Source organism: Mammaliicoccus sp. G-M28 (genome assembly GCF_022386595.1).
Lineage (GTDB): Bacteria > Bacillota > Bacilli > Staphylococcales > Staphylococcaceae > Mammaliicoccus > Mammaliicoccus fleurettii.
Genome location: NZ_JAJNIF010000005.1, coordinates 1 through 57,671, shown reverse-complemented (window position 1 = coordinate 57,671; position 57,671 = coordinate 1). Strand labels below are relative to the sequence as shown.

General features: G+C 31.5%; 58 protein-coding genes and 2 pseudogenes. 18 read left to right on the top strand and 42 right to left on the bottom strand.

Annotation, left to right across the window (positions count from 1 at the left end):
• Positions 1–174: 174 nt before the first annotated feature.
• The 9 genes and pseudogenes from LQ609_RS06655 to LQ609_RS06615 form a co-directional block, all read right to left on the bottom strand.
• On the bottom strand, positions 175–531 hold the full coding sequence (locus LQ609_RS06655; protein WP_078358522.1) for a zinc ribbon domain-containing protein YjdM: 357 nt from the start codon (positions 529–531) through the stop codon (positions 175–177).
• A 90-nt stretch (positions 532–621) separates the two neighbouring features.
• Complete coding sequence (locus tag LQ609_RS06650; RefSeq protein WP_078358523.1) at positions 622–1,209, bottom strand: DNA-binding protein; 588 nt, start codon at positions 1,207–1,209, stop codon at positions 622–624.
• 13 nt (positions 1,210–1,222) lie between these two features.
• Positions 1,223–2,815 carry an ABC transporter permease gene (locus LQ609_RS06645; protein ID WP_239734485.1) on the bottom strand — a complete coding sequence of 531 codons (1,593 nt, stop codon included), beginning with the start codon at positions 2,813–2,815 and terminating at the stop codon, positions 1,223–1,225.
• Between the two features lie 2 nt (positions 2,816–2,817).
• Positions 2,818–3,714: pseudogene (locus LQ609_RS06640) on the bottom strand (ABC transporter ATP-binding protein).
• A 171-nt stretch (positions 3,715–3,885) separates the two neighbouring features.
• On the bottom strand, positions 3,886–5,775 hold the full coding sequence (locus LQ609_RS06635) for a BglG family transcription antiterminator (protein WP_239734484.1): 1,890 nt from the start codon (positions 5,773–5,775) through the stop codon (positions 3,886–3,888).
• A gap of 36 nt (positions 5,776–5,811) precedes the next feature.
• The gene (locus LQ609_RS06630; protein ID WP_239734483.1) at positions 5,812–7,194 is read right to left on the bottom strand and encodes a glycoside hydrolase family 1 protein; all 1,383 of its coding nucleotides are present in this window, start codon (positions 7,192–7,194) and stop codon (positions 5,812–5,814) included.
• Positions 7,191–7,505 carry a PTS sugar transporter subunit IIA gene (locus LQ609_RS06625; RefSeq protein WP_078358355.1) on the bottom strand — a complete coding sequence of 105 codons (315 nt, stop codon included), beginning with the start codon at positions 7,503–7,505 and terminating at the stop codon, positions 7,191–7,193. The genes LQ609_RS06630 and LQ609_RS06625 overlap by 4 nt, the downstream gene beginning before the upstream one ends.
• 21 nt (positions 7,506–7,526) lie before the next feature.
• On the bottom strand, positions 7,527–8,807 hold the full coding sequence (celB, locus tag LQ609_RS06620; RefSeq protein WP_078358354.1) for a PTS cellobiose transporter subunit IIC: 1,281 nt from the start codon (positions 8,805–8,807) through the stop codon (positions 7,527–7,529).
• Positions 8,808–8,816: 9 nt separating this feature from the next.
• Positions 8,817–9,131 carry a PTS sugar transporter subunit IIB gene (locus LQ609_RS06615; RefSeq protein ID WP_078358353.1) on the bottom strand — a complete coding sequence of 105 codons (315 nt, stop codon included), beginning with the start codon at positions 9,129–9,131 and terminating at the stop codon, positions 8,817–8,819.
• A 205-nt stretch (positions 9,132–9,336) separates the two neighbouring features.
• Between LQ609_RS06615 and LQ609_RS06610 the strand changes: the two genes are divergently transcribed.
• The 4 genes from LQ609_RS06610 to LQ609_RS06595 all read left to right on the top strand — a co-directional run bounded on the left by LQ609_RS06610 (position 9,337) and on the right by LQ609_RS06595 (position 14,290).
• Complete coding sequence (locus tag LQ609_RS06610; protein ID WP_239734482.1) at positions 9,337–10,698, top strand: amino acid permease; 1,362 nt, start codon at positions 9,337–9,339, stop codon at positions 10,696–10,698.
• A 725-nt stretch (positions 10,699–11,423) separates the two neighbouring features.
• Positions 11,424–12,593 (top strand): hypothetical protein, encoded by a 1,170-nt coding sequence (locus LQ609_RS06605; protein ID WP_078358351.1) that lies wholly within the window; start codon positions 11,424–11,426, stop codon positions 12,591–12,593.
• A 17-nt stretch (positions 12,594–12,610) separates the two neighbouring features.
• Complete coding sequence (locus LQ609_RS06600) at positions 12,611–13,828, top strand: metal-dependent hydrolase family protein (RefSeq protein WP_078358350.1); 1,218 nt, start codon at positions 12,611–12,613, stop codon at positions 13,826–13,828.
• Between the two features lie 219 nt (positions 13,829–14,047).
• The gene (locus tag LQ609_RS06595) at positions 14,048–14,290 is read left to right on the top strand and encodes a hypothetical protein (protein WP_078358349.1); all 243 of its coding nucleotides are present in this window, start codon (positions 14,048–14,050) and stop codon (positions 14,288–14,290) included.
• Between the two features lie 317 nt (positions 14,291–14,607).
• Here LQ609_RS06595 and LQ609_RS06590 read toward each other — a convergent pair whose 3' ends face one another.
• From LQ609_RS06590 to gabT, 3 genes are read right to left on the bottom strand one after another with little or no spacing between them, the layout of a single operon-like run.
• The gene (locus LQ609_RS06590) at positions 14,608–15,987 is read right to left on the bottom strand and encodes an NAD-dependent succinate-semialdehyde dehydrogenase (RefSeq protein WP_239734481.1); all 1,380 of its coding nucleotides are present in this window, start codon (positions 15,985–15,987) and stop codon (positions 14,608–14,610) included.
• Positions 15,950–17,341, bottom strand: a complete 1,392-nt coding sequence (locus LQ609_RS06585; protein WP_239734480.1) for an APC family permease — start codon at positions 17,339–17,341, stop codon at positions 15,950–15,952. Before LQ609_RS06585 ends, LQ609_RS06590 begins: the two co-directional genes overlap by 38 nt.
• A 31-nt stretch (positions 17,342–17,372) precedes the next feature.
• Entirely contained in the window at positions 17,373–18,659 is a 1,287-nt protein-coding gene (gene gabT, locus LQ609_RS06580; protein WP_078358346.1) for a 4-aminobutyrate--2-oxoglutarate transaminase, read from the bottom strand.
• A 102-nt stretch (positions 18,660–18,761) separates the two neighbouring features.
• Here gabT and gabR point away from each other — a divergent pair, with 102 nt between their 5' ends.
• Complete coding sequence (gabR, locus tag LQ609_RS06575) at positions 18,762–20,138, top strand: MocR-like transcriptional regulator GabR (protein ID WP_239734479.1); 1,377 nt, start codon at positions 18,762–18,764, stop codon at positions 20,136–20,138.
• Between the two features lie 97 nt (positions 20,139–20,235).
• On the opposite strand, the gene LQ609_RS06570 is transcribed toward gabR, so the two are convergent.
• Positions 20,236–21,249: an aldose epimerase family protein gene (locus tag LQ609_RS06570; RefSeq protein ID WP_239734478.1), complete on the bottom strand. Its 1,014-nt coding sequence runs from the start codon at positions 21,247–21,249 to the stop codon at positions 20,236–20,238.
• Between the two features lie 135 nt (positions 21,250–21,384).
• Between LQ609_RS06570 and LQ609_RS06565 the strand changes: the two genes are divergently transcribed.
• Both LQ609_RS06565 and LQ609_RS06560 read left to right on the top strand, forming a co-directional pair.
• The gene (locus LQ609_RS06565; RefSeq protein ID WP_157946491.1) at positions 21,385–21,549 is read left to right on the top strand and encodes a hypothetical protein; all 165 of its coding nucleotides are present in this window, start codon (positions 21,385–21,387) and stop codon (positions 21,547–21,549) included.
• A 73-nt stretch (positions 21,550–21,622) separates the two neighbouring features.
• A complete protein-coding gene (locus LQ609_RS06560) occupies positions 21,623–21,862 on the top strand; it encodes a DUF3923 family protein (RefSeq protein ID WP_107509382.1) in 240 nt (79 codons plus the stop codon).
• A 293-nt stretch (positions 21,863–22,155) separates the two neighbouring features.
• On the opposite strand, the gene LQ609_RS06555 is transcribed toward LQ609_RS06560, so the two are convergent.
• The 5 genes from LQ609_RS06555 to LQ609_RS06535 form a co-directional block, all read right to left on the bottom strand.
• Positions 22,156–23,526 carry a sugar porter family MFS transporter gene (locus LQ609_RS06555; protein ID WP_239734477.1) on the bottom strand — a complete coding sequence of 457 codons (1,371 nt, stop codon included), beginning with the start codon at positions 23,524–23,526 and terminating at the stop codon, positions 22,156–22,158.
• Positions 23,527–23,570: 44 nt separating this feature from the next.
• Complete coding sequence (gene araA / locus LQ609_RS06550) at positions 23,571–24,998, bottom strand: L-arabinose isomerase (protein ID WP_481817186.1); 1,428 nt, start codon at positions 24,996–24,998, stop codon at positions 23,571–23,573.
• Positions 24,994–25,704 carry an L-ribulose-5-phosphate 4-epimerase gene (locus LQ609_RS06545; protein WP_239734475.1) on the bottom strand — a complete coding sequence of 237 codons (711 nt, stop codon included), beginning with the start codon at positions 25,702–25,704 and terminating at the stop codon, positions 24,994–24,996. Before LQ609_RS06545 ends, araA begins: the two co-directional genes overlap by 5 nt.
• A 10-nt stretch (positions 25,705–25,714) precedes the next feature.
• Positions 25,715–27,376, bottom strand: a complete 1,662-nt coding sequence (locus LQ609_RS06540; RefSeq protein WP_239734474.1) for a xylulokinase — start codon at positions 27,374–27,376, stop codon at positions 25,715–25,717.
• Between the two features lie 229 nt (positions 27,377–27,605).
• Complete coding sequence (locus LQ609_RS06535) at positions 27,606–28,817, bottom strand: MFS transporter (protein WP_078358335.1); 1,212 nt, start codon at positions 28,815–28,817, stop codon at positions 27,606–27,608.
• A gap of 264 nt (positions 28,818–29,081) precedes the next feature.
• On the opposite strand from LQ609_RS06535, the gene LQ609_RS06530 reads away from it, so the two are divergent.
• From LQ609_RS06530 to LQ609_RS12760, 3 genes are read left to right on the top strand one after another with little or no spacing between them, the layout of a single operon-like run.
• Positions 29,082–29,363, top strand: a complete 282-nt coding sequence (locus tag LQ609_RS06530) for a transposase (protein ID WP_239734473.1) — start codon at positions 29,082–29,084, stop codon at positions 29,361–29,363.
• Positions 29,364–29,404: 41 nt separating this feature from the next.
• Positions 29,405–29,602, top strand: a complete 198-nt coding sequence (locus LQ609_RS12765) for an IS3 family transposase (protein ID WP_481817184.1) — start codon at positions 29,405–29,407, stop codon at positions 29,600–29,602.
• Positions 29,586–29,711, top strand: coding sequence for an IS3 family transposase (locus LQ609_RS12760; RefSeq protein ID WP_078358332.1), 126 nt, complete (start codon positions 29,586–29,588; stop codon positions 29,709–29,711). The genes LQ609_RS12765 and LQ609_RS12760 overlap by 17 nt, the downstream gene beginning before the upstream one ends.
• Before the next feature lie 323 nt (positions 29,712–30,034).
• On the opposite strand, the gene LQ609_RS06520 is transcribed toward LQ609_RS12760, so the two are convergent.
• Complete coding sequence (locus LQ609_RS06520) at positions 30,035–31,123, bottom strand: GntR family transcriptional regulator (protein ID WP_239734471.1); 1,089 nt, start codon at positions 31,121–31,123, stop codon at positions 30,035–30,037.
• Between the two features lie 108 nt (positions 31,124–31,231).
• The gene (locus LQ609_RS06515; protein WP_239734470.1) at positions 31,232–32,083 is read right to left on the bottom strand and encodes a LysR family transcriptional regulator; all 852 of its coding nucleotides are present in this window, start codon (positions 32,081–32,083) and stop codon (positions 31,232–31,234) included.
• 98 nt (positions 32,084–32,181) lie between these two features.
• Here LQ609_RS06515 and LQ609_RS06510 point away from each other — a divergent pair, with 98 nt between their 5' ends.
• Both LQ609_RS06510 and LQ609_RS06505 read left to right on the top strand, forming a co-directional pair.
• Complete coding sequence (locus LQ609_RS06510; protein ID WP_239734469.1) at positions 32,182–33,156, top strand: YeiH family protein; 975 nt, start codon at positions 32,182–32,184, stop codon at positions 33,154–33,156.
• 60 nt (positions 33,157–33,216) lie between these two features.
• Positions 33,217–34,038, top strand: a complete 822-nt coding sequence (locus LQ609_RS06505) for a trypsin-like serine peptidase (RefSeq protein ID WP_239734468.1) — start codon at positions 33,217–33,219, stop codon at positions 34,036–34,038.
• An 11-nt stretch (positions 34,039–34,049) separates the two neighbouring features.
• Here LQ609_RS06505 and LQ609_RS06500 read toward each other — a convergent pair whose 3' ends face one another.
• From LQ609_RS06500 to LQ609_RS06480, 5 genes are all read right to left on the bottom strand, one after another.
• Entirely contained in the window at positions 34,050–34,547 is a 498-nt protein-coding gene (locus LQ609_RS06500; protein ID WP_107509392.1) for a Rossmann-fold NAD(P)-binding domain-containing protein, read from the bottom strand.
• Between the two features lie 737 nt (positions 34,548–35,284).
• Complete coding sequence (locus LQ609_RS06495) at positions 35,285–35,659, bottom strand: nuclear transport factor 2 family protein (RefSeq protein WP_239734515.1); 375 nt, start codon at positions 35,657–35,659, stop codon at positions 35,285–35,287.
• Positions 35,660–35,727: 68 nt separating this feature from the next.
• Positions 35,728–35,937 carry a hypothetical protein gene (locus LQ609_RS06490; protein WP_078358326.1) on the bottom strand — a complete coding sequence of 70 codons (210 nt, stop codon included), beginning with the start codon at positions 35,935–35,937 and terminating at the stop codon, positions 35,728–35,730.
• A gap of 129 nt (positions 35,938–36,066) precedes the next feature.
• The gene (locus tag LQ609_RS06485) at positions 36,067–36,846 is read right to left on the bottom strand and encodes a GH25 family lysozyme (RefSeq protein WP_239734467.1); all 780 of its coding nucleotides are present in this window, start codon (positions 36,844–36,846) and stop codon (positions 36,067–36,069) included.
• A 30-nt stretch (positions 36,847–36,876) separates the two neighbouring features.
• The gene (locus LQ609_RS06480) at positions 36,877–37,071 is read right to left on the bottom strand and encodes a DUF6440 family protein (RefSeq protein ID WP_078358324.1); all 195 of its coding nucleotides are present in this window, start codon (positions 37,069–37,071) and stop codon (positions 36,877–36,879) included.
• A 71-nt stretch (positions 37,072–37,142) separates the two neighbouring features.
• On the opposite strand from LQ609_RS06480, the gene LQ609_RS06475 reads away from it, so the two are divergent.
• On the top strand, positions 37,143–37,457 hold the full coding sequence (locus LQ609_RS06475) for a thioredoxin family protein (RefSeq protein ID WP_239734466.1): 315 nt from the start codon (positions 37,143–37,145) through the stop codon (positions 37,455–37,457).
• A 2-nt stretch (positions 37,458–37,459) separates the two neighbouring features.
• On the opposite strand, the pseudogene isaB reads toward LQ609_RS06475, so the two are convergent.
• The 4 genes and pseudogenes from isaB to LQ609_RS06455 form a co-directional block, all read right to left on the bottom strand.
• Positions 37,460–37,984: pseudogene (gene isaB / locus LQ609_RS06470) on the bottom strand (immunodominant staphylococcal antigen IsaB family protein); the annotation flags it as partial.
• Between the two features lie 157 nt (positions 37,985–38,141).
• Positions 38,142–38,348 (bottom strand): hypothetical protein, encoded by a 207-nt coding sequence (locus LQ609_RS06465; RefSeq protein ID WP_237687724.1) that lies wholly within the window; start codon positions 38,346–38,348, stop codon positions 38,142–38,144.
• A gap of 17 nt (positions 38,349–38,365) precedes the next feature.
• A complete protein-coding gene (locus LQ609_RS06460) occupies positions 38,366–38,551 on the bottom strand; it encodes a helix-turn-helix transcriptional regulator (protein WP_107509397.1) in 186 nt (61 codons plus the stop codon).
• 13 nt (positions 38,552–38,564) lie between these two features.
• Positions 38,565–38,885 (bottom strand): hypothetical protein, encoded by a 321-nt coding sequence (locus tag LQ609_RS06455; protein WP_078358595.1) that lies wholly within the window; start codon positions 38,883–38,885, stop codon positions 38,565–38,567.
• A gap of 597 nt (positions 38,886–39,482) precedes the next feature.
• On the opposite strand from LQ609_RS06455, the gene LQ609_RS06450 reads away from it, so the two are divergent.
• The 5 genes from LQ609_RS06450 to sarA all read left to right on the top strand — a co-directional run bounded on the left by LQ609_RS06450 (position 39,483) and on the right by sarA (position 45,373).
• A complete protein-coding gene (locus LQ609_RS06450; RefSeq protein WP_239734464.1) occupies positions 39,483–40,991 on the top strand; it encodes a PTS mannitol transporter subunit IIBC in 1,509 nt (502 codons plus the stop codon).
• A gap of 24 nt (positions 40,992–41,015) precedes the next feature.
• On the top strand, positions 41,016–43,061 hold the full coding sequence (locus tag LQ609_RS06445; RefSeq protein ID WP_218702877.1) for a BglG family transcription antiterminator: 2,046 nt from the start codon (positions 41,016–41,018) through the stop codon (positions 43,059–43,061).
• A 6-nt stretch (positions 43,062–43,067) separates the two neighbouring features.
• A complete protein-coding gene (locus tag LQ609_RS06440) occupies positions 43,068–43,502 on the top strand; it encodes a PTS mannitol transporter subunit IIA (protein ID WP_078357838.1) in 435 nt (144 codons plus the stop codon).
• Positions 43,502–44,620 carry a mannitol-1-phosphate 5-dehydrogenase gene (locus LQ609_RS06435; RefSeq protein ID WP_239734463.1) on the top strand — a complete coding sequence of 373 codons (1,119 nt, stop codon included), beginning with the start codon at positions 43,502–43,504 and terminating at the stop codon, positions 44,618–44,620. Before LQ609_RS06440 ends, LQ609_RS06435 begins: the two co-directional genes overlap by 1 nt.
• A 384-nt stretch (positions 44,621–45,004) precedes the next feature.
• On the top strand, positions 45,005–45,373 hold the full coding sequence (gene sarA, locus LQ609_RS06430) for a global transcriptional regulator SarA (protein WP_078357836.1): 369 nt from the start codon (positions 45,005–45,007) through the stop codon (positions 45,371–45,373).
• Positions 45,374–45,432: 59 nt separating this feature from the next.
• Here sarA and LQ609_RS06425 read toward each other — a convergent pair whose 3' ends face one another.
• The 13 genes from LQ609_RS06425 to LQ609_RS06365 all read right to left on the bottom strand — a co-directional run bounded on the left by LQ609_RS06425 (position 45,433) and on the right by LQ609_RS06365 (position 56,810).
• Positions 45,433–46,215: an alpha/beta fold hydrolase gene (locus tag LQ609_RS06425; RefSeq protein WP_078357835.1), complete on the bottom strand. Its 783-nt coding sequence runs from the start codon at positions 46,213–46,215 to the stop codon at positions 45,433–45,435.
• A 132-nt stretch (positions 46,216–46,347) separates the two neighbouring features.
• Positions 46,348–47,064, bottom strand: a complete 717-nt coding sequence (locus LQ609_RS06420; RefSeq protein ID WP_239734462.1) for a hypothetical protein — start codon at positions 47,062–47,064, stop codon at positions 46,348–46,350.
• 91 nt (positions 47,065–47,155) lie between these two features.
• A complete protein-coding gene (locus LQ609_RS06415; RefSeq protein WP_078357833.1) occupies positions 47,156–47,683 on the bottom strand; it encodes an SA0570 family protein in 528 nt (175 codons plus the stop codon).
• Positions 47,684–47,807: 124 nt separating this feature from the next.
• A complete protein-coding gene (locus LQ609_RS06410) occupies positions 47,808–48,587 on the bottom strand; it encodes an alpha/beta fold hydrolase (protein WP_239734461.1) in 780 nt (259 codons plus the stop codon).
• On the bottom strand, positions 48,584–49,330 hold the full coding sequence (locus LQ609_RS06405) for an HAD family hydrolase (protein ID WP_239734460.1): 747 nt from the start codon (positions 49,328–49,330) through the stop codon (positions 48,584–48,586). Before LQ609_RS06405 ends, LQ609_RS06410 begins: the two co-directional genes overlap by 4 nt.
• 94 nt (positions 49,331–49,424) lie before the next feature.
• Positions 49,425–50,402, bottom strand: coding sequence for a FecCD family ABC transporter permease (locus tag LQ609_RS06400; RefSeq protein WP_239734459.1), 978 nt, complete (start codon positions 50,400–50,402; stop codon positions 49,425–49,427).
• The gene (locus LQ609_RS06395; RefSeq protein ID WP_078357829.1) at positions 50,395–51,282 is read right to left on the bottom strand and encodes an ABC transporter substrate-binding protein; all 888 of its coding nucleotides are present in this window, start codon (positions 51,280–51,282) and stop codon (positions 50,395–50,397) included. Before LQ609_RS06395 ends, LQ609_RS06400 begins: the two co-directional genes overlap by 8 nt.
• A 96-nt stretch (positions 51,283–51,378) precedes the next feature.
• Positions 51,379–53,037 (bottom strand): arginine--tRNA ligase, encoded by a 1,659-nt coding sequence (gene argS / locus LQ609_RS06390; RefSeq protein WP_078357828.1) that lies wholly within the window; start codon positions 53,035–53,037, stop codon positions 51,379–51,381.
• Positions 53,034–53,450 (bottom strand): YwiB family protein, encoded by a 417-nt coding sequence (locus LQ609_RS06385; protein WP_078357827.1) that lies wholly within the window; start codon positions 53,448–53,450, stop codon positions 53,034–53,036. Before LQ609_RS06385 ends, argS begins: the two co-directional genes overlap by 4 nt.
• A gap of 205 nt (positions 53,451–53,655) precedes the next feature.
• Positions 53,656–54,168 (bottom strand): YwhD family protein, encoded by a 513-nt coding sequence (locus LQ609_RS06380; RefSeq protein WP_078357826.1) that lies wholly within the window; start codon positions 54,166–54,168, stop codon positions 53,656–53,658.
• Between the two features lie 68 nt (positions 54,169–54,236).
• Positions 54,237–55,535, bottom strand: coding sequence for an HD domain-containing protein (locus LQ609_RS06375; RefSeq protein ID WP_239734458.1), 1,299 nt, complete (start codon positions 55,533–55,535; stop codon positions 54,237–54,239).
• Between the two features lie 23 nt (positions 55,536–55,558).
• Entirely contained in the window at positions 55,559–56,320 is a 762-nt protein-coding gene (locus tag LQ609_RS06370) for a 2-keto-4-pentenoate hydratase (RefSeq protein WP_239734457.1), read from the bottom strand.
• Positions 56,321–56,333: 13 nt separating this feature from the next.
• Positions 56,334–56,810: a GNAT family N-acetyltransferase gene (locus tag LQ609_RS06365; RefSeq protein ID WP_078357823.1), complete on the bottom strand. Its 477-nt coding sequence runs from the start codon at positions 56,808–56,810 to the stop codon at positions 56,334–56,336.
• Between the last annotated feature and the right edge of the window lie 861 nt (positions 56,811–57,671).

Sequence of the window (57,671 nt, the reverse complement as noted above, 5' to 3'; positions counted from 1 at the left end):
GAAATTCTTAAAAAAGTCTATTAATTATTATATTCTTTAAATATTCAACTAGTGATATTAATTTATAAATAAAGAATATTAGAAAGTATAAACTGATTTAACAACATTCTTATACACAAAAAGACTAAGGATGAGACAAATTAATTGTCTATCTTCAGTCTTTATTAAATAAATCTACTTACTTACTTTTTTAACTACAGATGATTTCAGCCCTATTTGACCGAATCCTGGTATTTTACAATCGATATCGTGTCCATCTTCTGGATCCACTAATCTGATACCTTTTACTTTAGTTCCTTGTTTGATTGAATTTGAAGATCCTTTAACTTTTAAGTCTTTGACTACTGTAACAGTATCTCCATCTTTTAATTCGACGCCATTTACATCTTTAATGATTGCTTTGTCAGCGTCTCCTGATTCTTCTCCATTAGCCGTCCATTCATAGTTACACATTGGACAAATGTATGATACACCATCTTCATAAGTGTATTCTGAATCACATTTAGGGCAATTTGGTAATGTAGCTTCCATTTCTCAACCTCCGAGAGTTTATAATAACCTCTATAATTTACCATAATTTCACTCATATAGGTATTTAATCTATAAATATTTTTAATTAAATTAAGGCTTCATAATGATATATGAAGTAATTTTTTTAATCTTAGAATCTTTTTTATGATTTTCAAATTCATATATTTCAGCAAAGTGTATTGTTTCACCTTTTTGATTTATTATCGTCCCATGAGTAGAAGCTTCTTTGCCATGTGTGAGCATTGATGCTATTTCTAAACTTGATACTTTTTGTAAGTGCTCATTTATTTCTTCTATAAATGCTGCTTTACCATTTAATTCAAATTCTCCCGGGACTATCCATATAAAGTCATCAGCTAACCATTCGTTAAGGTAATGTTCATCTCCAACTACAGATGCAATTACAATATCCCGGACAATTCGTCGTTTAGGCGCATTATCACATTTCAAATCACCGAGAACTGTAAATTCCAAGTCGCGTAAATCAGCGTCTAACTTACTAAATGACATGCCTTGTTCATTCAAAGCTTCTTTTAAAATATTTATAGCTTTAGGACCAACACCGTGTAATTTTGATAAATTATGATCGTCTAGTTTAGAAACTTGTTCCAAAGTTGTTACATTAATCTTATCTAAAGCATTCGTCGCCGGTTTACCTATTTTCGGTAAATGTGTCATCTTGGTACCCCCTTTATGAAATGTCTTTACGATTAAATCCAATCAACCCTACAATAATCAAAACGACTGATATAACGATTAATATACTTATACCCGAAAAATCCATTTCTTCTACAGGAATTTCAGGAATATGTTGAAACGGTGTTATATTTTTTAGCCACTGTTTAATATTTAATAACTGCCCTAGATATACAACAAAAAATGTATAAGTTAAATATAAATACACAGCAAAATGCCATTTATTCACCCATCCTAAAAGCAGTACACCTAATGACACAAAGGATATTATCGCTGGCACATGAACGATTCCTGCCTTTATTATTGTCCAAAATTCAAAAGGATCCTTTAAAACGAAAGCTTGTGCTACATACATACCTAATGCTGCTAAAAATATCATTAAAAATGAATTAACCAATGATACTAGCAGATAACTGCTTAATAACTTCATTCTAGAAACTTTTTTGGATAAAATATTTTCAATTCTATGTGTTTGTACTTCGTTTTTAATTTTGTAGAGACTTTGCAAAGCTGGAATAGTTGATACTATTGCCATAATAACCATTAGTGTTGGTAAAAAGGATTCTACATAATCATCACTATTACTCGAAAGCATTTGCTGTAACATTTCATTGCTCTTAATAAAATCATCTAATTCTCCAAAAATCGACCCATAAGATGCTCCAAATATAAACATACCTATTGCCCAGGAAATTATTCCTACTTTGTACAATTTTAATTGCATTCCTAATGGTGATAGCCATATTTTGTGTGCATATTTATTACCAGGCTTAGATGGTAATAATCCAGATTCTATATCTCTTCTAAAATAAAGTGTCATTGCTATTACTAAAAATAATATTGCAGTGATTATCATAACAACAACTGGCCACCAATTATTATCAGAATATGCAAACGTTCTTGTTAACCATCCAAGTGGAGAAATCATAGATATACCATCATTTATGACGTCACCTACCGCGCGTACTAAATAACTTAACAACAATACTGTTACGCTTAATCCAGTAACACTGCTACTTGTTTCTGTTAACTGAGCAAATATAGCTGTAATCATACCGAATAAGATACCTATAGACCCAAGTGAAACACCATATAATATAGAACCTTGCCAAGTTATACTATCTATATTGAGTAAAGGTAATGTTATAGACAATATCACTGCAATAGCTAAGTTAACTATTATCATAATGACTATTGAACTGATTAAAGGCGAAACTCTTCCTATTGGTAAAGCTCTTATCATTTCAATACGGCCATTAGATTCGTCACCTCGTGTATTTTTAGAGACGAGCATTATGCTCATGATCGCAACAAGTATACTTGTAAAGAGCATCATTTCATGCGTGAACAATGCACCAACTGAAACTTGGTCAAATTGACCTGGACCTAACATAGCCTCCATTGCAGGGTTTTTAGACGTTTCAACAATTGGTTGCATATCGGCTTTATTTGGATACATTTCATAAAATGTCGGTGGGATTATAAGTGTTAATGCAACTATCCCTATTATCCAAAAAATCATTTTCCATTTATTCGTTCTTAAGTAAAATAACGTTAGTTTACCGACTCCGTTAAAGAGATTATGCATCCCTATTCACCTCTTTCAATATCAACGCCGTAATGAGTCATAAATAAATCTTCTAAAGTAGGTGGCATGCTCTCAAGTTTCAACAGTTCAAATTGACTTAAATATTTAATGACATTTGATACATGTTCAGAATCTACTTGAAAGTGATACGTATTTTCTTCATTAAAGATATCATGGATACCTGTCTGTTAATCCAAATTCATCAATGCTTCATTAGTTTGGACAACAAAACGCATTCTTGTTAAATGCCTTAAATCATCTAACGTACCCATTTCAACAATTTCTCCCTTTCTAATAATGCCCACTCTATCGCACAGTTTTTCAACTTCACTTAAAATATGACTAGATAATAGCACACTTTTTCCTTCCTTTTTCTTATCTAATACACAATCTTGAAATACTTTTTCCATTAAAGGATCTAGACCAGAAGTTGGTTCGTCTAATATTAGAAGCTTTGCATCTGTTGTAAAAGCTGCAATGAGCGCTACCTTTTGCCGATTCCCTTTAGAATAAGAACCACATTTTTTAGTAGGATCTAAATCAAATTTTTCAATTAATTCATCCCTTTTTTCAACATTATTTGTACCACTTAACTTTAAAAATAAGTCTATAACTTCCCCACCAGTTAAGTTTGGCCATAAATTGACATCACCAGGAACGTAAGCGATATTTTTATGAATGTGAACTGCATCTTTCCAAGCATCTTTTCCAAAAATCTCAATAGAGCCACTCGTTGGTTTAAGCATCCCTAAAATTGCTTTGATAGTTGTAGATTTACCTGATCTATTAGGTCCAATAAAGCCAAAGATTTCCCCTTCTTCAACTATGAAATCAACGCCATTTAACGCTTTGAACTTTCCAAAATACTTCGTAACGTGATCCACCTTTAATAATGTCATTTCCATTCACTATCCTTTATAGGAGATTTTTAGTGTTATATAAATTAACGGTCATATTTACTTCTTATATTCATAATATACCCTTCTCTGAATGATTATTTCAAAGCGAACAAAAAAATGAGCAAACTTATATGACAGAATCTGTCATACAAGTTTACTCTTAATTGTTTATTATTGACTAACCTGAGGCGAAAAGACTTTATAAAATTCTTCCTTAGAGCTTGATCCTATTAAATTTAAAACTTTATTATAATCATTAATAATATCTGTTAAGTTTTGATACATTCTTTCAAGATTTATTGTTGTATTTTTTTTCAAACCAAGACAAAATATAATTTGTACTTCTTTATCATCCCATGCGATTGGCTTATCCATAGTTATCATATAAATGAATGTTTGCTTTGCTAATGGCATTACCGGATGAGGAATAGCTACTAAATTTCCATATGCAGTCGATGCATGATGTTCTCTTTCTTTTACACTATCTATAAATCCACTGTAAATTAAATCTTTTTTCTCCAATTGAACATTTAAATATTTTAATAAATCTTCTTTATTGTCCAATTTTGTTTTTAATTCAATAATTTCAATTAATTCATCTAAATGGTGAGTATCTTTTAAATCAATAAACTTTTGAATTTTATCTAAATCTTGTTGTGACATAATTGGATTTACATATAGTATTGGTAAATCTACATTATCATTTATTGGTACTGTTGAAATAATTAAATCCGCTTGTTCAAGATCCGCATTGTGAATGTTATATAACTCAACAATTTCAGAAATTTGAATTTGATTGCTAAAATTCTGCATTAATTTATATTTTATCAATTGCGAACTCGTTAATCCTGAATTACAAACAAGTATGACATTCAACTTCCCTTTATCTGTCTCTATTCGATTTAAAGCCATTTCAAAGTGAAGTGCTAAGTAACCTATTTCACTTTCTGATATTTGAACTTTTAAATCTTTTTCAATCATTTTACTAGCCACTAATCCTAAATCAAATGCAAAGGGATAGTTTTGCTTAATTTCATTTAACATCGGGTTTCTAATGTTCATTTTATATTTATATCTATTAATCGAAGTACATAAATGCAAATATAAATTTTTCTTCAAATTATTGTCTGAAGTTAAATCCAAATAAAAGATACGTTTTATATGATCTAACATATGTTTAATCATAGTTTCAATCATTTTATTTCTAGGTATGTTTCTCACTTCGTTCATAATACCTGTCGTCACAAAGTGAATATATAAATAATCCATTTCCTTTTTAGGTAAAATTAACTCAAAACGGTACTCTATAAAATGTATCATTTCTTCGAAGAATGATTTTAATTTGTTCGGTAATTGTTGTTCTTCAATTTGAAATTGTTGTTCTATCATGAGTTCATTTCTTATTCTAACAATTGCTATGTTAATATGTGTTACTAAATTATCTAGCTTTACTTCCGGAATTTCTATTTTGTATTTACTCAATAGTTTAATTAGATATGATTTTACACTTTTAATATCATCTTCTGTAAAACCTATATTTACATGTTGATTATTTAATAAAAATTGAGCAATAGCGTATCTTATCTGAAATTCTTTGCCAATTATTTTCATACCATAGTTCGGACGACTTACGATTTCAATTTCATATTGAGATAGTATCTTTCTCATTTCATTCAAATCATTTTTTAAAGTTCCTACACTCACAAACATACTTTCACTTAATGATTCTAACTTAGTGTAATGGTCATCTAACAATAATTTTTTCATAATATAACGAATTCTACTATCTTGATTGTTAAAATTTAAATTTTCATCTTTTAAAAATCTTTCATTTAAGAAATAATTAAATAAGCCTTCATCTATTATATGGAGTTGATAACCTTTTGATTTTTTAATTAGTATAGAGAAACCAAAATCATTACTCGCTTCATTAATAAATTTTATATGTGAGCGTATCGTTTTTGAAGATAATCCTAATAATTTGGCAATTGCATCACTATTCATATATTCATGTTGGTGTTGATATAATATTTTAACAATGTTGAGGTGTCTGGTTTCCATCACGCTCTCTCCTAATATTTTTCTTTTTATTTCATATTAGTCATTTAAACTGTTGCTTGAAGAAACTTCTTTAAACCATTTACCACTTTGCTTGATTGTTCTTTTCATCGTATGAATATCTACAGAAATAAAACCATATCTATTTTTATAAGCGTTCATCCATGACCAGTTATCCATAAATGTCCACATATGATACCCCGTACAATTCGCACCTTCTTTTATAGCTTTATTCAACCATATTAGATGTGATTTTACAAAGTCAATTCGGTAAGTATCATTAATTTGACCATCTTCTATAAATCTCGCTTCATTTTCCACACCCATACCATTTTCAGAAATAAAACTTTCTATATTGTTGTAGTTATCTTTCAAATTGATCATAATGTCATAAATACCTTTAGGGTAAATCTCCCATCCACGATATGGATTCATTTTTCTACCTGGCATTTCATAATTATCAAAGTAATACTCAGGGAAAAATGGTGCGTTAGGATTGGGGACTGTATCTCTCGCTTTAACACGTCTTGGTTGATAATAGTTCACGCCTAGTAAATCAACCGTATATTGTTTAATTGTTTTGAGATTATCTTCCGTATAAGTAGGTACCAGTTCATGATTTTTCAATATATCTACTAATGCTTTTGGATATTCGCCTTTCGTTACAGGATCTAAGAAACTTCTATTGAAGAATAAATCTGCAATTTCAGCTGCTTTAACATCCTCTTCATTTTCACTTCGTGGATATGATGGCGTTAAATTTAATATAATACCAATTTTTCCGTCATAACCAGTTTCTTTGTACGATTGAATTACTTTGGCATTCGCAAGTACAGTGTTAAATGCAACCTGAAATCCTCTCTTTGCATCTACAATATTTGGATAATGGAAATCATATAAATAACCACCTTCTACAGGCACAATTGGTTCATTAAATGTAAACCAATATTTAACACGGTCACCAAATAACTCGAAACATTTTGTAGCATAATCCACATAATAATCAACTACTTCTAATGACTCAAAACCACCTTGTTGTTGCTTTTTATATGGCATATCAAAATGATATAAATTCACAAAAGGTTCTATATGATTTTCTTTTAATTCATTTATAACATGATTATAAAATTGAACAGCTTCTTGATTAACTTCATTCGTATCTTGATCCATTAACCGCGTCCAAGAGATAGATAATCGGAAAGAATTATGACCAGTTTCCTTCATTAATTTTATATCTTCATTAAATTGGTGATAAAAATCTGATGTATGATTCGGCCCTACACCTTCAAAAAAACGATTGGGTTCTTCTTCATACCATTTGTCCCATATAGTTTTATCCTTGATTGAATCAGTACCTTCAGTTTGCGTTGCACTAGCAGCGCTTCCCCACCAGAAATCTTCTGGAAATACATATTTAGTCATGATTTCATCTCCTTATATAAGTCTACCATTTCATTTGCTAAATCTTTGACTGTAATTGCATTCATTAAATGGTCTTGTGAATGAATAAGTAATAAATTCAATTCACTTTCTTTACCTTGTGCTTCATTTTGTAATAATTCAGTTTGATATTTATGTGCTTTATTTATTTCTTGTTCTGCTTCTTTTATTAATGCTTCTGCTTCTTCAAAATTTCTTTCTTTTGCACATTGAATTGCTTCCATAGCACTTGACCGTCCATTACCACCGTATAATATGATTTGAAATGCTTTCTCATTAATTGAGGTCGCCATCGTAAATTCCTCCATCCTATATTACTTTTTCAATTCTTGTTTTAAATAGTTTTTGTCTAATAATTTTAAAAATGGCCACCAAATAACAAATGTGATACACAAGTTAACGAGTTGTAGCGCTGCACCTTGCCATGCATTTCCTGTTGCTAAATAACCACTTATAAATATAGGTGTAGTCCATGGCACAATAACTCCTGAAGGTTTTGGTACAAATCCAATATACATAGCTGAATAGCTTACAATCGTTATAATTACTGGTGATATAATCCAAGGAATAATCACTAATGGATTCATAATAATCGGTAATCCAAATAAAATCGGTTCGTTTACATTGAATATAGATGCTGGTGTTCCCAATTTCGCAATTTCTTTGTTTTGTTTACTTCTACAAAGTAAATAAATACCAATTACAACTGCTATTGTTCCTCCCGTTCCACCCATACCAACTAAAAATGTATCTATAAATTGTTTAGTTATAATATTTGGTAACTCTAATCCCTTTTGAAATGCTTCGAAGTTCTCATTGTTTAATGAATACCAAATCGGATCAAACACTGTATTGACAATAATTTGTCCGTGTAATCCAAAGAACCAAAATATTTGAATGAATAAAACAGCAACAATCGTAGCTGGCAAACCTTTTCCTAATGCTGTTAGTGGTTCTTGTACAACTGTGTAGATTAAATCTTGTAATGTATTAAAAGGTGTTAATGCAATTAATATTCTTATTACTAAAAATATAGTTAAAGTAAATGCTACTGGAAGTAATGCACTAAATGATTTAGATACTTGATCTGGCACACCTTTAGGCATTTTTATCGTAATGTCTTTTTTCGTAAAGAAACTATATAGCTCTGAAGTGATAATTGATACGATAATGCCCAGGAACATTCCTTTTGCACCTAATATTTCTGTAGGTATAACGCCTTCAGTTTTCCCTACTACTTGAGGAGTTAAAATTAGAACTGCACTTAGAGCTGTTACCGCTCCGTATATCCCTTCCAAACCATTTCGTTCAGTTAATTTATATCCTATTCCGATAATGACAAAGAGCCCCATTATTGAAAGCGTTGCTGCTGATGCTGGTCCAACTGCATTTTGCCATGCTGCAAACTGACTTTCAGATAGTAATTTATCTAAAAATGGAAAATTCGCAATTACGACAAAGATAGAACCAAATATAATTAATGGTAATGCAATCATAAAACCATCACGTAAAGATGCTAAATATTTATTGTTATTTAATTTATCTGCTATTGGCAGTAATACGTCTTCTAACTTTTCCATAAAAGTACTTTGCATTTTTATCACCTATTCCCCTAATAATGATAAAGCTTGTTTGAGTACGCCATCCCCATCTATTCTTCCATAACTCACTGAGTCAATTGTTTCAATTGGCATTTCTAACCCTTGTTCTTCAGCAGCTTTGATGAATTTTTTCTTCATAAATCTCATTTGTGGACCAATTAACAGAACATCATATTCATCTAAAGCTTGAAAAGCATTGTCACTGGACATAGCTTTAATATTCACTTGTATGTCTTTGCTTTCTGCTGCTTCTTCCATTTTCGTCACTAATAAACTTGTAGACATTCCCGCTGAACATGCTAATAAAATATTTCTCATCTTAATTTCCCCTTTCGATTATATTTCCATTATATTTTGTATACGTTTACATATCGATATAATCATTTTCCTCTAGTAGTGGAATATCAATATGTATTATTATTGATATGAGAACACAAATAATAGTAGTATAATGATTTTTATATTGATTTTTAAATCATATTTTACACATATGTGTTAATGAGATTAAGGAGTGAGAATAAATATGGAAGATCATGAATTAAAACGGAGTATGTCGAATCGACACATTCAATTAATTGCAATTGGTGGCGCTATTGGTACTGGCCTTTTTCTAGGTGCTGGTAAAAGTATTTCATTAGCTGGTCCATCAATTTTATTAGTTTACATTATTATTGGCTTTTTCTTATTTATTATGATGAGAGCATTAGGAGAACTATTACTTTCAAATAGTGATTATAATTCATTTACTGATATAGCAGAACATTATTTAGGTCATCTATTTGGCTTTTTAACTGGTTGGACGTATTGGTTTTGTTGGGTAGCGACAGGAATCGCCGATATTACAGCTGTAGCTAAATATATTCAATTTTGGAATCCAGACATTCCCTCTTATGTATCAGCAATAGCCACAGTAGTTATTTTATTAGGTTTAAATTTAATGACAGTGAAACTATTTGGTGAAGTAGAGTTTTGGTTTGCCCTCATAAAAATTATTGCGATCGTCTTATTGATTGTTATTGGTTTATGGATGATTTTTAATGGTTTTAAATCAAGTAATGGTACTCAATCAGGATTCCATAATTTATATTCACACGGTGGCGTCTTCCCGAATGGTGCGATGGGCTTCTTACTCGCTTTCCAAATGGCAGTGTTTAGTTTTGTTGGGATAGAACTAGTCGGCGTAACTGCTCGTGAAACAAAAGATCCTGAAAAGAACTTACCTAAAGCAGTCAATTCTATCGGATATAGAATATTAATATTTTATGTATTGAGTTTATTAATTATCATGAGTATTACACCATGGAATAAAATCGATCCAGCAGAAAGTCCATTTGTTAGCTTATTTGTATTAGCTGGAATCCCCGCAGCAGCAGGTATTGTAAACTTTGTTGTGTTAACATCTGCTGCAAGTGCTGCAAACAGTGGATTATTTAGTAACAGTAGAATGGTTTATGGATTAGGACAAACTGGTCACGCACCAAAAGGATTAAGTAAAACGAATAAAAGAGGTGTGCCATATCCAGCACTTATCTTCTCAGGTGTCGTACTGTTCTTTGCAGCGATATTAAATTATTTCATACCTGATGATGTGTTCACACTTGTAACAACACTAGCAACAATATTCTTTATCTTTATCTGGTCTATTATTTTAATTTGTTATATCAAGTACAGAAAAGAAGATGCAGATTTACATAAAAAATCTAAATTTAAAAATCCATTTGGTTTAATTGGTTCTTATGTATCATTAGTGTTCTTCGCATTCGTACTCGTGATGTTGTTCTTTGCAGAAGACACACGTACAGCATTAATGTTTTCACCATTATGGATTATCCTGTTGTTAGCTGCTTATTATATAAATAAAAGTAGACAATCAACAGCACATTAATATTTTAATATGAGTATGAGAATGAGATTTCATCCCGATACTTAAAGCAACTCTCCCAAACCGTTGAACATAAATACGGATTGAGAGAGTTTTATTTTTGTGGAATATTATAGAGGTGACTTTAGATTGCGCTTACTGGCAGAATTACGAATTGTACTCCTTAGATTGCGCTTACTGGCACAATTCCGAATTGTGCTCCTTAGACTGCGCTTACTGGCAGAATTCTGAATTATGCTCTTTAGATACTATTTCTTACGGACATTTCTCGGAATTTTGTCCCTTACAACACCTCTTACGGACATTTCTCGGAATTTTGTCCCTTACAACACCTCTTACGGACATTTCTCAGAATTATGTCCCTTAACAACCCTCTTACGGACATTTCTCAGAATTATGTCCCTTAGCACCCTTCTTACGGACATTTCTCGGAATTTTGTCCCTAACGACACCTCTTGCGGACATTTCTCGGAATTTTGTCCCTTACACTACCTCTTACGGACATTTCTCAGAATCATGTCCCTAACAACACCTCTTACGCTTAATATTTTTATAAAAAGCTCCAATCATAAAATTCCTAATGCAATATTTTCATTCTAAAAATATATGGCTGGAACTTATTTGTGTAATATTTGTCTATATATTCAAAATATTTTGAATATAGTATTAACTATTGCATTTTTATGTGCTAAGGTTTTCTTATTAACTTAAAAAGGGAGTGAACGCTAATGGTTAGTGAACCGCTTATTTCTGCTACTATACTATTTGCATTAATTGTTCTAGGTGAAGTTATTTCTTATGTTACAAAGGCTCGTGTTCCAATGTTATTAACTGCTATGGTCAGTTATTTGCTCTTATCTTGGGCAGGTGTTTTACCTGCAAAAATACTTGATAATGCAATTTTACCTTCACTAGGTGCACTTGTTATTGCGCCAGTTATTATGCATATGGGTACTATGATGCCGCTTCATATACTTAAGTCTCAATGGAAAGCGGTTGTTATTTCAATTTTTGGGATTATTGGTTCTACTACTTTAATTTTAATTTTCGTTACACTCCTGTTTGATTTCCGTACAGCAGCTTCTGGTGTCGGTCCTATTGCGGGTGGTATTGTTGCACTTCTTATTACTGTAGAGAAACTTCAAGATTTAGGATTAGCTAATTTAATTGTTTTACCTGCTATTGTTCAGGCTTTGCAAGGTGTTATTGGCATGCCTCTTAGTTCAATACTTATGAAACGTTATTCAAAATATTATCTTGCAAATAGAGCGCACGATAAGAACGTTGCGAATATCTCTAATAAAAATGAAGATAAAAAAGAAACGATTTTTAGTAAAAGTCCATTACTTCAAAATAATGTTATTAGACTCTTTATTATGTTTTTATTAGCAAGTTTTGCTTTTATTATTGGAGAATTTACTGGCATTCATTACACACTACTTAGTTTATTATTTGGTGTAATTGGATTGAAGATTGGTTTGTTCGAACAAAAAGAAATGGAACGCAACCAATCATTCACAATTATGATGGTTATTATTATTCTCATCGTAATCGGTTCTATGGGCGGTATTAAACCTCACGACTTATGGGAATACTTACCTGCAATATTATCTATTCTTGTTATTGGTACAATCGGCATTTTAATAGGAGGCTTTGTTGGCGCGAAATTAATCGGTTGGAGACCTACTAAAGCTTTACCTGTTGCATTAACTGCACTATATGGTTTCCCAGGTGATTTTATATTATGCGAAGAAGTCAGTCGTTCGGTCACAGACAACGAAGAAGATAGAGAAGATGTATTTAATGAATTACTAAGTCCAATGATTATCGGTGGATTTACAACTGTAACAGTAGCATCTGTTATTTTAACAACTATTTTAATGAATTTTATTAAATAACGTAGGAGGAAGTTAACTTGATTTTAAAAAATATAAATTTAATAGATGGAACTGGTAATGATATTCAAAAAAACATAGATATTAAAATCGAAAATAATGTTATTGCTGAAATAGGCAAGAATTTAAATGGTGATGATGTTATAGAAGGAAATGGACAATATTTACTTCCTGGTATGATTGACAGCCATGTGCACGTAATGTTGGAAATGGAACCGTTAGAAAATCGCTTATCTACGCCTTTTTCATATAATTTTTATAAAGCTATTGATCATTTAAAACGAACAGTCGATGCTGGCGTTACAACTGTTAGAGATGCTTTAGGTGCAGATTTAGGATTAAAAGAAGCTGTAAATGACGGAATTGTACTAGGTCCACGTTTACAAATTAGTATAAACGCATTAACAATCACAGGTGGACATGGAGATAGCTATACAAAGTCCGGAATTCATTTACCACTTTTACAAGATGGTTATCCCGGTATGCCGAGTGGATTATGCGATGGCGTCAACGAAGTCCGAAAAAAAGCGCGTGAAATGCTTAGAGCTGGTGCGGATGTATTAAAAGTTCATGCAACTGGTGGTGTTACCAGTGCAACTGACCATCCAGACTACACACAATTTTCAGTAGAAGAATTAAAAGTAATTGTCGAAGAAGCACAATTTAGAAATAATCGTAAAGTAATGGCACACGCACAAGGTTTACAAGGTGTAAAACAATGTATAGAAGCTGGCATTCATTCAATCGAACACGGTATATATTTAGACGATGAAGCTGTAAAATTGATGAAAGAAAAAGATATGTATTTAGTACCTACACTTCTTGCACCATTGTCCGTTATAGAATTCGCTGCCGAATTAGGAATGAGCGAAAATTCCATAAATAAATCAAAGCAAGTCATGCAAGATCATATCGAAAGCTTTAAGAAAGCTCACCAAGCAGGTGTGAAAATAGCAATGGGTACAGATGCAGGCGTATTCAAACACGGCACTAACTTAAGAGAGTTAGAACTTATGGTTGAACACGGTATGACAGAAATGGAAGCAATCGTTTCATCAACAAAGACTGCAGCAGAATGTTTAGGTTACGATGAAGAACTCGGTACTATCGAAGAAGGTAAAAAAGCAGACTTTATTTTACTAGAACAAAATCCATTAGATGATATTGCAGTATTAAGAGATCCAAACAAGATTAAAGTCGTAGCTATAGACGGTAAAATCGTAAAAGACATTAGGTAAATACGAATCATCGACTATGATAGAGAATAATATTGCACTTATTACAAAGAGAAAAATAGTTAAAGCAGAGACAGTTAAAACTTCAAGAATAATTAACTTTTTGTTTTTCATTGATTACCACCTAAACTCATTATTACATTATTTTTAGACTAATTCTGTGACATCCATCACAGTAATTCCTTTAAAATTTGATAAAATTTTTTTAAAGGAGATGGTAATATGACTAATGGATTAGAAGTTTTAATATGGAAACAAAATAAAGTTGCTAAGAAGTTTATAGACGAGCAAGCTACTTCACCTCAATCTGCCAAAACTTATGAAAACTTAAATATTAAATACAACAGAACATTTACAAACTTATATAAAAAAGGGATTATTAAAAAAAGTGGGAAGAAATACTTTCTTGATAATGAAGAATGGAAGAAATTCAAAAAATCTTATAAGAGAATATTTTTACTTTAAAAATACAATCGAGTATATTTTAAGAATATAAGAATTTAAAACTGGATCAAGCAAGCTAATTATAATGAAATTCGTAGCACTTTGAGTTTCTGATATACACCCTTCAAAGTAGACATTTTAAAAATGAAAACTTTGAAGGGCGTTTTTCTTTAATTAGAAAGTTAGAAGTTAAATATTTGCTGAGATTATATCAACTTATCAAACATTGATATATTTATGAAAAGTAATCACATTAAAAATGACTGACCTCATAAATTATATGAAATCAGCCTAGTAAGATATTGTTTTTTAGTTGTCTTCTTAATTTTATATTCAGATTACATATTACCTATTGATAAATATTTCGTTTCTAAATATGGCTCTATTCCTTCTATACCGCCTTCTCGACCGTAACCACTTTCTTTATAGCCTCCGAATGGTGCATGTGCTGCTGATGGTGCACCATCGTTCCAGCCTATTACACCATAATCAAGCTTTCTATATATATCAAAGCCTGTTCTATAATCATTAGTGAAGAAGTAAGCTGCTAATCCATATTCTGTATCATTTGCTACTTTAATGATGTCTTCTAAATCATCATATGTCATAACTGCTGCGATTGGTCCGAATGTTTCTTCATGCATCACTTTCATTTCAAGATTTGCATGACGTATGACTACTGGCTTTAAGAAGTTTCCGCCTATTTTCAGTTGTTCGATTGGTAATGATAGTTCACCACCGTGTTCAACTGCATCTTCTATTTGATCTAATACTTTTTCTACTGCATTTTGATTAATTAACGGTCCCATATCTATATCTTGTTCTAAACCATTTCCTACATTCAAAGCATTTACTTTTTTAGTTAATAATTCTGTATAAGCTTGTTCAATGTCTTTATGAACAAAAATTCTATTGGCACTAATACAAGTTTGACCTGAATTTCTAAATTTAGTAGCAATTGTTTGGTTAACCGCTAGTTCTAAATCAGCATCTTTATGTACAATTATCGGAGCTAATCCGCCTAATTCCATTGTTACATTTTTAACACTGTCTGAAGATGCTTTTATTAACTGTTTACCTACTGGGGTAGACCCTGTAAATGTGATTTTTTGAATAATTGGGCTTTCTGTAAAAATTCTTCCAGCATCTCGACCACTTAAAACGACATATTGTATCGCATCTTCTGGTATGCCCGCTTCATGTGCCAGTTCAACCATGCGTATCGTCGTTAACGGTGTTTCTAAGGCTGGCTTACAAACTATCGTACAACCCGCTGCTAACGCTGGTGCCATTTTTCTAGCAATCATAGCTGCTGGGAAATTCCAAGGAGTAATAGCACCAACAACACCAACTGGAAATGAGTCTGTAATAATTTTCTTGCCTTTTTGATTAGCAGGTATCGTTTTTCCATAAATACGTTTCGCTTCTTCTTGATACCATTGTATATAACTATTAGCGTAGGCAACTTCACCTAAAGCTTCTTTATAAGGCTTTCCATTTTCTAAAGTTATAAGTTCTGCTAATTCTTCTTTATGTTCATCAATTAATTGATACCATTTTAATAAAAGTGCAGAACGATCATGAGCATCTCTTTCACGCCAAGATTCATATGCTTCTTGTGCATTACTTATTTGTTGCGTTGCTTCTTCTTCAGAAGTGTATTTAATTGTCTTTACGACTTCATTCGTTGCTGGATTGTATACTTTGAGCTCTTTCAAAAGTCTCAACCTCCTTAGATTTCGTTAAATATAGAACAACTGCAATACCATACCAAACACATACGATAATCCATTCATTTGGCCATATAAGTGATGAAGGCATTCCTGGTAAATAAATTACTATAAATGCGATACTTAAAATAACAGCCGTCCAACCTACAAACTTGCCACTTTTAATACGATACGGTCTTTCTAAATTAGGTTCACTTTTTCTTAACTTCAAGAAAGAGAATGCAACTAGTAAATAACCTAATACAACACCAATTCCACCTGCATCAACGATCCATACGAGTGCCGGACGTCCAAGCAGTGGTGCAACAAATGCTAGTAGACCTAGGAATAAAATACCATGTGTCGGTGTTTTATATTTAGGATGAATAAATGCAAACCATTTAGGAATCATATTATTTTTAGCCATAGCATATAGAATACGACTACCACCAATAATAAAAGCATTCCAGCTTGTTATAATACCTGCAACGCCACCTAATACAAGTAATACACCAAATCCACTAGATCCAAATAAATTGACCATAGCATCCGCTGTAGCTAATTCACTTGAGCCTAACTGACTAGGTGTTAACCCTGTCGCTACACCAAATACAATTAATAGGTAAAATATAACTAAAGCAATGATTGAAATAATAAGTATGCTACCAATCTTTTTAGATGGTGCTTTAACTTCTTCAGCTATTTGAGGTATAACATCAAACCCTACAAATAGAAATGGAATCATGATGAGAACTGACATTGTTCCTCCAACACCATGGCTGAATAATGGTTTAAGTTGAGTAAATTCACCATTAAAGCTCGCTCCGAAAAATAATAACAATCCTACGCCTACAATAAATATAGTAAACACTGTTTGCATAATAGCAGCTGGCTTAACGCCAAAGTAATTTAGTGAAGTTAAGATAACACTGCCAATAGATCCTATTAGAACCCATGTTAAGTAAACGTCCCAACCTGCTAAGTTCCACAACAATCCTGTATGTTCAAAAGGTATAACGTAATCTATAACTGTCGGTAATGCAACAGCTTCAAATGTAATGACTGATACATATCCAAATAATACTGACCAACCTGAGAAGAAAGCTACACCTGGACTGAACGCTTTCTTAACAAAGACGAATCCGCCTCCTGTTTCAGGTATTGCAGATGCTAGCTCTGCATACGTCAATCCTATAAATATTACTAATAAACCACCTATTACAAAAGCTATGATACTTCCTAAAAATCCTGCTTCAGAAATCCATTCTCCCGAAAGTACAACCCAGCCCCATCCAAGCATGGCTCCAATCGCGAGAAACAATACATCTGCTATGTTCATTGTTTTATTAAATTGAGAATTCATATTCATACCCCATTTTCATTAGTCCTATTTATTAAAGACTGGATTCTAAAATCGATAAACCTTTGTTTAGTTCTTCGTCTGTAATGACTAAAGGTGCTAAAAATCTAATCACGTTACCGTTTATACCAGCTGATAATAATAATAACCCATTATCGTTAGCTGTTTTCACAATTTCTGATGTTTTTAGCTTATTTGGTGCGTTTGTTTCTGGATCTACAATTTCCATTGCGACCATTGCACCTAATCTACGAATGTCTCCAATAAAATTATGTTCTAATTTAAATGATTGTAATGTTGTTTCTAGAGTTGCGCCAAGTTGCTCAGCTTTAGCATTCAAGTTTTCTTCTTCTATAATTTCTATAACTTTAAGTGCAGCTTCACAAGCTAGAGGATTTCCGGCATATGTACCACCAATCTCACCTGGGTTTGGACTATCTATAATTTCACTTCTACCTACAACACCGCTTAATGGAAAACCTGCTGCAAGAGATTTAGATACCGTCATTAAATCAGGTACAACATCAAAATGCTCTATCGCGAATGTCTTTCCTGTTCGAGCAAATCCAGTTTGTATTTCATCTGCAATAAATACAATTCCATGTTCTTCACAAATATCTTTTAATGCATGAATGAATTTTTTGTCGGGGATAATAAATCCGCCTTCACCTTGTACTGGTTCAATAACGACACAAGCAACTTCTGTAGGATCAACTGTAGCTATAAAGAAGTTCTTTAAATCTTTAATGACTGAGTCGATATACGCTTCATCACTCAAACCTTCTGGCTTATCAGCTAAATAAGGATAAGGTGCTTGATATACTTCTGGTGCGAAAGGTCCAAAACCAAATTTATATGGTCTAACTTTACTAGTCATAGACATTGTTAAATTTGTTCTTCCGTGGAAACCTCTAATGAAAGATACAACTTGTTGTCTTCCTGTATATTTACGAGCTATTTTTACTGCATTTTCTACAGCTTCAGCTCCTGAATTAAGTAATACTGTTTTCTTTTTATGATCTCCTGGTGTAATCTCAGCTAATTTTTCAGCTAACTTAATATAGCTTTCATACATAATGACATTAAACCCAGGTAATATAAATCGTTCTAATTCATTTTTTAGATGTTCAGTAATTTTCGGATGTGAATGACCGACATTTAATGTACCAATTGCGCCTGCAAAGTCTATCCATTCTTGTCCCTCATTATCTGTAACAGTTGCCCCTTTAGCAAAGTCAGCTATATGTGTATTTCCATTACTGACACCTCTTGCTACATATTCGTTACGTAGAGATACTAATTCTTCTTGAGTCTTACCCATCTAAAATCCCTCCTATTGTTTATTTAATACATATTAAAAAATTATTGGTATAATGAAAAGTACCAGTTTCCATTAATTTATAGTACCAGAGGGGTGGAAAGTATGACTCAAACTTACAAATATAGAGAAATTTATCTCAAAATAAAACAAGATATTCTCTCGCAACAATATAATAGTCACGAAAAACTACCTTCAAAAAGACAACTTGCAAATGATCAAAGTGTAAGTATAAATACTGTTAAAAATGCTTATGAACAACTTTTTGCGGAAGGTTACATTTATACGAAGGAAAGACAGGGGTATTTTGTTGAAGCGTTGAACAAACTGATTATACAAGATCATCACGTTTCACAACCATTAAACAATAATCCAAATCAAATTAAATCATCATTTCGCTATTCTTTATCTCATATGACGACAGATATCTCACAATTTCCAATTGATTTGTGGTCTAAACATGTCAAAGAAGCTTTTTCTACCTTCAAAAATGAAATGTCAGAAATACCTATTTACAAAGGACCTTTAGAACTTAGAAAATCTATTGCACAACTCATCTCATATAAAAGAGGTGTATCCTGTTATCCTGAACAAATCATAGTAAGCTCAGGCACAGCTAATTTATTAAGTACGTTATTTAAGACACTATCCGACAATCAAAAAATCGCAATTGAAAATCCCGGATATTCACGTATGAGAAAACTATTTATAGATATGGGGCAAGAAGTCGTAAACATACCACTCGATCATAAAGGATTATCGGTTAATACATTAAAGACAGAAAAACCAGATTTCGTTGTGACAACACCTTCTCACCAATTTCCTACTGGAACAATTATGCCTATATCTAGAAGAATAGAATTATTAAATTGGGTGACTGAACAAAATAAATACATTATAGAAGACGATTACGATAGTGAGTACAAATACGGAACAGACAATATCCCCTCATTATATAGTTTAGATAAAAATGACCGAGTCATATATTTAGGAACATTCTCAAAAACTTTAATGCCAAGCTTAAGAGTAAGTTATATGGTATTACCATATCCACTACTTTATAAATTTGATTTAGCAACAGAGACTTCAATTACCGATTTAAGTTCAATTAATGCCTATGCACTACACCTTTTTATCAAATCAGGAAATTACGAGAAATATATTCGAAAAATGCATCACATATATACAGAAAAAAGAGAGCTATTCTTAAAAATATTATCAAAAGAATTTAAAGAAGATATCACGATTTATGATATGCAAGCAGGTCTTCATTTCTTATTAAATATAAAAACCACACTGAGTTATAAAGAAATAGAACAAAAAGCACATGACAATAGTATAGAACTCTATACATTAAGAAGATTTATGGTTGAAGAACCAGCAAATTCATCAATCAAAACGTTGATCATAGGATTTGCTAAAATAGAACTAGAAGATATTGAGCCTGCAATATTAAAATTAAAAGAAATCATTTATAACTAATTTAGGCTTAAGCAGATTTGAGCCGAATCGCACGATATCTCTGAAGTCTTCGTGCGTTTTAACCCGATTTGAGCTGAATCGCACGATATCTTTCTTCTTACTTATCTTTAGTTTTAATTTGGTAACTTGTTTCACTACTAAATGTTTTGCCATTTCTTAAAATAGAAGGTGCACTATCACCTAACAAATGTATATCATCAGGTATAGATTGTGTTTCTAAAGTAAAACCGCCGTGCTCTTGAATTGTGTGATCATGGTCGTTCCAATCTACATCATTCAAAGTGAAAATAACTACATGGTCTTGATCAGTTTTCATTTCAATTTCCAATTCATCATTTGAAACTGTAAATGACTCATCTCCTAATTTAACAGGATGATCTATTCCGTTAAATTGCTTAATTTGTGACAAGCCACTCTCAAAAACATCTCTAAAAGTAAGTATCTCTTTTTTTATTTCTTCATTAATATTTACTGTATCCAATGACTTCACAATTTGATTTTCTTTTAATGGATAAAATTCAATTTCATTATGAATTCTATGATTTTCAATCGTTTGATTCGTCTTATTCAAATTAAAATACACATGATTCATTGGGTTAAATAAAGTATCTTCCGTACTCGTAGCCTCATAATGAATTGACCACATCATTTGAATTAAATCATATCGGTGCGTTACTCTTATTTGTATATTACCTGGGAAATAGTCATCTTCGGATTTCATATCAGCTGTATAAATAACCGTAACAATCTTATCTTCATTTATAATTTCATAATCAAATACGCGTGAATGCAACCCATTAGATCCACCATGCAAATTATGTTTAGCATCATTTTGTTCTAATTTATAATTTTGACCATTCAATTCAAATGTACCATTTTCAATTCTACCACCGTATCTACCAATAGTAGCCCCAAAGAAATAAGGATTTTCTTCATAATATTGGACTAAGTCATCATTCTCATTTGGACCAAGAACGATAGACCTACCATCAACTTTCCAATCTACAATTCTCATGCCAAAATTAGTGAATTTAATTTCTGAATTTCCGTCATAAATCGTAATTAAATCTATATTATTAGCATCATCCAGAATCTCAATATTAAAAGCCATTTACATTCCTCTATTCTTTAATATTAACGTTATTTAGTTAAATTTTAGCATATCATATAATTGTAATTCTAATTAAGTTATACTTTTTATATACATATTAGTAAAGAAACGTTTTAAAAGGAGGCATATCACATAATGGTAAAATCTTTTTTAACACACTTTATAGGCTTTTTAATTATTTTTTCAGCACTTACATATTTCTTTAATAGAGATTACACCGCGATAGAAATCATTATTGTTTCTATAGTTTATGGTATTATTATGGCGCTTATTAATAATAAAAAGAAAAAGGAAAAATGACGCATATTGCTCATTTAAAATATCAATGATACCATTTTAATTAAATAATTAATTTCCGAAAAGAGGACACTTTATGAAAGTATCATGGATATTATGGTGGATATTAACTGTTATTGAACTTGGATCATTTATTCTTATGGCTATCTTTTTATGGTTTAGAGAAATTGATGCTACCGGTGCTGTTCAAACAACTGAATTAAAATGGTTGTCTATCGGTATGGTCGCCACACTCTTTATCATGCCTTTTTTAACTCAAATAGTTTGGCTAATAATCAATATTATTACTTCAAAGAAAATGAAAACCCAACAATAAACTTTGTTTGAATTACAAAGTAACATTTCGTAATAGGTTAGAGTATTGTTTGAGCCGAATCGCACGATATCTCGAAAGTCTTCGTGCGTTTTAACAGTATTTTAGCCGAATCGCACGATATCTCTGAAGTCTTCGTGCGTTTTGCACGGATTTCAACCGAATCGCACGATATCTCCGGAGTCTTCGTGCGTTTTGAACCAGACCTTCAACCGAAATACAGCACTACTACTCACCTTACCAAATAATTGATAAATAAAACCCGCTTCCTGAAATCCAGGAAACGGGTTGTTTTTTTATGCTTTTGATTCTATCGGTTCATTCATACGTTCGTCTAAATATAGTTCTATTTCTTCTAAAGTCTTTCCTTTTGTTTCATAAAGTATATATTTCGAGAATAGGAAGCCTACTACACATATACCTGCAAACATAAAGAATATATTACTTAAACCAATACTTTGCATTAAAATCGGGAAGAATAGCGCTACTACAATATTACCTAACCAGTTAACCATTGATGCTATTCCTGTTGCCATCCCTCTTGCTTCACTCGGAAATAATTCTCCAACCACAATCCACGTAACTGCAGCCCATGAATATGCATAAAATATGACATATATACAAATAAATATAAACACGAGTGATATAGCCCACGTTTGTCCAGAATTTGTATATGGATAAATAATTCCTACTAGTAATAAGCATAATCCCATTCCAATTGAACCGGACATAAATAATGTTTTTCTATTAAATTTATCTACTACAAATAGTGTCGCTATTGTTGCTAATACAAAAACAATTCCTACACCTACTGTTGATATAACGCCACTAGCTGTTGATCCAAAGACATCCCCTAGTATTTGTGAAGAGTAATAAAATATCGTATTTGCCCCTTGAATTTGTTGTAAAAACGTGACACAACAACCTACAAATACTGAAAACGTAACTGCTTTTGTTAATTTAAAAGTCTTTTGTTCTTTACTGATTTCATCATTAATTTGTAAAATTTCTCTATATTCTCTTTCAGCTTCACGCTCTGGTCTAATTCTTTTTAAATTAGATAATGCTAAATCTTTAAAGCCTTTTTTAATTAAAAATCTAGGTGACTCAGGTAAAATAAATGCGCCTACAAATAAAATAATCGCAGGTATAACAGCACCACCTAGCATCCATCTCCATCCTTCAAAAACATCTATAAATGCATAGTTTACACCATAAGATATAAGCATACCTGCAGTTATCATTAATTGATTTAATCCTGATATTTTTCCCCTAATCGCTGGTGGTGATATTTCTCCCATATACATAGGTACTAAAGCTGATGCAGAACCAACAGAAATACCTAGTACAAATCGTGAAACGATTAATATTCCAGGACTTCCAGAAAAGGCACAAGCTAAAGAACCAATTGCAAAGATAATAGCTGTTATTAAAATCATCATTTTTCTACCAAATCTATCTGCTAAAGATGCCATCGAAACTGCACCTATCATTGCTCCGAGGAATAAAATTGAAGTTATTGTTCCTTCTAACATTGGGCTAACTTCCCATGTTTCTTTTATTCCAGGCAAAGCACCATTTATAATTCCTATATCATAGCCAAATAAAAATCCACCAAATGCACCAAACGCGTATATCAAATTTGTTTTTGGTTTTTGATTTCCCATTATGATTCCCCTTTGTTATTGAGATTGAAAATGATCACATTTGCTTAGTTAATCAACACATATTCTAAATTGAATAAAGTGGCTAAAGTGATGACTTGATCTTTTGTTAAACTTAATGATATGACAGTATGATGTCCCCCACCTTGTTTGATCCATTCTTTAATGCCATTTTTAAAGTCTGGTTTTACTTTCCAAATGACACGAGCAACTGGTAAATTTGGAGCTTCTTCTTCAGGAACAAATGATTCAACCTCATTTATTAACATTCTAAAGTTTGTACCCATATCTGAAATAGAAACAACTACCCCTTCACCTGCTTTACCATCGAACACTAATCTAGCAGGATCGTTCTTGCCTCCAATACCTAAAGGATTAACAACTACTTTAGGCTTTGTTTCTGCTAAAGTTGGATCAACTTCTAACATATGAGAACCTAAAATCGCTTCTTGTCCAGTTCTCATTTCGTAAGTGTAATCTTCCATAAATCCAGTTTGTTTATTGTGTGACATCACTTTTAGCAACCTATCAAGTGCTGCTGTTTTCCAATCACCTTCACCTGCAAACCCATATCCTTGCTCATTTAATCTTTGAACTGCTAAACCAGGTAATTGCTCCATTCCATATAAATCTTCGAAATTAGTAGTAAACGCAGTATAGCCACCCTCATCTAAAAATTGTTTAATACCAATTTCATATTTAATTTGTTCTTTAACTGATGACTCCCATTCATCCACTTCATATTTACCATAATCAAAATCATATATTTCTTTATATTGTTCAAATAAATGTTCTATTTCATTATTAGAAACCTTATTAATAACAGTTGTTAAATCGCCAATTCCAAAGTAATCAACTGTCCATCCTAATTGAATTTGCGCTTCTATTTTGTCACCTTCAGTTACAGCAACATTTCTCATATTATCTCCGAATCTCGCAACTTTTATATTGAAGCTTTCGTTATATGCATATGCTACATTCATCCATCGTCCAATTTGTTCTTGTATTTCTTTTTCTTGCCAGTGACCTACAATTACTTCATTGTTTTTATTTAGTCTCTCATTTATGTAACCATACTCCCTGTCACCGTGAGCCGATTGATGTAAATTCATATAATCCATATCGATTGTTTCCCAAGGAATGTGATTGTTAAATTGAGTAACAAAATGTAATAAAGGTTTTTGCAAAATTTTTGTACCTCTAATCCACATTTTTGCTGGAGAGAATGTGTGCATCCATGTGATCACACCTTGTACTTCATCTTTGTAATTAGCTTCTTTCATAACTGAAGTTATAATATCTTGTGATATAGCTAACTCATCTTTTAATTGAATTTTAAATGGAAAGTTCCCTTCTTTATTTAATGTATCTACAATAGTTTGTGCATTTGATTGTACTTTTTTTAGTGCTTCTTCTCCGTATAGTTCTTGAGAACCAACTAAAAACCAAAAAACTTTTTCTTTACTCATTTTAATTTCCTCCTTGAGTTGCTTGTCCGTAATATGAATTTTTCCCATGTTTTCTTTCATAATGTTTATTTAAAATTCTATTTGGTAAATACTCACTTGATTCATTTAATTGTTTAGTAAATAAATTCATCTTACATACTTCTTCAAGAACAACTGCATTCATTACAGCATGCTTCGGACTATCCGCCCACACAAATGGTGCATGTCCATGCAACAATACGCCAGGTATTTCAAGTGGATTAATATCCTGTTCTTTAAAAGTTTCAACAATTACATTTCCAGTTTCATGTTCATAATTTCTGTTGATTTCTTCCTCAGTTAAGTGTCTAGCACAAGGAACTGGTCCAAAGAAAGTATCAGCATGTGTTGTGCCATAAACTGGTACATCTAATCCTGCTTGTGCCCAAATTGTTGCCCATGTTGAATGTGTGTGTACAATACTTTTTATATCTTTAAATGATTTATATAAAACAGCATGTGTTGGCATATCAGATGATGGATTAAGTGAACCTTCTATTACTTCACCTCCTAAATTACAAACTACCATGTCATCTGCAGTCATAACATCGTAATCTACACCACTTGGTTTGATAACAAATAAATTACTTTCTCTATCAATTGCACTCACATTTCCCCATGTATATTTAATAAGTTCTCTTCTTGGCAATTCTAAATTCGCCTCAAATACTTCTTTTTTTAATTTTTCTAACATGTTTTCACTCCTAAATGACATATTGATTAGCATTTCTTTCGATATCTAATCCTTTTTTATATTTTTGGATGAACTCTTCATATTCTTGTACATCTTTTTCAGTTGGATAGATGATATTACCGTCTTCCTTATCAAAAATATACTGCTTTAAATATTGATTTAACGGTAACGACTGCTCATTGTTAACCATGTAGCTTGCAAGTACTGCCATTCCCCATGCTCCACCTTCATTAGCAGTCTTCAAAACTTCAACTGAACTATTTAAAGATGCTCCTAATATTCTTTGTGCGATATTTTTTGTTTTAAATATTCCGCCATGTACAACAAATGAATCAATCGTTACTTGCTCTTCTTCTTTAAGAATATCCACACCCATTTTCAATGTACTAAACGCTGACATAATATGCGTTTTCATAAAATTAGCTAAATTAAATTGACTATTTGGGTGTCTTAAAAACATCGGAATACCTTCATTGATTTTAGTTATATTTTCTCCAGAAACGTATCCATAAGATAAAAGATTTCCATTTTCTTCATCTGCCTGTTGTGAATGGTTGAATAGTCGTTCAAACAATTCATTTCTATCAACTTCTACGTTCATTAATTCGAAAGCTTCTTCAAATAAATTTACCCAAGCATTTATGTCTGAAGTGCAATTATTTGTATGTACCATAGCAACTAAATCTCCTACTGGTGTTGTTACAATATCTATTTCTGGATAAACTCCATTTAATGATTTATCTAACACGATCATTGCAAATGCACTTGTTCCAGCTGAAATGTTACCTGTTTTCTTTTCTACACTATTAGTCGCTACCATTCCCGTTCCTGCGTCTCCTTCAGGTGGACAAAGTGGCACTCCTGCTTCTAACTGACGAGAAGGGTCTAATAAACTTGCACCTTGTTCTGTTAAACGACCTGCTGATTCTCCAGCTTCTAATACTTCAGGAAGTACAGATTCGATAGACCAATCAAACTGTTCATTTTTAATTAAATTATCAAATTGATTTAATTTTTCTTGATCGTAATTTTTGGAGTTTGGATCTATCGGAAACATGCCTGATGCATCGCCAATACCTAACACTTTTTGCTCTGTAAGATACCAATGAATATATCCTGATAAAGTTGTTATAAATTTAACTTCCTTAACATGTTGTTCTTTATTTAAAATTGATTGATACAAATGCGCAATGCTCCAACGTTCAGGAATATTGAAGTCAAAACACGCTCTCAAATGATTTGCCGCTTCTTCTGTATATGAATTTCTCCATGTTCTAAATGGAACAAGTAAATCGTCATTTTTATCAAAAGCTAAATATCCATGCATCATACCGCTAATTCCTATAGACTTTACTTTCTTTATAGAGATATTAAATTTTGATTGAATATCATCTGTCATAGATTTATAACTTTTTTGTAAACCTATCCATACATCATTAATTGAGTATGTCCAATAACCATTTTCAAATTTATTTTCCCATTCATAATATCCAGAGCCTATCGTTTCAAAGTCCCTGTCTATCACAACTGTCTTAATTCTTGTTGAACCTAATTCAATACCTATAGATATTTCTCCATTCAATATTTCTGAACGAATTCCATCTTTAACCAAAATACCGCCTCCAAATGCAATCGCTTTCAAAAAGAAATATAACACCACTTGACCGTACATGTCAAATTTATTATTAATTTGTCCATATATGTATTTTGATCAAAAAAAGAAGAAGTGCTTAAAATTAAGCATTTCTCAGATGATATCGCACCAGAAGATATTAAATATTTAGATACTATTGAGTCAATTGAAGAGTCAATAATGGTAAGTCTACTTATGAAATAGCTGTTGAAAATTCACCATTTGTTTATCAAGTAAATTATTTTATTAAATTTAAAAAGATATGCCCTTAGACATATCTTTTTAAATGTTGATATACAAACACCAATATTAAACAAGTGATCATAAACACAGTGAATGAAATTAAGTAAAAACCTGTATTGGAATCAAACAGAGCACCCGCAATTAATATACCTAGTGGCATAGTAATTTGAGATAATGTTTGTTGAGTAGCAAAATATTTAGCTTTTATTTCTTCTGGGACTTGTTTTTGAACATATATATTTATAGGAATATTACTGAGCATTACTCCAATACCTATTAAAAACATTCCACACATATAAACAACAAGAATAATAAGGTCCTTAAACATAAATACAAATGGTAAACATATAATCAAAGTGCCTATGGAGATTATCAAATACGCTAATTGCACATTTAAGATTATTCCACCCTTTTTCTTAAAATAAGGATAGATAATTGCAAACAAAAAACCAGCTGTAGGAAAAGTCGCTTCTAAAAATCCAAGTTCTTTAGAACCCATATCGAAATATGTTACAAAACTTGCAGGTATACCTAAAGTTATAAAAGCAAATAGAAAATTAATTATTATTCCAGAAGTCACGACAAGTAATATATCTTTTTTTCTCTTAACAAAATTCCATACAGTTTTATAACTTTGTATGAAGCTTTCACCTTTTGACTTTTCTAAAGCTTCAATTTCCTTATTTTTATACGTCAATAATAGTGCTAAAACCAATGTAATAGTTTCTGTAACTAGCATAATAATTATGAAATTTTGAACTGGCATAATTGCATATATCAATCCACCAAGTATTGGTGACCCAATTTGAACACCATTTTGAATCGCACTTCTATGTGAAACTGTTTTATCAATATATTTTTCACCAACTAATTCCAGTAATCCGCTATTGAACGATAAACTCACCACTATGTCAGTAATATTCAAAATAATAACTAATATATAAATATATACTAAATTATTTAATGATTGGTCAATAATCGAATAGGCTATTATAGTTATAATTGTCAACAATTGAAAAGAAGTGATGAGTAATTTTCTAGGTAACTTATCAATGAAAAAACCAGCTATAGGACTTCCCACAATAAATAATACTGAATATATTACAACTAAGTATGAAAAATATTTTGGACTTCCAGTTATATTTAAGATATGGAACGATAAAGCGAATGTAAGTAATTTACTACCTATAACACTAAAAAAGGTTAAAAGAACAAGATATAGATAATTTTTTTTCATTGTATAACCTCATTTATTAAATATTTAATTCATTTTTGTAATAATGATCTAGTAGTAATTCGGAGACTTTCTTTTAAAATACCATCGAGTAACTGATTATACTCATTAGGTTCAATATACTTTTTGTATCTTAATAATACACTTCCTAAACCACATGCTCCATCATATAAGTATAGTGACTGAATATTTGGATCAGCTACTCTTAACTAGACAACTTTTATAAGGAAGGTTAGTCTTAATTTAAGAAAGTAGGCAATTCTTTTTATGAAAAAAAAGAGAAGGACTTTCAGTCCTGAATTCAAACTTCAAATGGTTCAATTGTTCAAAAATGGAAAATCTCGAAACGATATTATTCATGAGTATACTTTAACACCATCTGCACTCGACAAATGGATTAAAGACTATGATAAGACAGGGTCATTTAAACAGCAAGATAATCTCAGTGAAGATGAAAAAGAGTTGAAAAGATTACGTAAAAAAAATAAGCAGTTAAGGATGGAAACAGATATTTTAAAGCAAGCAGCGCTGATAATGGGACGAAAATAAAAGTTATTAGGCGAAATAGCCATCAATATTCGGTATCAGCCATGTATAAAACCCTTAAAATATGTCGTAGTACTTATTACTATGAAGTAAATGTCGTGAAAAAAGCAGAGAAAGAAGCACAAGAAAATCTACTGGCAGAAAGCATTATCAGTATATTTAATAAGAGTAGAAAATGTTATGGATCTAGGAAGATTAGAGAAGCATTAAAAGCCAAGGGTTTAGATGTTTCAGAACATTAGTGAACTTAATTTACAACTATCTGATTATATTAATTGGTTTAATCATCATAGAATTCATGATTCATTGAACTATCAAACGCCAGTGAATTATAAATTAAGTACCACATAAAAATTGTCCAGTTTACTGTTGACATACCAATTTTCTTGACTAATGTTACGGAACCAGTAGAAGGACGTCCGTTATTTAAACGGTATTTATCTTCTACAAGTTCAGAAACAAAGTTTAAATCTAATAATTTATCAACTCCTAAATAAAATTTCATCAATATTATAAAATATTTTGGTAATATTCGGTATTTTTTTAGCGATGACTCCTGCGGGAAAAGCATGATTCGAAGACTACAGGCTGAGAACATGCCCGCGGAAAGCATGCGCATAAAAAAATGCCGGCAAAGTCTAAGTCTTTGTCGACACTCTGAGAAATGCTTAAAATTAAGCATTTCTTCTTTTTACACTATTTCTTATAATAATTTCTGTATCCATAATTTTTGTTTCACCAATTTGTCCGGTGTTAATGGTCTTTAGCATCCACTTTGCAGCCTCAACGCCTAGCTCTTCTTGAGGGTGAGAGGTTGTTGTCAATGATATATCTTCTAGTTGGCTTAAAATTGAATTATCTTCACCAACTACTGAAATATCATCAGGGACCTGCTTACCTTTTGCTTTTAATTTTTTAATCAATGAATAAGCAATTTCATCGTTGTAACACACAAATGCAGTGGCAAATATTTCTTTATTCAATATTTGCTTAACAACTAAATCTAACACTTTCTCCATCGTTTCAGTAGTATAAGTAAATATATTTTCACCTTTAAAAATAGCATCCAATGTATCAAAAGCTTTTATATATCCTTTCATACGAAACTTGCCTTGCATATCATCTATCTTAGTTATTAAAGCAATATCTTCATGCCCTTCATTCAATAAATAAGAAGTAGCAAGATAACCTGATTTTGTATCATCTATACTGATATATGGAATATCCATTTCTTCATAACCAGCATTAATCATCAATACAGGAATATCCTTACTTTTAATTAATGAATAATAAGATAAATTAGGATTAAACACGTTGCTCTTAGTAGGTTCAACAATTAAACCTTGAATACCTTGGTCAATCATCATTTCTAGGCATCGACGTTCACCTTCATGTGTATTATTCGTACTGGCTAAAATTAAAGAATATCCATTAGTTCCTAGTATTTTTTCAATCCCTCTTATAATACTTGGAAATATGTAATCAGATAAGTATGTAACGATAACGCCAATTTTTTTGCTATCACCACTATTCATGTGATTATTTAAATAACCATCACTTACTATGGAACCTAAGCCTTTTTTCTTTATAATATAACCATCATTTACCAATAAATCTATCGCTTGTCTCACCGTATGTCGGCTAACATGATAAAATTCTTGTAATTTTTTTTCAGAAGGTATTGTTTCACCTCGCTTATATTCTTGATTAATAATATTATCTTTCAATTGATATGCAATTGATTTATATTTCGGCTCTCCCATAAAATTTCTCCATTCGCTCTTATAATTTCTTATAAAAATTATAACATATACAATATTTATATTTGAAAATGAAAATATAGATGACAAGATTTACTGTTACTCAGCACCCTACCTAAACTGATATTCTTTTATCTCATCCATTATTGCATTATATTTATTTGTTTTGTATCTTGATTTGTTAGATACGATAAAGAAGTTTCGATATAAGTTTAGATCGTTTGTTGTGATAAATTTTTTATCAAATGACTTTATAGAGAAGTTAGACAATATTGTATATCCCATGTTTTGTTTGACGAGCTCTAATATTAATTGATTATCGTTGATTACAACTTTTCTTGAGGTTAAGTCTAATTGTTGTAAGAGCATATCTTGGTAATATCTAATGCCGGACCCTGTTTCTCTTACATAACATCTCATATCGTTTAAATTTTCATTGATTTGTTTATTCTTAACTATCAGCAATTTATCTCTTGTTAACACTTCGCTATTTATTTTGTCATCTATTACAGGTTTCTCAATTATGCCTATATCTAGTGAATAATCTTTTAAACGACTTAATATATCTGCTGAGTTGTACACGTATATGTGTATATTTAAGTTAGGATATTTAGTTTGTAAGTAAATGGTTAAATCCAATAACATCGACTGTCCAAATGTATGACTTGTTCCTATTACAAACTTACCTTTCACTTCTTCTTTATGCTGATTAATCTTTGTATACAATTGTTCGTCTAATATGGCTAATTGACAGGCATAGTTATACAGTTCTCTACCTTCTTCTGTTAATACAATTTGCTTTCTAGTGCTTTCGAATATTTTGATTTGATATTTGTCTTCAAGTGTTTTGATATCTCTACTTATGGAAGGTTGTGATTTAAAAAGTTTTTCTGCAGCTTTCGTAAATCCTTCTTCTTCAACGATAACTTTTAATATATTTAATTTATCTTCCAACTCATCCACTCCATATCATTTTTGTTATATTATATATTTAAAAATAGCATTTCACAAATAACGCTCTTCCTTTTAAACTATAGTTAAGGGAATTAGGGGGCGTTATTATGAGTAAGAAATTCATATTGGGTGTCGGGTTTACATTCATTATCGCAATTGTAAGTATATTATTATCTAACTTGCCTATTTTAAATAAGGTTGGTGCTTTGGCTATTGCGATTATAACTGCGATTTTGTATAGACATTTTAAAGGGTACCCAACACAAATAGAATCGGGCGTTGTATTTTCTTCTAAAAAGCTACTTAGATTAGCCATCATACTTTATGGCTTAAAGCTTAACTTATCTACGATTGTTAATGAAGGTGGCACGCTGTTATTACTTGATGTTGGTGTTGTAACATTTGTTATTTTCTTTATTATTTTGCTCAATAAAATCATTAAAGGAGACAAAGATTTAGTCTTATTATTAGGAGTTGGTACAGGAGTTTGCGGTGCGGCAGCTATTGCAGCGATTTCACCAATATTAAAATCTAAAGAAAGTGATGTTGGTATAAGTGTAGGTTTAGTTGCAATTATGGGAACTATTTTCTCGTTAACATATACATTGCTCTATGCATTATTCCCTATGGATCCAGAAGTTTATGGGATTTGGTCGGGGGCTAGTTTACATGAAATTGCACATGTTATTTTAGCTGCTGATGCCGGTGGTACAGAGGCGCTTAGTATCGGGCTATTGACTAAATTAGGAAGAGTATTCTTACTTATTCCTTTAAGTATCATTTTCTTAGTTATCGTAAATAGAAAAAAATCTAATAAAGTTTCTCAAAAAATTGATTTTCCATACTTCTTAATTGGGTTTTTAGTAATGAGTGCCATTAACACATTTGTTCCAATTCCAGAGAGTGTTTCAAATGTAATTAGCACATTTACTACATTAATTTTAATTATGGCAATGGTAGGAATTGGATTAAACGTTTCATTCAATGACATAAAAGCAAAAGCTTTCAAACCAATGATTGCTATGGCTATAACATCTATCGTACTTTCAGTCATCACATTTTTCATAACAAGTATTTTATAAAAATTATAATAGGGTATAACATAGGCAATATTCAATTTTGAGAAAGATTGTGATGAAACTATGTTATGCCTTAAATTATTTTTCGTGCTATTTATATCATTATTCAACTATTTTTTCGTTGATCATGATGAAACAGCAACATATAAAGATACATTCACAGAAGCAACACATGCAGATTACAATGATGCATTTAAACTAGGTTCACAAATACCAAATGATTTATTAACAATTAAACCTTACGATACAGATAGCAATAATCATTTCAAAGGTGTCGGTAAAGTATCATCAGATAAGACTGGTAAATCAGGGAATGGGGCAACTGGTTTTGTCATTGATGATCATACAATTATTACCGCAGCTCACGTAGCTAGTGATGACGATGGTAATAAAGAAACAAAGCAATTTTATTTCTATCCATCTAAATCAGATCAACAAATTCCTATGAAATTTAAAGTTAAAAAGTTTTATACATCGTCTGAAAGAGACGTCGCTATACTCATTACAGAACAACGTTTATCTAAAAAGGTAAGACCATTAACATTAGCATCCGAACAAGAAATTAAAAAAATGCAAACTAAAGAACCACTGTACATGTTAGGATATCCGAGCGAACATCCGTACAATGGTCAACTTATGTATCAATCAAAAGGTTACTTCCTTAAACCAACTCAAAATTACATTGAGTATATCGGACATTTGCATAGAACAATCGGCTTCTCAGGATCACCCGTGTTTAATAAACACAATCACGTTGTCGGCGTACATTCACATGGCATACGACCAGAATTGCACATAAAAAATCAATCAACAAGAGACATTTATACAGGCGGACCACTCCTCACAGGAAAAACAAGAGCTTTCATTGAGGAGCATCGTGAATGATGAAAATAGATTTATCTTGTTACATGGCCCACATGAACACTTTTCTTATTTCTAAAAGATTCTAGCACTCCATTAGAAATTTCTTCATGAGTGAGCCATCGATTATCAATGTCATTGTATCCCAGTTTAATTATATGAACTTTATATTTTTCAAATAATGAATTATCCAAATTCATCGAACTATTACCTTTGCATAAATAAATTGATGTATTTTCATCAGCTTTAATGTTCTCTAATAATTCATAAAAATATTTATAATAACTGCTATGTATCCAAATAATTATATTAATGATGTTAATTTTCTCATCATTAATATAATTCCCAAGTTTTTTAAAGTCATTTGCGTCTGAAAAATCAAATTGTAAAAATTTTGCACTGTCATGATTATTTAGCAAATTTTTATATTTATTTTTATCTCTACTACATAATAAAACTTGATTTTCAACATTTATAATTTCTTGAGTTGCTTGTAACAGCATGCCTGATCCACCTATTATTAAAGTAGCCATTTTACATAATCACCTTATTTTTATAATCAGAGTATCTAAACTAAGTTATTATTTATTCTTGGTACACTTGTTCACACTTCTTTAGACTTGTGTAAATATAGCTGCCCTTACTTACACTTCTTTAGACTTGTGTAAATATGGCTGCCCTTGTTCACACTTCTTCCGACTTGTGTGAATATGGATGCCCTTGCTTACACTTCTTTAGACTTGTGTAAATATGGCTGCCCTTGCTTACACTTCTTCCGACTTGTGTAAATATGGCTGCCCTTGTTCACACTTCTTTAGACTTGTGTAAATATAGCTGCCCTTACTTACACTTCTTTCAACTTGTGTGAATATGGATGCCCTTGCTTACACTTCTTTCAACTTGTGTGAATATGGATGCCCTTGCTTACACTTCTTTAGACTTGTGTAAATATAGCTGCCCTTGCTTACACTTCTTTAGACTTGTGTAAATATAGCTGCCCTTGCTTACACTTCTTCCGACTTGTGTAAATATGGCTGCCCTTGTTCACACTTCTCTCGACTTGTGTGAATATGGATGCCCTTGCTTACACTTCTTCCGACTCGCGTAAATATAGCTACCCTTGCTTACACTTCTTCCGACTTGTGTAAATATAGCCACCCTTGCTTACACTTCTCTCGACTTGTGTGAATATGGATGTCCTATGATAAGAGAGTGGGACAACGAAATCTTGTCATAAAATTAGATTTCTGCCCTACGCTCTTTATTCATTCTATTGATTTGAGAATAATTGATCGTCTTTTGGTTGGTTTTCTAAATACACAATTTTTCCATTTGCATCTAATCTTGCTATATCTTTACCTTCTTGTGTGTAAACGCCTGTCTCATATCTATTACCACAAACTGCCCAATGTGTTTCGAAACTACCGTCTTCGTTTTCTGTCCAACCGTTATGCATATGTTTCAAGTCTTTGTTTGTTGTATACACACTTTTTACAAACTGTTTCCAAGCTTCTTTACCTTTAAATGTCTTATTATTCAATACAAATTCAATTTCATCACTAAATAATGCATTTAACTTCTGAAAACTTTCTTCACTATATCTTGATTCATCAAATAATTTAAAATAATCATCTAATATATTCATTAATTCACCTTCTTTATACTCGATTATATCTTGCATAACCTTGAAGTTAAATCATATTGTCTTATTACTTAAATAACAAAAAAGAAGAAAACAATTAAACAGATAAACAATAATAAGACACTTGAAAAGAATATCCAACCTTTATTTCTATCAGATTGATTCTTCTCCTTTTTGGATAAAAATGAATATATCATACCATCTTTCCCCATTAATATTACGATAGAATATGCCAAGAATATGAATGTAATTATAGCTAAAATAATAAATAATATATACATTTATAACACCTCTCTCTTTATTCGAGTGAACCTTACTTTCTATCTATGATAATGTATATAGTTACTATACACTCAATCAAACTTACTACAAATAGACTTTTTGAGAGGTTTCATATGATTAAGTATATTTTAAGAGATAAACCAGCTTGATTGAACGTTAGGACTTAATACATTAGCATCTACGTTTTGATCAAGTTCTTCTGAATAATAACTGTCTGTATATTGCCATAGTACATGTTCTCTTTCTGGCTGTGTTTCTTGATAAGCTGCTAACCAATATCCGTCATATGATTTTACTGCTGTTGCTGTATTATTGAGCATAAAGTCTTCATATGAATATAATAGGACTTTTTTATCTCCTGAATACTTTCTCATTTCTTCTAACCATGCTTGAGTACTTTCATCAGATGTGCCTGAAGTTACAGTTTCTTCTTCGTAATCATTAATGTAGAAGCTTGCGTTCGGTGCTCTATTATATAATGATTTTGCTTCTGTTCGTGCATCACTCGCATTTTCGTACATGCTATATGAATACACACCATATTTCATATTATTTGCTTCTAATAATTTTGAGTTTGTTGCAAAAGTTGCATCTTTATAATCTGATCCATACTGTGCTCTTAATATAATAAAGTCATAATTTGCTTTTAATTTTTTTACTTGTGCAGAGGTTAGTTTACCTTGCCATTCTGATAAATCAAGTATTGAATCTTCTTTAGGAACGACTGCCGCTTCTTTTGTTTCTTGGCTTTTTCTATGTTGTGTATCTTGTTTATTTTCTATGTATTTCTTATAACCATTTCCCATTGTACCTGCTTCTTTTGATGCTTCAGCAATTTTTGAGGGTGCATTTACAATAAAAATCAATAAGGTTATAGCTACGACGATGCGTACAAATCTACTAAACATTTAAATACTCCTTTGTGTATTACTGAAAAATTATTTCATGTTATCTATTATAGGATTACCGTTCTTGTCTAATAATGGTGTTAAACTGCTACCAGTTCCTACCCAAGCGTGTACATAATTAACGCCTGTTTCACGATCAACTACAACAGTAAATCTACCTAAAGATTTAATATTTTCTTTAGATTTCACATAAAATCTTTCGTCTTCGTTCTTATTACCAAACATATCATTCACTCCTTTTCTCCTGTAATGGTATAATACTTGCCGATATATTGAAATGATAGGAGAAGATTTTTATGAAAATTATAAACACTTTTGACGAATTAAATGAAAAAATTAATGCCCATACGTTCACTTTGATATATGTTTCTAGTGAAAATTGTTCTGTATGTAAAGCTGATCATCCAATTGTGCAAAAAATGGCTGAAAATTATAAAATCCCAGCATATGAAATAGTCGCTAATCAGGTTCCTGAAGCAGTTGGACAATTAAACTTATTCACTTCACCCGTAGTCATGCTTTTTTACAATCAAAAAGAAGTCCACCGACAAGCCCGAATAATAGACTTTGATGAACTTCAATATCGTATTGAACAAATAAATAATTTATAAAGTTATTCTACTAATGTATAAAAGTCAATTCTTGTTACAACACCCTTTTCATCAGATGTGAAGGCAATTTTGTAACCATTTAAATTATAAGAATATTGACCTTCTATACTACGAGGATTTCCAGTTTTAGAATAATCCATACCATAAGATTCTCTAACATCATCTATAGATAAATTAAATTGTTCAGCGTTCGTCGGTTGTGCGTTTGCATCTAAACCATAATTACTATAGACATTTAAATTTTGATCATATAAGTTAATATTTTTTGCTTCGTCTTGATGTTCTTTTGCGTAATTTTCATGTGCAGGTGTTTCATAACCGTTTAAAGTGAAATTACCTGATTCGAATCCTTTTTTGAAAGTATCTGTTATAAAGAATCCTGGGTCGTAACTAACATATCCATTATAATAAGAAGTATAAGGTTGAGACGCTTCGCTTTCCATATTACCATTGCTTGCTGCATCCACTGTATTCCCGTTGCTAGCTGCACCTACTGTAAATACTGTCGCTAATGCTAAACCGCTTGAAACAAAAAATCTTTGAAAATTTGTTCATTCGATCTCTCTCCCTTTTTATAGATTATGTATCTAAAGACGATACAGCTACATCCTACTATATTGAATTTCAATTACAAGGGAGGAATAATAAACATTTATTGTATTTTTATACTTTTGTTTAATAGTATTACGTTTTAGTAATAACCTTAAAATAAGTTTGAATTCCTAAAAATATAATAATGCCAACTAATAATATTAACCAAACAACATTAAACTCGCCTGTCGTAAATTTCGTATATAAATTATAAATAACTAAAGCAAATATAAAATACACTACAGTATACTTAGAAGCGATAAATACATGTTGTCTTTCCATTTCATCTTGCTTCTTCAAAATAATCTTCCTTTCTTTTAAGAGAATAATTCATCTACAGTTACATCAAACACTTCTGCTAATTTGAAAGCTAGTGCCAATGTAGGATCATATTTATCATTTTCAATTGCATTAATCGTCTGTCTCGTCACTTTTACATTTTTACTTAACGTATCCTGTGACATTCCCATTTGCTTTCGATATTCCCGTATTTTATTCTTCACAACTTACCTACTCTCAACTGTATTTCTTCTTTACTATTAAAACATTAATTGCATATATAATGCCTAACAAAACAATAAAAAGTATTTCAGGATTTTGAGTGAAGACATTCTGTGCATTCCCATTTAAGCCAGAAAGTTTAATCGCTATATAGGACATGATAATCAAGAACATATAACCAAATGTGTTAGACAGTATTTCGAGTCTTATTCTCAATTGCCTTTCATCCAGTCTTCGCTCTTTTTTAAATTCTTTAGTATTAATTGCTATATATTTATAGTAAACCGTCCACATGACTAATGTAATAATAATAAAAAGTAACCATTTCAATACCATAAAAATTGCACCTCCAAATGTCAAAAGTTTTTTACATTTATTAGTCTAACATCTGAGATAAACATGTCAAATACTTTTTACATTTAGAGTGTTGATAGATATAAAACATATACTACTGTTTTTATGTTCAGGCTATAGCAGAGTGTGCTTTGGAGAGGTGCGTTATAAGCAGATTTCGGACCGCTATTTTATTTTATCGGTCCGTATTTCGCGTTTCTGGACCGCTATTTTATTTTATCGGTCCGTATTTCATGTTTCTGGACCGATATTTATTTTATCGGTCCGTATTTCGTGTTTCTGGACCGCTAATTTTATTTATCGGTCCGTATTTCGCGTTTCTGGACCGATATTTATTTTTATCGGTCTGAATATCTTCACATCTGAACATTTATTCCAAAACATTATGAACCTCCCTTCCGAAAGTGTATAATTACATTGAAAGCGTTTTGTTTAACATTTGTTCACTTTCATCCACTTAAATCACACATGTCAAAGTGCTTGTGACAAAGTTGCATCTACTATTCATTGTTAATAGGTATACATCTTCGTATGATTAAGTAACAAAATACTTTTTATGTAAGGGAAGGTGTGTTAATTATGGCAGAACAAACAGAAAAGAAAAAAGGCATTGGTCCTAAGGTTCAAGCTTTTGGTTCATTTTTAAGTAGTATGATTATGCCGAACATCGGTGCTTTTATTGCTTGGGGGCTAATTACAGCACTGTTTATTGAAGATGGTTGGTTACCTAATGAAGAACTTTCTACTATGGTAGACCCAATGATCAAATATTTAATTCCATTATTAATTGCATTTAGTGGTGGTCGTTTAGTTCATGGTTTACGTGGTGGCGTCGTTGGTGCTACTGCTACTATGGGGGTTATCGCAGCATTCCCTGATACACCAATGTTAATTGGTGCAATGATTATGGGTCCACTTCTTGGTTGGTTAATGAAAAAAGTGGATGAGTTCTTAGTTCCTAGAACGCCACAAGGTTTTGAGATGTTATTCAACAACTTCTCAGCTGGTATTCTAGCATTCATCATGGCAATCATTGGTTTCAAAGGTTTAGCGCCATTGGTTGAAGGATTAATGAAACTTCTTGGTATGGGTGTTGATTTCTTAGTTTCTCATCATTTATTGCCATTAGTAAGTATTATTATTGAACCAGCAAAAACTGTATTCTTGAACAATGCAATTAACCATGGGGTATTAACTCCGCTTGCATCTGAACAAGTTACTCAAGCTGGTAAATCTATATTATATACATTAGAGTCTAACCCTGGACCAGGTCTAGGTATTTTATTAGCGTATATGGTATTCGGTAAAGGTACAGCAAAAGCAACATCATATGGTGCTGGTATCATCCATTTCCTAGGTGGTATTCATGAAATTTACTTCCCATATGTATTAATGCGTCCTTTATTATTAGTTGCCGTTATTTTAGGTGGTATGACTGGTGTAGCTACATTCAGCATATTCGACTTTGGTACAACAGGTCCTGCATCACCAGGTTCAATTTTAGCCTACTTCGCAATAACGCCTAAAGGTAGTTATTTAGTCATGTTACTAGGTATCTTCCTAGCAACTTTAGTTTCATTCTTAGTAGCATCTATTATATTGAAAGTAACTAAAGATCCTGAAAGTGACCTTGAATCAGCAACTGCTGACATGGAAGCTCGTAAAGGTAAAAAATCTTCTGTAAGTGGTGCTTTAACTGGTGCTGATAAAGAAGACAAAGAAACTTCAGATGATGCTGAAGAAAAAGATGAATCAGATGGATTATTAGATGAGTATGACACTGAAAATGTAGACGCACATGATTTCTCAAATGTTCAAAAAGTTATTTTCGCTTGTGATGCTGGTATGGGTTCAAGTGCAATGGGTGCCGGCATGTTACGAAATAAATTCAAAAAAGCTGAATTAACAAATATTGAAGTAACAAACACTGCTATCAACCAATTACCAGATGATGCAGATGTCGTAATTACTCAAAAAACATTAACAGATAGAGCTATTAAAAAGAATCCAAAAGCGATTCATATTTCAGTAGATAACTTCTTGAATTCACCAAGATATGAAGAGTTAATTAGCGAATTGAAAAAATAATTCTAAACAAAGGAGTGAAGGTCGATGATGATAAGTAACCGAGAAAAAAGCATTCTCAAATTACTATCTGAGCGTCTTCACTCTTTTTTAACGATTCATGACATTGCTCAAGACTTAGGTATTTCGTCTAGAACCGTGCATAGAGAAATGAAAAGTGTTGAAGATACACTCAATAAATATCACCTTTCCTTAACAAGAGTGCCTAAATTAGGACTCCGCATTGAAGGTGAACCACAAAATATTGATACTTTCGTTCAATCATTAAATGAACAACATACGATTGATTTATCTGATGAAGAGCGAAAAGTGATTATTTTATACAATTTGATCCAATCTAAAGATCCAGTGAAATTATACAGCTTAGCTAATGAAATTGGTGCTTCAACACACACACTGAATAAGATTATTGAGCAGTTAGAGCCTGAGTTAAAAACCTTTGAACTATCGTTAGAACGAAGGCGCGGCGAGGGATTAATTTTAAATGGTGAAGAAGTAAATAAAAGACAACTATTAGCTAGATTTATGTTAGAAAAGTTAGACGGAGATAGCGTCTATTCTGTTGTTGAAGATCATTTTGTATATCACACATTAAATGAGACACATTTACAAGGTATCGTTGATATCGATAGATTATTTAATGTTGAACGGTTGTTAATGGATGAGCTTGGTACACTGCCCTATACATTAACAGAAGCTAGTTATTTAACTTTAACGATTCATATTGTATTAGCAATTGAACGTATTAAGCAAGATGGTCATGTAGATATTGAAGATGATATTTTAAACGAATTGATTTCAACAGATGAATTCAAAGTATCAGAAAGACTGACTAATGTGTTAAGTAACATTTATGATGTCACATTTAATCATTCGGAAATAGCATTTATCACAATGCATTTAAGAGGTGCAAGGCGACGTCATGAAGCAACATCATATGAGAGCACCGAAACGCATGAACAACGTGTAACGGAACTCATTGATTTTGTAAAAAGCGAAGGATTTTCTTTCAAAGATGAAGAGTCATTATTTAAAGGTCTAAATTTACATTTAGAGCCCGCTATTAACAGATTGGAAGCCAATATTGAAACATACAATCCGCTTACTGAAATGATCGAAACATATGATAAAGCATTATTCGAAGCTGTTTCGTCAGGTTTAAAGATTGTATTCAGTAATTATCATTTTCCAAAAAGCGAAGTAGCCTATATCGCACTTCACTTTGGTGGTATGTTAAAAGCCAAACAAAGTCGTTCATTACATGTATTAGTTGTTTGTAGTAGCGGCATTGGTACAAGTCGTATCCTATCCAATCGTTTGAAACAACATTTTTCTGAAATTACGCAGACGACCGAAGTATCCGTCAGTAGTTTAAAATCGATTGATTTCTCGATGTATGATGGCATGATTTCTACAGTTGCAGTTGATACTAAATATCCACACATTACAGTGAACCCATTATTACCGGAACAAGACGCTGAAAATGTTAAATATTTCTTGAAATTACAACATTCAATTGTTCAAAGGCAACAAGACAATCAGTCTAAAGAACAGCCAATATCATATGAAGATTATGATCATACAGTTTCTTTTATAGAAGAAAGCTTATCATTAATTCAAAATATGATAGTTGAAAAGAAGAAAGTAACACAGCTCAATCGCTATTTAGTTCAAACGTTATCTAAAAATCACATTATTGATGACACGCATAGTTTCAATGAAAAACTTAGTAAAAGAATAGAACTACAAGGCTTTGCATTAACAGATTATCCAGTTGCTATACCTCATTTATCAGATGAACTTATTAAAAAACCACAACTGATTATAACTGAATTAACTAAACCTTTAATGCTTAGAACGATAGAGAATGAAGAACAAGAAGTAAATTGGCTCGTAAGTATGTTCATACCGAAAAATTCAGAACAAGGTCAATTTATGAGTGAAGTATCATCCTTAATTACTGAGCATCTGGATGATATTGATCAGTTGTTAAATGATAGAGTGCTAATAGAAAATACACTCAAATCATTTTTCTTAAATAAATTAAAACAAAAATTAACGAAAACGGAGTGATTTAACATGACAAACTTATTTAATCCACAAAACATTTTTATGAACTTATCAGTAAACTCACAAGAAGAAGCTATCGAAAAAGCTGGACAAGCTTTAGTTGAAGACGGTGCAGTAACTGAAAAATATATCACTGCTATGAAAGAACGCGAACAAATTGTTACAACTTACATGGGTAACTTCTTAGCAATTCCACATGGTACAGATGAAGCAAAAACAGAAGTATTAAAATCAGGTCTCGTATTACTTCATATTCCAAATGGTGTTGATTGGGATGGAAACGAAACTAAAGTTGTTGTTGGTATAGCTGGTAAAGACGGTGAACATTTAGATATTCTTTCACAAATCGCGATTGTATTTAGTGAAGAAGAAAATGTAGAACGTGTCATCAACGCTCAATCTAAAGAAGAAATTCTTGCTATCTTTGAGGAGGTTGAACTTTAATGAAAGCCATTCACTTTGGTGCCGGTAATATCGGTCGAGGTTTTATAGGTAAAGTATTAAGCGATAATGGCTATGATGTGACATTCGTCGATGTTAATGAAAATATTATTAATCAAATTAATGAAGAAAAAGTGTATCAAGTAGTCATTGCTAACAAAGAAAATACTAAAGAACCCGTATCAGGTGTTAAAGGTATAAATAGTATTACTGAAACAGATAAATTAAAAGAAGCAATTTTAGAAGCAGATGTAATCACAACTGCAGTAGGTGTTAATATCTTACCAATCATCGCTAAATCTTTCGCACAATTTTTAAAAGAACGCGAACCTGGTAAAACATTAAATATTGTTGCTTGTGAAAATGCCATCATGGCAACGGATCAACTTAAAAAAGCAGTATTAGATATTACAGGACCTTTATCAGATGATATAAGTTTCCCTAACTCAGCAGTAGACCGTATTGTACCTCAAGGTCAAAAAGAAGGTTCATTAGATGTATTAGTAGAACCTTTCTTTGAATGGGTTGTTGAAGCTTCTAAATGGCAAGGTACTCAACTTGAAGATGTTCATTATGTTGATGATTTAACACCTTATATCGAAAGAAAATTATTAACTGTGAACACTGGTCATGCTTACTTAGCATATTATGGCCAATATAAAGGTTACAAAACAATCCTTGAAGCGATTCAAGATAAAGGAATTAATGACGGTTTACATGAAGTATTAAATGAAACAGGTGAATACCTCGTTGCAAACTTTGACGAGTTTACAAAAGAAGACCAAGCATATTATATTGAAAAAATAATTGGACGCTTCAATAACCCCTACTTATCTGATGATGTTACAAGAGTCGGACGTGGTGTGTTACGTAAAGTTGGACCAAATGATCGTATCGTAAAACCTTTAGTAGCTTTATCAAAAACAAATCAAAAACATTCAGAACTCGTAAAAGCATTATGTTACTTGCTTGAATATCAAGACGATAATGATAAAGAAACAGTTGAAAAAAACAACTATATCAATGATCATAGTGTTGCTGAATTCTTAAACAAATATGCAGAACTAGATTCAAATATTATTGAAGAAGTAATTATTCAATACACTTCTATTAAAAAATAACATTTTAAAAAGCCGTATTTTTAAATACGGCTTTTTACATGAATTAAATATATAATATTCTCATTTAATATTAGAATATTTCGTAATTCTCGATTTATTTTATTAGTAGAATTAATAATAATCTTACACTTAAATTTTATAGGATTATATTATATGTCCCTTTCGTTTGTGACAATTATATTATTTATATTATTATTTAATTAAATCCTACTCTTATTAGTTTACATACACTTATATTTAGGCTAAAATAAGTAAATAATTGATAAACGGAAATTATGAATTAAAAAATTAAAAACGCTTTCAAATTGATTAGACAAGCCTTCACGCTATATTGTATTTTTTCAATCATTGGAGCAAAATACTCACTATCTAGGGGGATTCAAAATGGCAATTTCTAAAATAGAAAATTGTTCAGATTTATTAGCACTTGTTACTTATGTGGACAAATTAAAATCTATCATTAAGAAGGATTTTTCACTTAGCTTTGAAGAATTCGCAGTTTTAACTTATATTAATGAAACAGATGAAGAAGAATATCATTTGAAAAAAATCATTAATAAATTAAACTATAAACAGCCACAAATTGTAAAAGCTGTTAAAAACCTATCACAACACGATTACTTTACTAAAAGAAGAAATGAATACGATGAACGTACAGTTTTAATTTTAGTTAATAAAAAGCAACGCAAATCTATATCAGAAGTTCTTGAAAAAATTGATAAAGAAATCGCAAAGACTGAAATAAACGATTAATATATAAACAAAACAGATTAAGGGCTGGGACAAATTAATTGTCTCAGCTCTTAATCTGTTTATATTACTTGCTTATCTCTTACGTTTTGATTCAAAAATTTAGAAACAACTTTTTTGAATTTTTCGCTTTCCTCGATAAAGGGTGCGTGACCTGAATGTTCAAATATTTCTATTTGTGCACTTTTAATATTTTCAGTTACATTATCTATATCAAAAGGATCGTATTTGCCTTTCACAATAAGTGTAGGTATGTTTATATTATCTACTTTTATATTGATTCCATTTATAGACCTAACTGATATTGCATCTTCTTCAGCCGACATGCGATAATATTTTTTCACTTCTTGATACCATTTAAATGTTGAGTTCGTATCATGAAATATTTCATTAAACAGAATTAACATCGCTTCTTCTTTACTAAACCCTGCTACTATATCTCTATGTTTAGCGATTAATTTAATAAATGGTTGTTTACCTTGATTAGATATTGACGATACAATTACTAACTTTTCAACTTTTTCTGGATGTTGATTAGCAAATTCTTGTGCTATAACGCCACCCATATCATGCCCCAAAATATAAGCTGATTCAATTCCCTCAGAATCCATTAAGTCTATAATATCATCGATATGATTTTGTATAGAAAATGATTGTGGCTTTTCAGATTTACCGTGCCCTCTTGAATCCATTGTATAAGTTGTATATTGATCTTTCAGAAGTTGTACCGTTGAATGAAATGTAGCTAAATTCATACTTAATGCATGTAACATAATAAGTGGTTTACCGTTACCGTGCTTCTCATATACTATATGAGTCCCATCCCTTGCTATTAATTCTCCCATAATCTGTACCTCCCTACTTTACAGTAATAATATACCCCTTTTACAATTTTTCACACTTATAATATTAATTTAATACCATAAACAAAAATGCAGAAAATGATTGTGGTCGACTAATCATTTTCTGCATTTTTATTATACATATTTTCTTGTTGAATATATCATTACAAAATATAAGATTATAAATAAAATAATCAACCAACTACCAAATGTTGTAATCATGATTGCCATTTCATTAGTAGTTACAGCAGCAATTGTTTTCTGTATTACTGCCAAACCCATTGCAGCCACTTCAAGCTTTTTCAAAAATAATGACACAACAACAAGCAGGACGCCAACCACAAAAATAGCTTGAAAGACAGCTATTGGTATAACATACATGCCTAATGATAAGCCGAATATTTTTAAAATGCATAAAATAATACCAATACTAAATAGCAGTATATTCGTCATCATGAGCTTTTGATTAGGATATAAATAACTGTGTTTCTTAATGATTATATATATAACAAGTGAAATTGAAAGGATAACTACAAAATAGAATATATATAATCCCGTTACAGCACTAAATGGAATTAATTTTTTATCAAATAAATATGCCATTAATAAGAAGTTAAGTATATAGAAAAGAATAGGATTATAGTTCACTATCACGATATTTCGTTCTACAATTTGAAGAATTTCCGCATGTGATTTATGTCTATATTCAGCATAGTCTATGTCTTTCTCATCAGAATTTTTCATATCTTTCTTTAATGAATGCTGCACTTTATCAATTTGTTTAGGTAAAATTCCGACATGTTGTAAATAGTCGTTCACATTTTCCAGCAATACTTCATTGTTTGGACGCATATATACACCACCTTCATTCTAATATTGTATAAATTAATCCCCCATTATGCAATATGTTATTACATAATGGGGGATTATATTCATCATTTATTTAGTATTTACCTAAATCAATACGATATACTTTAAATTGTTTACTTTTCGGAGTTGCTTTTGAAAGTTGGAAGTGCGCTTGATCGTTATTCACGTAAGCATAACCACCAGTATATTGATTATTTTGTACACGTTTAGTCGTATTATCACCTAGCACTGAAACAAGTGATTTCAGATTCACATTTGTTAAATCGTCGTAAATCATTGTAATTCGTTTCACAGTTTCTTTACCATCGTGGACTTTTGCAGTAATAATCATATGCCCATTTGCACTATCAAATTCATAATAATTCTCTCTGCCATTACTATCATCAGAGTATGAAAACATTACGTTAGGATACTTTGATTTAATTTTAGAAATTTTATCTCCAATTTTAATACCTTCAATTGCAACCGTACCGTCTTTATAAGATTGTACATTATCATCATTAATATTTAATTGTTTATCAGTTGCAGCATTTGCCTCAGCAAAAGTTGAAAATGGTAATACCATAAGGACCATCGCTATAATTAAGAGACATTTTTTCATATGAGGTTCTCCTTCAGTCTATGACTTATATGCTATGCATTTAACTGAGTATATTATAACACACACATTACAAAATGACCACTTTTGTTACAAACATGTAACAAATGCATTAACGCGCCGTAATTTAATCTAAAAATTCATTAAGTACTTTTATAAACTTTTCATTTTCTTCTACAAAAGGTAGCTCTCCTGATTCTTCAAATAGCTTAAATTCAGCATTAGGTAATAATTCAGCAACTCGTTTACCTTCACTATATAATATCTTTCCATCATACAATCCAGATATAATCAGTGTCCTTACCTTAATCTCTGATAATAATGAGACAATGTCAAAATCTTTAAACGAGCGCTTAATCGCAATTTCTTCTTCCATTGTTTGTAAATCATTAGATGGCATGTGAGATTTAACAAACTTTTTAGCTTGTTTTATATTTTTATATCTAAATCTTAATAAATATTTTTCTCTCTCTTGTTCAGTCATTGTTCTGATTTCGTCAGCATGTCTATCGTAAATACGATTATCTGGAAATGTCGTGTGATTATCGGTTGGATTGATCAATACCATACCATTTATAAGACTAGGATTTTTATATGTTAAACCTGTTGCAATAGTAGCTCCAAGTTCTAAACCAATTACATAAGCAGAATCAATAAATAATGCTTTAAGCAATTGCTGTATATCTGAAATATAATCATCTACTCGACTATCACTAAGGGTATCACTTAGTCCATGACCTCTTAAATCAATGGAAATCACTTGGTATTGTTTGCTCAATTTTTTAATGATCGGTGTAAATACTTCCATATCTTGAAAAACACCATGCAGTAAAATAACAGGATATCCATTACCTTTCGTTTTATAATGAATCGCAACATTTTCTTTAGTTAAAAATAATTTCATCATGCATCACCTCTTTCGATTTTTGTACAAACTTCTATTAAATCGCTTAAACTTTCAATCGTATAATCTAATTCATGCTCTTCAGGTGTACCTAATACAGAATTAGCCATCCATACAGTAATCATACCCATGGCGTGGGCTGCAGCAATATCATTTAAAGGACAATCGCCAACATAAATAGCATTCTTGGCAGTAACACCTAGATGCTTCATAATATCTTCAAATATTATAGGATCTGGCTTTCTAACGCCAACTTCATCAGACGTTGAAACATAATGTATATATGGATATATCCCAATTGCATTCATAACATGTGTAATATCTTCGCTTTTACCGTTCGTCACTACACCTAACTTATAACCCATGTTTCTTAATTTTTCTAAAACAAACAATGTATCATGAAAAGGAAAATGATATCTATAATGATGCATCTTATAATCATTATAAAACGTTTTCCAAGAAATTCTTTCTATATTTAATTTTTTAACTAATTCTTGATATACCCATTCAATATCTTCTAACCCATAGGGATTCAATGTTAAATATACCTTTTCAAAATCACGTCTTTGGACTGTAACCATCAATTCATGAAATCGTTCAAATTGTTCTTCCAAAAATTTCATTCGTGATTTCTCACGATCAACAAGCGTATCTTCCAAATCAAAAATAATCGCTTGAATATCACACGAACACATGTCATCATCCCTTTCATAGAAACATTTTAAACTATTCCATAAAGAAAGCAATACAATTCTTCAATAGAAAACACCAATCCTTTGTATACAGCTCTAAAGGACTGGTGCAGTAACGCTAATTTAAGTTTATATTAGAAGTGCGCGTTTAACCTTTTTCTTTCTTTCGTTGTTCAGTAATCATTAAGTACATCATGATTGGAATTGCGATGATTGATAAGACAATTCCAACAGGTATTTGTATCGGGCTTATAATCACTCTTCCAACTGTATCTGCAATAAGTAATAAAGACCCACCTATTAGTAGATTTAATATCATTTGAATACGGACAGATACTTTATAAACTCTACGAACCACTTGAGGAACAATCATACCTATAAATCCAATAATACCTGTAAAGCTAATAATGACCGCCGTCATGATTGCTGCTATTAATAAACAACACCATGAAACTACTCGAACATTGACACCAAGTGTTATCGCTTTGTCATCACCTAATTGAATAATTTTAATAAAATGACTCATTGCAAATAAAATTATAATACAAATGAGTGTAACGCCTCCTGTAATTTCTACAGTTATTGTCTCAGCAGACGAAACACTTCCGAACATATAAGAGACCATACTATTCACTTTATTTGGCTTAAGTAACAATAATATATAAAGTGCTGAACTGAAAAATGCTCCTATAAATATACCAGATAAGATCATGGTCGCTACGTGAAATGTCTTAACCATCGTTTCTGTAATTAATACAACTATAATAAGTGTTAACAAACTAAAAAATATAGAAAATAATGGTACAAACCATATCGAAACACCTAAGAATACAGCTAATGCACTACCAAATGTTGCACCGCTTGCTAAACCTAATGTAAAACTATCTGCCAATGGATTATTTAATATCGTTTGGTATATTTGACCACTTAATACAAGTCCCATACCAGCAATTAATGCTAACAAAGTTCTAGGTACTCTTAGCTTATAAAATATTGTCCAATCTAGTTGATTTTCAAATTTCCATGTTATACCGGTCGATCCAACAAACAATGAAATAACAATAGCTAACAATAGAACGAGAAACCATAATGTAAGCAGTTTATAGATTTTTATATTTTTAGTCATAAACTTTATCTGAAAGTTCTTTTAACCCTTTAGCAAGTCTAGGACCTGGTCTTGAAATCATATCTGCATTTAAAGCATGAACATGTTTCTCTTTAACAGCCTTAACTTGCTCAAAGCCATCTCTATTGTTATTTAATTTCTGATATTCATCTTCATTTTGTCCGCTTGTCGTAATCATCACATCCGGATTCCTTTTTAAGATGCTTTCTTTATCTGTTTTTATCCATCCTTCTTGGTCATGATAAATGTTTTCTGCTTTTATAGAATTTAACATATCATCATAAAATGTATTCGATCCTGAAGTATAAATATCTGGCTGTGAAGATATTTCCATAAAGACCTGTTTACCTTGTTGTTCTTTAGGGACTTCTTTAATAACATTGTTTATTTCACTTTTAACTTTACGAACGAGTTGTTTAGCTTCTCGTTCTTTACCTGTAACTTTACCAACTTGTTTAAACGTTTCATACATTTCATTAATTGAATTTGCATCATCAATATAAACCACTTTAACACCTGCATCACTCAATTTTTTCAAATCTTTTTCTTGAGTAGATTGATTAGATTCATGCGCTAAAATTAAATCAGGTTTTGCTTTTAATAAAGCTTCTGTATCCAATTTAAAAGCATCGAATTTCTTTTTATTTTTAACATCTTTAGGATAATCATCGACTGTTGATACCCCAACTACTTTATCCCCAAGTCCTAATTCATATAATATCTCTGTGTTGCTTGGAATCAACGACACGATACGCTTATCTTCTTTTTTATCCGTTGATTCTTGCTTCGTTTCTTTATTACTATCAGAATTCCCACTTTGGCAACCTGATAGCACAATCAAAGCCGCTAAAATTAAATAAATTACATTCAGTCTTTTCATAACTTCTCTCCTCAGCATGTTTATTAAAAAATGGTACACAAAAAGGCACAGCTCAAATAAGATTGAGCTGCACCTCAATTAAAACATTTTATTTAATTACATAGATTCTGGAGCTGAAACGCCAATTAAAGCTAAAGCATTACGCAATGTAATACGTGCCGCTTCAATTAAAGCTAAATGTGCTTTCGTCTTATCTAAATCATCAGTTAATACTTTTTCTGCATTATAGAATTTATGGAATTGTGCAGCTAAATCTTGAATATAGTTCGTGATACGATGTGGACTGCGAGATTCAGCAGCAGAAACTATCGTAGGTTCAAATTCAGCAATTTTCTTCAATAAATCATAAGCTTTTTCATGTGTAATTGATGATAAATCAACATTTTGATCAATCGTTATATCTTTTTCATTAGCTTGACGAATAATTGAAGATATACGAGCATGTGCATATTGTGCATAATAAACTGGATTATCTTGTGATTCTTTCTTCGCAAGTTCCATATCAAAATCAAAGTGTGTATCTGGACTACGCATTGTTAAGAAGTAACGTGCTGCATCAATACCCACTTCATCCATTATGTCTCGTAATGTGATGGCATTCCCAGTACGTTTACTCATCTTCACTTCAACACCATCTTGTAACAATCTTACCATTTGCATAATTTGTATTTCAAGACGTTTTGAATCTACTCCGAATGTTTCTAAAGAAGCTTTTAAACGATTAATATAGCCGTGGTGATCTGCACCAAATAAGTTGATCAGTTTGTCATAACCACGTTCAACTTTATCATAGTGATACGCAATATCTGGTAAGAAATAAGTGTACGTACCATCTTGTTTAATCAATACGCGGTCTTTATCATCACCAAACTCAGTCGTTTTTAACCAAGTTGCGCCATCTTGTTCATATGTGAAACCTAGCTCAGTCATTTTATTTAATACTGCTGTAATTTTGTTTGTTTCATATAAAGAAGTTTCACTAAACCAATTATCAAAATGGATATTAAAATCAGCTAAATCTTGTTTTAATTTAACCATTTCATAATCTAAACCAAGTTGACGGAAAGTTTTAATACGAACATCTTCTGGTTGATCCTTAATTTCAGGTTGCTTCTCAGCTAAATCTTTACCAATTGCGATGATATCTTTTCCGTAATAACCATCTTCAGGTAATTCAGTATCTTGTCCTAAAGCTTGGTTATATCGCGCTTCTATTGAATGAGCTAAATTCTCAATTTGTTTACCTGCATCGTTTATATAATATTCACGTGTCACATCATAACCAGCAGCATTTAAGACGTTTGATAATGTATCACCAACAGCAGCATTTCTTGCATGTCCAATATGTAAATCTCCAGTTGGATTTGCTGAAACGTATTCTACTATGATACTTTCATTCTTACGTTCTTCTGATTTACCAAATGCTTCACCTTTAGTTAGTGCTGATTTGATAATATCAGTTAAATATTGTTGATCTAAATAAAAATTAATAAAACCTGGGCCAGCAATATCAACTTTCTTAACATTTGCTTTAGTCGTATCTAAGTTATCCACGATTTGGTTCGCTATTTCACGAGGATTTTTACGTGCAAGCTTAGTTAATACCATTGCGATGTTAGAAGAGTAATCTCCATTAGCAGGGTCTTTAGGTGATTCTATTTTAATTTCTGGAACTGATTCAACAAGTTCGGCTTTTAATATGCTTGCTTTGATTTCTTCAATTAACGTTTCTTTAACTTGGTTAATAATATTCATTCATTTATCTCCTTAAAATTAATTTGAAATTGATATGTCCCGAGTAATCCTGTGTGGTCACTTAATTGATAATGTATCCTGAGTTTACCCTTATTATCATCTATATAATGTTTAATTGATAGTGTTTTGACAGTCATTGTCATACGTCCGGCTTCAGTATCATAATAACTAATTGTTTCATGTCCTTCGACAAAGTGAAACACTGTTTTAACTGTGCCAGTACGGTGAATTTTCACACCATCATCATCTATTTTAAGCATATTTTTTACTATTTGGTTATCAATCGTTTCTTCATATCTAATAATATCACTATTTCTTCTATGATATGTACCGGATGTATTTGTTTGAAACGTTGATTTATCGCCATTTTGTTTCACAACTTGTTTAATATTAATGTTAATATTCTCTTCCATAGTTGGCCACCTCATCGTTTAAGAACGTATATCATTATAGCATATTTGACAAATAAAATTAAAAAAAGCAGGGCTAAAAGCGCCTGCTTTTTTTAGTGTCCTAGCTATAGTAGCTATCAACTATTTTACTTATGAAATTGTGAAAAGACAATAGCAATTTACTTGAATTGTTATATTTCACAATTAAGTCACAAAATTGACATATTTAATCCGTATCAAGTGATGATTTTAATTCCTCACTACTATTATTCCACATTTCTTCACTATGCTCTTGAAGGAAATTTTTAAGTACGATTCTATTTCCATCACCAATTTGGTCAATTTTAATATGATGCTTCATAGATTTATCCATCATATTAACATGCTCTGGCATACTTTTATATCCACGCTTTTTAGGTTTGTTAACCATTAAATAACAACCCGTTAATCCTGCATAATAGGGTCCTTGTTCACCACGTTCTGTTGTAACCCAACAAAGCCAATATTCTTTAGCTTCTTCACCTTTAACTTCTTCTATATCTTTAACCCATTTTACACGCTTTTCCACTTCTGCTCTTGCGTGCATTGCGCCAACATCTATAAAAGCACTTTGCTCTGCTACATCAACGAACACAGGTGCAACGTTATCTAAACTGATTGAACCAATATTTGTGCCTTTATGTCCATCTAATGGATCATTTTTTATTATATTAAATTGAAATCCTTTTTTTTCAGCCAATTGTTTCACCTCATTTAATTCTTGCTTACATCATACTAGAGTATTAGATAGACATTCAAGTTTGTAATCTATACGAGTTCATTTAATAAATTAATGATATCACCTTTAATATTTTCATCTTCCATTTCTAATATCAATTCTTTTGGATAATACAATTTATAATCAAGTCGTTTAATTCCTGTAATACTGTGAATTATGACTGATTGACTACTAATCTCTTTAATGTGGCCTGACTTTTGTAATAAATGTATCGGTTGTCGATTTGATCCAGGACGATCATAGTCGTATGGTAAGTCAGAAAATGAATCACACACAAAATAATACTCTGGGTCAATTCCACCCTTTTCAAATAGGTCTGTCAATTCACCAATCGTAATAATCGATCCATCAAATGGTAAATATTTAAATAAATCACGATTCACAAATCGTTTACTTAAATCACTCAAAATTTGATCTGCTTCTTCAGTCCATTCTTCTAAATAATACATTACGACTGTCTCATCTAATCGTATATAGTCTTCAATAGAAACTTCACCTTCAAAGAATGGAATTAAATATTTAGGCGCTTCTTTAAATGAATAACCTTGATCATAAAGTACTTTAGCACGTTTGAAACATCTATTAAGCAATACTTCTCCACCACGGCTTACTGGATGAAAATATATTTGCCAGTACATTTGATAACGACTCATCAAGAAATTTTCAACAGCATGCATACCACTTTCTTTAATAAGTACTTCATCTTTTGAAGGGCGCATTAAACGTAATACACGCTCCATATCAAATTGTCCGTAGCTAACACCTGTAAAATAAGCATCCCTTTGTAAATAATCCATTCTGTCTGCATCTATTTGAGAAGAAATCATGGAAATCACTAACTTATTGTCATGTGTTTTATTTATAACTTCAGCTACTTCAGTTGGGAAATCAGGCGACACTCTTCTTAACACTTCATTCACTTCTGTATCACCTTTAATTATCAACTGTGTAAATGCTTCATGATCAGTTAAAAATATTTTTTCGAAACAATGAGAAAATGGGCCGTGACCTAAGTCATGTAATAAAGCAGCACATAATGCAAGTGGTCTATCTTTATTATCCCAAGGTGCTCTTCCATCAAACACTTCATCCACCATTCGTCTTACGATTTCGTAAACACCTAAAGAATGGCCAAAGCGACTATGCTCAGCTGTATGGAAGGATAAATATAATGTTCCGAGTTGTTTGATTCTTCTTAGGCGTTGAAATTCTTTTGTTTTAATAAGATCCCAAATTAATTGATCACTAACATGTATATAACGATGAACAGGATCTTTGAAAACTTTCTCTTCAGGTAGCTTTTTCGTTCCATAAGCTTCTTCTGTCACTTTGTTCCCTCCATTTCTCATCTTTACTCTACTGTAAATTCGATTTCACCAACATGTTCATAAGCTGCTTTATACGCACCTTTAGTGAGTGTTTTAGGCAAAATAAACGTTCCACTTGAGACAAACATACCAGGTGTTAAAGAACGATTATATTCTTTAATATTAGAAATGAGCCACTTAACAGCTTTAGCTGGGTGACCTTCTACTTCTGTACTATATCCTGATGCAAGCTCTTTACCATCTAATAATAAAGTCCCTTTTATGTTATCAATGTCTTCGTATGTTAATTGCTTAGGCTCTCCATAAATGACGCCACCACTTACTGCACTATCTGCAATAATTTCGTTAACTGTTAAATTAGGAAACCAATTGCTAAATCGAGAATCCGGTATTTCGACTCCTGGTGCAATAAGGCACTTACGCATAATATCTTCTAAACTATCTTCTTCAGTCAATTCTTCTTGAACAATAAAGACCAATTCCAACTCTGCTAAAGGTTCGTTTAAATCATTTAAATAAATACGTGGACCAAAAATAGTCGTTTCACCCATCGCACCGTATAAAGGTGTCGTTGAAGAAAAGATATCTCTTGTTTCTTGGCTCGTTAAACTAATTTTATATCCTTTATGAACTTCTGTTTCTTCCTTACGTTGCAAGACACCTTCTTGAATATCATAAGCTGCATGTTCAGTAATATTCGAAGGCAAAATACCATTTGGAATAATTTTTTTATTTTCATAAGCTTCATAAAATTGAGAAACCCATTTATTAAGTGATTGTTCCATTACAAACGACCTCCTAAAAAGTTTTTTTCATAAGTGTTGTGCTCATTGCATCTCCAAACAATAACTCTTCATACTTACGAATTACTTCAAAACCTTCTTTCTTATAAAAGGCAATACCAATGTCGTTCTTTCCATCAACTTCTAAGTATACTTCTTTGTATAAACCTTTATATTGGTCTAGACCAGCATAAAGTAATGCTTTACCATAACCATCACGTTGTGCTTCAGGTAGAACATAATGAGAAGAAAGATATAGCTCAGTTCCTTTAATAAAGTTCGCAAAACCAACAATCTTTTCTTCATCTTCTGCAACAAAGAAATCAGAATCATTAATACGTTTCTGAAGCATCTCTTTAGAATAAGATGCATTTAAAAATGCCGTCACCGTGCTAGCCGTATAAATATTGGTATACGTATCATACCAAGCTTTAGATGCTACATTTTTAATTCCAGAATAATCTTCTATCGTTGCTTTTCTTACATTTGCCATAAATATCTCTCCCTTATCTACCTTTCACATCAAGCATATGACCATGATGTCTATTATTCTATGTTTATTTATTCCCTATATACCATTACTACAATGTACACATTTAAATATCTTTCTATCTAACCTTATAAGCAATTATATCATTTATATATTAAAAACTATAATATTCAGAACACTTAATTATACTCGAAAACCCTGTAGAAATGTAGAATTTGTTAAGTAAGTTAACTCTTAATAATAATATTCATATAAAATATTTAAAAATAAAAGAAAGTGGGACATAAATAAGTTTTTTTGAAAAAATGAGACGAGTTGTAGATTAAGTCGGGAATTAATCTAAGAATTGAGGTGAGTTGTAGATTAAGTTAGGCGTTAATCTAAGACACCCTCAAAATCAACACTGAACAATGAAAGGCTGGGACAATTAATTTGTCCCAGCCTCAAGAAATATGGTGTTATTCTTTTATGATTAGTATAAATGTGCTTAATGAGCTTGAAGTCTTCGTGCGTTTTAGCCCGATTTAACCTGAATCGCACGATATCTCTGGAGTCTTCGTGCGTTTTAACCGGATTTGACCTGAATCGCACGATATCTCAAAAGTCTTCAGTCAAGTCCATAATTTTGTGTAATATCTTTAGATGTAATCAACCATTGGTTTTTCTATGGTATTAACAAAATATATCTGCTTGGTTTTTAGCTGATATATTTTGTTAATCTCTACTAATTTTTAAAAAATTAGTAGTAATTCTAAGTAATAAAAGGTCGTTTCGAACTATCAAAATTTTCTTGGATATCCATAAGTACAGCACCAATTAATCTAAAAGCAGAGTCTAAATTAGGGAAAGTCTTAATGACTTTCT

Coding starts and splice junctions, on each gene's coding strand:
- LQ609_RS06565 (WP_157946491.1), top strand. CDS start 21,385: ATGGTAAAATCTTTTTTAACACACTTTATAGGCTTTTTAATTATTTTT.
- LQ609_RS06370 (WP_239734457.1), bottom strand. CDS start 56,320: ATGGAACAATCACTTAATAAATGGGTTTCTCAATTTTATGAAGCTTAT.
- LQ609_RS06530 (WP_239734473.1), top strand. CDS start 29,082: ATGAAAAAAAAGAGAAGGACTTTCAGTCCTGAATTCAAACTTCAAATG.
- argS (WP_078357828.1), bottom strand. CDS start 53,037: ATGAATATTATTAACCAAGTTAAAGAAACGTTAATTGAAGAAATCAAA.
- LQ609_RS06480 (WP_078358324.1), bottom strand. CDS start 37,071: ATGTTTGGTAATAAGAACGAAGACGAAAGATTTTATGTGAAATCTAAA.
- LQ609_RS06485 (WP_239734467.1), bottom strand. CDS start 36,846: ATGTTTAGTAGATTTGTACGCATCGTCGTAGCTATAACCTTATTGATT.
- LQ609_RS06395 (WP_078357829.1), bottom strand. CDS start 51,282: ATGAAAAGACTGAATGTAATTTATTTAATTTTAGCGGCTTTGATTGTG.
- LQ609_RS06425 (WP_078357835.1), bottom strand. CDS start 46,215: ATGGGAGAATTAATAGCAAGGGATGGGACTCATATAGTATATGAGAAG.
- celB (WP_078358354.1), bottom strand. CDS start 8,807: ATGCAAAGTACTTTTATGGAAAAGTTAGAAGACGTATTACTGCCAATA.
- LQ609_RS06625 (WP_078358355.1), bottom strand. CDS start 7,505: ATGGCGACCTCAATTAATGAGAAAGCATTTCAAATCATATTATACGGT.
- LQ609_RS06560 (WP_107509382.1), top strand. CDS start 21,623: ATGAAAGTATCATGGATATTATGGTGGATATTAACTGTTATTGAACTT.
- LQ609_RS06635 (WP_239734484.1), bottom strand. CDS start 5,775: ATGGAAACCAGACACCTCAACATTGTTAAAATATTATATCAACACCAA.
- LQ609_RS12765 (WP_481817184.1), top strand. CDS start 29,405: ATGTATAAAACCCTTAAAATATGTCGTAGTACTTATTACTATGAAGTA.
- LQ609_RS06615 (WP_078358353.1), bottom strand. CDS start 9,131: ATGAGAAATATTTTATTAGCATGTTCAGCGGGAATGTCTACAAGTTTA.
- LQ609_RS06495 (WP_239734515.1), bottom strand. CDS start 35,659: ATGAATATATTAGATGATTATTTTAAATTATTTGATGAATCAAGATAT.
- LQ609_RS06365 (WP_078357823.1), bottom strand. CDS start 56,810: ATGGCAAATGTAAGAAAAGCAACGATAGAAGATTATTCTGGAATTAAA.
- LQ609_RS06400 (WP_239734459.1), bottom strand. CDS start 50,402: ATGACTAAAAATATAAAAATCTATAAACTGCTTACATTATGGTTTCTC.
- LQ609_RS06610 (WP_239734482.1), top strand. CDS start 9,337: ATGGAAGATCATGAATTAAAACGGAGTATGTCGAATCGACACATTCAA.
- LQ609_RS06570 (WP_239734478.1), bottom strand. CDS start 21,249: ATGGCTTTTAATATTGAGATTCTGGATGATGCTAATAATATAGATTTA.
- LQ609_RS06545 (WP_239734475.1), bottom strand. CDS start 25,704: ATGTTAGAAAAATTAAAAAAAGAAGTATTTGAGGCGAATTTAGAATTG.
- sarA (WP_078357836.1), top strand. CDS start 45,005: ATGGCAATTTCTAAAATAGAAAATTGTTCAGATTTATTAGCACTTGTT.
- LQ609_RS06385 (WP_078357827.1), bottom strand. CDS start 53,450: ATGGAAGAGAATATTAACATTAATATTAAACAAGTTGTGAAACAAAAT.
- LQ609_RS06630 (WP_239734483.1), bottom strand. CDS start 7,194: ATGACTAAATATGTATTTCCAGAAGATTTCTGGTGGGGAAGCGCTGCT.
- LQ609_RS06445 (WP_218702877.1), top strand. CDS start 41,016: ATGATGATAAGTAACCGAGAAAAAAGCATTCTCAAATTACTATCTGAG.
- gabR (WP_239734479.1), top strand. CDS start 18,762: ATGACTCAAACTTACAAATATAGAGAAATTTATCTCAAAATAAAACAA.
- LQ609_RS06540 (WP_239734474.1), bottom strand. CDS start 27,376: ATGTACGGTCAAGTGGTGTTATATTTCTTTTTGAAAGCGATTGCATTT.
- LQ609_RS06475 (WP_239734466.1), top strand. CDS start 37,143: ATGAAAATTATAAACACTTTTGACGAATTAAATGAAAAAATTAATGCC.
- LQ609_RS06410 (WP_239734461.1), bottom strand. CDS start 48,587: ATGATGAAATTATTTTTAACTAAAGAAAATGTTGCGATTCATTATAAA.
- LQ609_RS06520 (WP_239734471.1), bottom strand. CDS start 31,123: ATGGGAGAGCCGAAATATAAATCAATTGCATATCAATTGAAAGATAAT.
- LQ609_RS06420 (WP_239734462.1), bottom strand. CDS start 47,064: ATGCGTCCAAACAATGAAGTATTGCTGGAAAATGTGAACGACTATTTA.
- LQ609_RS06455 (WP_078358595.1), bottom strand. CDS start 38,885: ATGGTATTGAAATGGTTACTTTTTATTATTATTACATTAGTCATGTGG.
- LQ609_RS06435 (WP_239734463.1), top strand. CDS start 43,502: ATGAAAGCCATTCACTTTGGTGCCGGTAATATCGGTCGAGGTTTTATA.
- LQ609_RS06595 (WP_078358349.1), top strand. CDS start 14,048: ATGACTAATGGATTAGAAGTTTTAATATGGAAACAAAATAAAGTTGCT.
- LQ609_RS06500 (WP_107509392.1), bottom strand. CDS start 34,547: ATGGCTACTTTAATAATAGGTGGATCAGGCATGCTGTTACAAGCAACT.
- LQ609_RS06655 (WP_078358522.1), bottom strand. CDS start 531: ATGGAAGCTACATTACCAAATTGCCCTAAATGTGATTCAGAATACACT.
- LQ609_RS06585 (WP_239734480.1), bottom strand. CDS start 17,341: ATGAATTCTCAATTTAATAAAACAATGAACATAGCAGATGTATTGTTT.
- LQ609_RS06450 (WP_239734464.1), top strand. CDS start 39,483: ATGGCAGAACAAACAGAAAAGAAAAAAGGCATTGGTCCTAAGGTTCAA.
- LQ609_RS12760 (WP_078358332.1), top strand. CDS start 29,586: ATGTTTCAGAACATTAGTGAACTTAATTTACAACTATCTGATTATATT.
- LQ609_RS06490 (WP_078358326.1), bottom strand. CDS start 35,937: ATGTATATATTATTTATTATTTTAGCTATAATTACATTCATATTCTTG.
- LQ609_RS06535 (WP_078358335.1), bottom strand. CDS start 28,817: ATGAAAAAAAATTATCTATATCTTGTTCTTTTAACCTTTTTTAGTGTT.
- LQ609_RS06440 (WP_078357838.1), top strand. CDS start 43,068: ATGACAAACTTATTTAATCCACAAAACATTTTTATGAACTTATCAGTA.
- gabT (WP_078358346.1), bottom strand. CDS start 18,659: ATGGGTAAGACTCAAGAAGAATTAGTATCTCTACGTAACGAATATGTA.
- LQ609_RS06415 (WP_078357833.1), bottom strand. CDS start 47,683: ATGAAAAAATGTCTCTTAATTATAGCGATGGTCCTTATGGTATTACCA.
- LQ609_RS06605 (WP_078358351.1), top strand. CDS start 11,424: ATGGTTAGTGAACCGCTTATTTCTGCTACTATACTATTTGCATTAATT.
- LQ609_RS06510 (WP_239734469.1), top strand. CDS start 32,182: ATGAGTAAGAAATTCATATTGGGTGTCGGGTTTACATTCATTATCGCA.
- LQ609_RS06505 (WP_239734468.1), top strand. CDS start 33,217: ATGTTATGCCTTAAATTATTTTTCGTGCTATTTATATCATTATTCAAC.
- LQ609_RS06650 (WP_078358523.1), bottom strand. CDS start 1,209: ATGACACATTTACCGAAAATAGGTAAACCGGCGACGAATGCTTTAGAT.
- LQ609_RS06555 (WP_239734477.1), bottom strand. CDS start 23,526: ATGGGAAATCAAAAACCAAAAACAAATTTGATATACGCGTTTGGTGCA.
- LQ609_RS06645 (WP_239734485.1), bottom strand. CDS start 2,815: ATGCATAATCTCTTTAACGGAGTCGGTAAACTAACGTTATTTTACTTA.